This is a genomic window from Arthrobacter sp. Soil736 (assembly GCF_001428005.1).
GTDB lineage: Bacteria > Actinomycetota > Actinomycetes > Actinomycetales > Micrococcaceae > Arthrobacter.
This window is the reverse complement of the sequence record NZ_LMSB01000012.1, coordinates 57,586-115,256: the sequence shown is the minus strand read 5'-3', so window position 1 is coordinate 115,256 and position 57,671 is coordinate 57,586. Positions and strand designations below refer to the sequence as shown.

The 57,671-nt window shown below is 66.1% G+C and carries 43 protein-coding genes, 1 tRNA gene and 1 pseudogene (2 of these 45 only partly in view); 27 read left to right on the top strand and 18 right to left on the bottom strand.

What is annotated here, in order from left to right; genetic code table 11:
• From ASG92_RS08910 to ASG92_RS08890, 5 genes are all read right to left on the bottom strand, one after another.
• Nucleotides 1-534: the start of a beta-eliminating lyase-related protein gene (locus ASG92_RS08910; protein WP_056626916.1), read on the bottom strand. 2,205 nt of this gene lie to the left of the window's left edge; the window shows 534 of its 2,739 coding nt (coding positions 1-534); its start codon is at nt 532-534; the stop codon falls past the left edge of the window.
• 545 nt (nt 535-1,079) lie between these two features.
• Nucleotides 1,080-2,843 carry a biotin carboxylase N-terminal domain-containing protein gene (locus ASG92_RS08905; RefSeq protein ID WP_056626915.1) on the bottom strand — a complete coding sequence of 588 codons (1,764 nt, stop codon included), beginning with the start codon at nt 2,841-2,843 and terminating at the stop codon, nt 1,080-1,082.
• Between the two features lie 3 nt (nt 2,844-2,846).
• Complete coding sequence (locus tag ASG92_RS08900; RefSeq protein WP_240987062.1) at nt 2,847-4,565, bottom strand: carboxyltransferase domain-containing protein; 1,719 nt, start codon at nt 4,563-4,565, stop codon at nt 2,847-2,849.
• Between the two features lie 32 nt (nt 4,566-4,597).
• Nucleotides 4,598-5,932: an MFS transporter gene (locus tag ASG92_RS08895; protein ID WP_056626913.1), complete on the bottom strand. Its 1,335-nt coding sequence runs from the start codon at nt 5,930-5,932 to the stop codon at nt 4,598-4,600.
• A 58-nt stretch (nt 5,933-5,990) separates the two neighbouring features.
• Nucleotides 5,991-6,749 (bottom strand): 5-oxoprolinase subunit PxpA, encoded by a 759-nt coding sequence (locus ASG92_RS08890; protein ID WP_056626912.1) that lies wholly within the window; start codon nt 6,747-6,749, stop codon nt 5,991-5,993.
• Nucleotides 6,750-6,891: 142 nt separating this feature from the next.
• Here ASG92_RS08890 and ASG92_RS08885 point away from each other — a divergent pair, with 142 nt between their 5' ends.
• From ASG92_RS08885 to ASG92_RS08870, 3 genes and pseudogenes are all read left to right on the top strand, one after another.
• Nucleotides 6,892-7,500 carry a GntR family transcriptional regulator gene (locus tag ASG92_RS08885; RefSeq protein ID WP_082579400.1) on the top strand — a complete coding sequence of 203 codons (609 nt, stop codon included), beginning with the start codon at nt 6,892-6,894 and terminating at the stop codon, nt 7,498-7,500.
• A gap of 399 nt (nt 7,501-7,899) precedes the next feature.
• A pseudogene (locus tag ASG92_RS29700) lies at nt 7,900-8,265 on the top strand (transposase); the annotation flags it as partial.
• 210 nt (nt 8,266-8,475) lie between these two features.
• Entirely contained in the window at nt 8,476-13,332 is a 4,857-nt protein-coding gene (locus tag ASG92_RS08870) for an NAD-glutamate dehydrogenase (RefSeq protein ID WP_056626910.1), read from the top strand.
• Here the strand turns inward: ASG92_RS08870 and ASG92_RS08865 are convergent, their stop codons facing one another.
• Entirely contained in the window at nt 13,333-13,584 is a 252-nt protein-coding gene (locus ASG92_RS08865) for a hypothetical protein (RefSeq protein WP_157372156.1), read from the bottom strand. It abuts the gene before it with no gap.
• 572 nt (nt 13,585-14,156) lie between these two features.
• Here ASG92_RS08865 and ASG92_RS08860 point away from each other — a divergent pair.
• Entirely contained in the window at nt 14,157-14,756 is a 600-nt protein-coding gene (locus tag ASG92_RS08860) for a hypothetical protein (protein ID WP_056626908.1), read from the top strand.
• 398 nt (nt 14,757-15,154) lie between these two features.
• Here ASG92_RS08860 and ASG92_RS08855 read toward each other — a convergent pair whose 3' ends face one another.
• Nucleotides 15,155-16,429, bottom strand: a complete 1,275-nt coding sequence (locus ASG92_RS08855) for an MFS transporter (protein ID WP_200951941.1) — start codon at nt 16,427-16,429, stop codon at nt 15,155-15,157.
• Nucleotides 16,430-16,543: 114 nt separating this feature from the next.
• On the bottom strand, nt 16,544-17,305 hold the full coding sequence (locus ASG92_RS08850) for a VOC family protein (protein ID WP_056626906.1): 762 nt from the start codon (nt 17,303-17,305) through the stop codon (nt 16,544-16,546).
• 327 nt (nt 17,306-17,632) lie between these two features.
• Here ASG92_RS08850 and ASG92_RS08845 point away from each other — a divergent pair, with 327 nt between their 5' ends.
• The 6 genes from ASG92_RS08845 to ASG92_RS08820 all read left to right on the top strand — a co-directional run bounded on the left by ASG92_RS08845 (nt 17,633) and on the right by ASG92_RS08820 (nt 25,623).
• Nucleotides 17,633-18,172: a dihydrofolate reductase family protein gene (locus tag ASG92_RS08845; protein ID WP_056626905.1), complete on the top strand. Its 540-nt coding sequence runs from the start codon at nt 17,633-17,635 to the stop codon at nt 18,170-18,172.
• A gap of 104 nt (nt 18,173-18,276) precedes the next feature.
• Nucleotides 18,277-19,575, top strand: a complete 1,299-nt coding sequence (locus ASG92_RS08840) for an SWIM zinc finger family protein (protein ID WP_056627382.1) — start codon at nt 18,277-18,279, stop codon at nt 19,573-19,575.
• The gene (locus ASG92_RS08835; protein ID WP_056626904.1) at nt 19,572-21,053 is read left to right on the top strand and encodes a DUF5691 domain-containing protein; all 1,482 of its coding nucleotides are present in this window, start codon (nt 19,572-19,574) and stop codon (nt 21,051-21,053) included. The genes ASG92_RS08840 and ASG92_RS08835 overlap by 4 nt, the downstream gene beginning before the upstream one ends.
• The gene (locus tag ASG92_RS08830) at nt 21,050-22,159 is read left to right on the top strand and encodes an AAA family ATPase (RefSeq protein WP_056626903.1); all 1,110 of its coding nucleotides are present in this window, start codon (nt 21,050-21,052) and stop codon (nt 22,157-22,159) included. Before ASG92_RS08835 ends, ASG92_RS08830 begins: the two co-directional genes overlap by 4 nt.
• Nucleotides 22,160-22,162: 3 nt before the next feature.
• Complete coding sequence (locus ASG92_RS08825) at nt 22,163-24,421, top strand: DUF5682 family protein (RefSeq protein ID WP_056626902.1); 2,259 nt, start codon at nt 22,163-22,165, stop codon at nt 24,419-24,421.
• The gene (locus ASG92_RS08820) at nt 24,418-25,623 is read left to right on the top strand and encodes a VWA domain-containing protein (RefSeq protein ID WP_240987061.1); all 1,206 of its coding nucleotides are present in this window, start codon (nt 24,418-24,420) and stop codon (nt 25,621-25,623) included. Before ASG92_RS08825 ends, ASG92_RS08820 begins: the two co-directional genes overlap by 4 nt.
• Here ASG92_RS08820 and ASG92_RS08815 read toward each other — a convergent pair.
• On the bottom strand, nt 25,604-26,767 hold the full coding sequence (locus ASG92_RS08815; RefSeq protein WP_240987060.1) for an acyltransferase: 1,164 nt from the start codon (nt 26,765-26,767) through the stop codon (nt 25,604-25,606). The two genes, ASG92_RS08820 and ASG92_RS08815, sit on opposite strands and share 20 nt — an antisense overlap.
• A 315-nt stretch (nt 26,768-27,082) precedes the next feature.
• On the opposite strand from ASG92_RS08815, the gene bioB reads away from it, so the two are divergent.
• The 5 genes from bioB (at nt 27,083) to ASG92_RS08790 (ending at nt 32,813) form a co-directional block, all read left to right on the top strand.
• The gene (gene bioB, locus ASG92_RS08810; RefSeq protein ID WP_056626894.1) at nt 27,083-28,153 is read left to right on the top strand and encodes a biotin synthase BioB; all 1,071 of its coding nucleotides are present in this window, start codon (nt 27,083-27,085) and stop codon (nt 28,151-28,153) included.
• A gap of 226 nt (nt 28,154-28,379) precedes the next feature.
• Nucleotides 28,380-29,744 carry an adenosylmethionine--8-amino-7-oxononanoate transaminase gene (locus ASG92_RS08805; protein WP_056626893.1) on the top strand — a complete coding sequence of 455 codons (1,365 nt, stop codon included), beginning with the start codon at nt 28,380-28,382 and terminating at the stop codon, nt 29,742-29,744.
• Entirely contained in the window at nt 29,741-30,910 is a 1,170-nt protein-coding gene (locus ASG92_RS08800) for an 8-amino-7-oxononanoate synthase (RefSeq protein WP_240987059.1), read from the top strand. The genes ASG92_RS08805 and ASG92_RS08800 overlap by 4 nt, the downstream gene beginning before the upstream one ends.
• On the top strand, nt 30,907-31,584 hold the full coding sequence (gene bioD, locus ASG92_RS08795; protein ID WP_056626890.1) for a dethiobiotin synthase: 678 nt from the start codon (nt 30,907-30,909) through the stop codon (nt 31,582-31,584). The genes ASG92_RS08800 and bioD overlap by 4 nt, the downstream gene beginning before the upstream one ends.
• The gene (locus tag ASG92_RS08790) at nt 31,560-32,813 is read left to right on the top strand and encodes a cytochrome P450 (protein ID WP_240987058.1); all 1,254 of its coding nucleotides are present in this window, start codon (nt 31,560-31,562) and stop codon (nt 32,811-32,813) included. The genes bioD and ASG92_RS08790 overlap by 25 nt, the downstream gene beginning before the upstream one ends.
• Before the next feature lie 10 nt (nt 32,814-32,823).
• Here the strand turns inward: ASG92_RS08790 and ASG92_RS08785 are convergent, their stop codons facing one another.
• The 3 genes from ASG92_RS08785 to ASG92_RS08775 form a co-directional block, all read right to left on the bottom strand.
• Entirely contained in the window at nt 32,824-37,665 is a 4,842-nt protein-coding gene (locus tag ASG92_RS08785; protein ID WP_056626889.1) for an NAD-glutamate dehydrogenase, read from the bottom strand.
• A gap of 178 nt (nt 37,666-37,843) precedes the next feature.
• A complete protein-coding gene (locus tag ASG92_RS08780; RefSeq protein WP_157372155.1) occupies nt 37,844-38,125 on the bottom strand; it encodes a hypothetical protein in 282 nt (93 codons plus the stop codon).
• On the bottom strand, nt 38,122-38,637 hold the full coding sequence (locus ASG92_RS08775; protein ID WP_056626887.1) for a flavin reductase family protein: 516 nt from the start codon (nt 38,635-38,637) through the stop codon (nt 38,122-38,124). Before ASG92_RS08775 ends, ASG92_RS08780 begins: the two co-directional genes overlap by 4 nt.
• Before the next feature lie 183 nt (nt 38,638-38,820).
• Between ASG92_RS08775 and ASG92_RS08770 the strand changes: the two genes are divergently transcribed.
• From ASG92_RS08770 to ASG92_RS08760, 3 genes are all read left to right on the top strand, one after another.
• A tRNA-Cys gene (locus ASG92_RS08770) sits at nt 38,821-38,891 on the top strand.
• Nucleotides 38,892-39,050: 159 nt separating this feature from the next.
• Nucleotides 39,051-40,472: an FAD-binding oxidoreductase gene (locus ASG92_RS08765; RefSeq protein ID WP_056626885.1), complete on the top strand. Its 1,422-nt coding sequence runs from the start codon at nt 39,051-39,053 to the stop codon at nt 40,470-40,472.
• A gap of 60 nt (nt 40,473-40,532) precedes the next feature.
• Nucleotides 40,533-41,267: a hypothetical protein gene (locus ASG92_RS08760; RefSeq protein WP_056626882.1), complete on the top strand. Its 735-nt coding sequence runs from the start codon at nt 40,533-40,535 to the stop codon at nt 41,265-41,267.
• Here ASG92_RS08760 and ASG92_RS08755 read toward each other — a convergent pair.
• The 6 genes from ASG92_RS08755 to ASG92_RS08730 form a co-directional block, all read right to left on the bottom strand.
• Nucleotides 41,264-42,514, bottom strand: a complete 1,251-nt coding sequence (locus ASG92_RS08755; protein ID WP_056626881.1) for an RNA polymerase sigma factor — start codon at nt 42,512-42,514, stop codon at nt 41,264-41,266. The two genes, ASG92_RS08760 and ASG92_RS08755, sit on opposite strands and share 4 nt — an antisense overlap.
• A gap of 24 nt (nt 42,515-42,538) precedes the next feature.
• Nucleotides 42,539-42,958: a YciI family protein gene (locus ASG92_RS08750; RefSeq protein WP_056626880.1), complete on the bottom strand. Its 420-nt coding sequence runs from the start codon at nt 42,956-42,958 to the stop codon at nt 42,539-42,541.
• 190 nt (nt 42,959-43,148) lie between these two features.
• A complete protein-coding gene (gene catC / locus ASG92_RS08745; RefSeq protein ID WP_056626879.1) occupies nt 43,149-43,448 on the bottom strand; it encodes a muconolactone Delta-isomerase in 300 nt (99 codons plus the stop codon).
• A gap of 42 nt (nt 43,449-43,490) precedes the next feature.
• Entirely contained in the window at nt 43,491-44,354 is an 864-nt protein-coding gene (gene catA / locus ASG92_RS08740; protein ID WP_200951938.1) for a catechol 1,2-dioxygenase, read from the bottom strand.
• A 72-nt stretch (nt 44,355-44,426) separates the two neighbouring features.
• Nucleotides 44,427-45,536: an enolase C-terminal domain-like protein gene (locus tag ASG92_RS08735; RefSeq protein WP_056626868.1), complete on the bottom strand. Its 1,110-nt coding sequence runs from the start codon at nt 45,534-45,536 to the stop codon at nt 44,427-44,429.
• The gene (locus ASG92_RS08730) at nt 45,533-46,447 is read right to left on the bottom strand and encodes a LysR substrate-binding domain-containing protein (protein ID WP_056626864.1); all 915 of its coding nucleotides are present in this window, start codon (nt 46,445-46,447) and stop codon (nt 45,533-45,535) included. Before ASG92_RS08730 ends, ASG92_RS08735 begins: the two co-directional genes overlap by 4 nt.
• 278 nt (nt 46,448-46,725) lie before the next feature.
• On the opposite strand from ASG92_RS08730, the gene benA reads away from it, so the two are divergent.
• From benA to ASG92_RS08685, 9 genes are all read left to right on the top strand, one after another.
• Entirely contained in the window at nt 46,726-48,093 is a 1,368-nt protein-coding gene (gene benA, locus ASG92_RS08725; RefSeq protein ID WP_056626863.1) for a benzoate 1,2-dioxygenase large subunit, read from the top strand.
• A 27-nt stretch (nt 48,094-48,120) separates the two neighbouring features.
• A complete protein-coding gene (gene benB / locus ASG92_RS08720) occupies nt 48,121-48,672 on the top strand; it encodes a benzoate 1,2-dioxygenase small subunit (RefSeq protein WP_082579398.1) in 552 nt (183 codons plus the stop codon).
• A gap of 28 nt (nt 48,673-48,700) precedes the next feature.
• Complete coding sequence (gene benC, locus ASG92_RS08715) at nt 48,701-49,753, top strand: benzoate 1,2-dioxygenase electron transfer component BenC (protein ID WP_056626862.1); 1,053 nt, start codon at nt 48,701-48,703, stop codon at nt 49,751-49,753.
• Nucleotides 49,750-50,598, top strand: a complete 849-nt coding sequence (locus tag ASG92_RS08710; RefSeq protein ID WP_277308553.1) for a 1,6-dihydroxycyclohexa-2,4-diene-1-carboxylate dehydrogenase — start codon at nt 49,750-49,752, stop codon at nt 50,596-50,598. The genes benC and ASG92_RS08710 overlap by 4 nt, the downstream gene beginning before the upstream one ends.
• A gap of 85 nt (nt 50,599-50,683) precedes the next feature.
• Complete coding sequence (locus ASG92_RS08705; protein WP_056626861.1) at nt 50,684-52,090, top strand: MFS transporter; 1,407 nt, start codon at nt 50,684-50,686, stop codon at nt 52,088-52,090.
• A gap of 18 nt (nt 52,091-52,108) precedes the next feature.
• On the top strand, nt 52,109-54,889 hold the full coding sequence (locus ASG92_RS08700; RefSeq protein WP_056626860.1) for a LuxR family transcriptional regulator: 2,781 nt from the start codon (nt 52,109-52,111) through the stop codon (nt 54,887-54,889).
• Nucleotides 54,890-54,980: 91 nt separating this feature from the next.
• Entirely contained in the window at nt 54,981-55,829 is an 849-nt protein-coding gene (locus tag ASG92_RS08695; protein ID WP_056626858.1) for an HAD-IIB family hydrolase, read from the top strand.
• A gap of 254 nt (nt 55,830-56,083) precedes the next feature.
• Nucleotides 56,084-57,331: a CoA transferase gene (locus ASG92_RS08690; RefSeq protein ID WP_240987057.1), complete on the top strand. Its 1,248-nt coding sequence runs from the start codon at nt 56,084-56,086 to the stop codon at nt 57,329-57,331.
• A 57-nt stretch (nt 57,332-57,388) separates the two neighbouring features.
• Nucleotides 57,389-57,671 carry the start of an acyl-CoA dehydrogenase family protein gene (locus ASG92_RS08685; protein WP_056626856.1) on the top strand. The gene runs 923 nt beyond the window's last position, so only the first 283 of its 1,206 coding nucleotides appear in the window; it begins with the start codon at nt 57,389-57,391; the stop codon falls past the right edge of the window.

Sequence of the window (57,671 nt, the reverse complement as noted above, 5' to 3'; positions counted from 1 at the left end):
GACTATTGTCAGCTCGTAGATGAACGCATCGGCAGGCCTGCGCTGGCGCAGCATCTCGGCCCGAAGGGCGTCCCGCTCCGTAGCGGACATGTCATCGACGATGAGGACCTCGAATCTCGGCCGAACCTCCGCCGGGGCCTGCGCGGCCGGCAGCTCGGCACCGGGGGTATCCCTCTCGAGAGAGGATTCGCGCTCCTGAGCACGGGGGCTCAATCTCGCGAAACCGCGGGTGACGGGTTCAATGAGTTCAAGCGCCCCGCGGTAGTCCCCGGCTTCGACGCGCTGGCGCAGCTGGGTGACATGCCGGTGCCCAGGGAACGCCCAATACATCTCGATCGCTTCCAACAGCTGCAGCAGCCGCCTGATCTCACGCGGGAGGCCGTTCACCGAAGCCTCCGGCGCGTGGGCAGCGGCCAACTGCTTGGTGGCGTAGCCCAGGAACTCCCACGCATCGCTGCGCAGCCGCCACACGCTGCTGGGTATCCCGATGAATGGCTCAGCTGCCGCGACCGTCGCCGTCACAACTTCGTTCATGCCTTCATCCCACCTTTTGGCTTCGCGGCTGCCACGGCGACGACGGGAAGGTCCGCGGTGCGGCCGTGGAAAACGTCGCTCGGTCCATGCACCGGCCGGTCTGCGGGGTTGCATGATTCTTCCCTGACCTGGCTCCCCTGTTCGAGGTGGTTGTCTTGAAAATCAGGGGTTGGGCCGTGAGGCATGGTTCTCGTTCCTTGTCTGCCCATGTGCGCCATGCGCACTAGTGGGTGTTGTTGCTGAGCGGGGGATTATGCACACCTCGAAGCACCACATCCGGAGACTCGGAAAGTCGTTGGCTGGGCCGTGGCGAGGTCTTAATGCCGCGGGGGCTGCCTGTTTTCGACGAGGAATCAGTCCACTGTCGGCTGCTCGTGGACGTTCGTACCACGCCTACCGTCCACACATTCATGAAAGATCGAGACTGGAGAGCCGGCTAGACCTTCGAAGAGTCGCCATCGTTGCTGTCAGGACGTTGGCTATCAGGCTTCTCGTCTAGAACCTCCAGCCGGAACGGCGACGGAACGGCCGTCGGCGGACCCGCCCTAGCCGATGAGTGCCAGCACCGCTCGGGCCGTCACCACTCCGCCGGCTTCGGCGCGGAGGCCGGTTACAGTTCCGTCGCGGTGGGCGGAAACCTGGGTTTCCATCTTCATCGCCTCCAAAACAACCACCGGATCCCCTGCCGACACCTCGGCGCCGGGCTCGACGAGCCACTTCACCACGGTGCCGGCCATGTCGGCGCGGAGTTCGCGAGGGTCGGCGTCTCCGCCGGCGTGCGTGGCGCCGTCGGACTCTGAAGCTGCTGTCACTCCGGCGGGAAGGGCCTGACCGGACCGTGCCCAGCCGTCCAGCAGGTCGGCCGGAAGGCCGACGGCGAGCCGGCGGCCATCGATCTCGACCGTGATGGTGCGCCGTTCGCCCTCGGGCGCCGCGGTGCTGAAGCCCGGGTCCGCCGGGATCCGGTCCGCGAAGTCGGTCTCGATCCAGCGGGTGTGGATGCCCAAACCGTTCTCCGAAACGAAGTCCTCGGCCTGCACCACTGCGCGGTGGAACGGGATCACGGTGGCCACGCCCGTGATGCTGAGCTCGGCCAGTGCCCGGCGTGCCCGCCGCAGCGCCTGCTGGCGGTCCGCGCCGGTGACGATCAGCTTCGCCAGGAGGGAGTCGAACTGCGGCGGGACGAAGGAGCCGGAGCGGACGCCGGTGTCCAGGCGCACTCCCGGTCCGGTGGGGCCGTTGAACTCGCCGATGGTGCCGGGTGAGGGCAGGAAGCCGCGTCCGACGTCCTCGGCGTTGATCCGGAATTCGAAGGAGTGTCCGCGGGGCACGGGGTCCTCGGTGAGCCGCAGCCGCTCACCGGCGGCGATCCGGAACTGCTCCTGGACGAGGTCGATCCCGGTGGTTTCCTCGCTAATGGGGTGCTCCACCTGCAGGCGGGTGTTCACCTCGAGGAACGCCACGGTGCCGTCGGCCGCGACCAGGAATTCGACGGTGCCGGCGCCGGAATATCCGGCTTCCCGGCAGACGGCCTTGGCGGCGTCGTAGATCTGGCGGGTCTGCTCGTCAGTCAGGAACGGCGCGGGGGCCTCCTCCACGAGCTTCTGGTGCCGCCGCTGCAGGGAGCAGTCGCGCGTTCCGACGACGACGACGTTGCCGTGCGTGTCGGCCAGCACCTGTGCCTCGACGTGGCGCGGGCGGTCCAGGTAGCGTTCCACGAAGCATTCGCCGCGGCCGAAGGCTGCCACTGCTTCACGGACGGCGGAGTCGAAGGCTTCCTCGATCTCGTCCATGTTCCGGACCACCTTCAGCCCGCGGCCGCCTCCGCCGAAGGCGGCCTTGATGGCGATGGGCAGGCCGTGCTCTTCGGCGAAGGCTCGCGCCTCCGCGGCGGACTCCACAGGCCCGTCGCTGCCTGCCACGAGCGGCGCACCGGCGCGGACGGCAATATCGCGTGCCGTGATCTTGTTGCCCAGCTGGCGGATGGCGTCCGGGGTGGGGCCGATCCACACGAGGCCGGCATCCAGCACTGCCTGGGCAAAATCGGCGTTTTCGGACAGGAAGCCGTACCCGGGGTGGACCGCGTCCGCCCCGGACTCGGCCGCCACGCTGAGCAACTTTCCGATGTTCAGGTAGGTGTCGGCCGGGGAGTTGCCGCCCAGGCTGAAGGCCTCGTCGGCGGCGGCGACGTGCATGGCATCGGCGTCGATGTCCGCATACACGGCGACGGATTCCAGCTGCGCGTCGTTGCAGGCACGGGCAATGCGGACGGCGATTTCACCGCGGTTGGCGATCAGGACCTTGCGCATCAGTTACTCGCTTTTCGTTCGGGAGTCGTCCGGTGAGGCGACAGTTGGTTCGGGGGCAGTTCGTTCTGCAGGGGGTGCGGTGCGGAAGCGGATGCTTCCGCCGATGGGCACCTGGGCTGCGAGGTCCAGTTGGTGGTCCACCACGACGCCGATGACGGGGTAGCCGCCGGTGATGGGGTGGTCGGCAAGGAAGAGCACGGGCAGTCCCTCCGGCGGGATCTGGATGGCGCCCGCCACTGTTCCTTCGCTGAGGAGTTCGCCGGCCCGGCTGCGTTGCAGGGGCTTCCCCTGCAGCCTCATGCCTACCCGGTTGGACTGCGGCTTGACCTCCCAGTCTTGGTCGCACAATGAGTCAAGGGCCGCCTGATCGAACCAGTCGGCGCGCGGGCCGGGGACGATGTCCAGCACGGTGACCCCGTCACGGGGAAAATCGGGCTGAAGTTCGGGGCTTCCCACGACACCGGAGTCCACCACATCGCCGGAGGCGAGCAGCTGTCCGGCGGCCAGAGGTGCCGGGCCGATTCCGGACATGGTGTCGGTGGATCGGCTGCCCAGTACCGGGGTGGCGTCCACGCCGCCGCGGACGGCAAGGTAACTCCGGAACCCTGCTTCGGGAGCGCTGATGCTGAGGATTTCACCGTCGAGCAGGGCGAACGGCGTGGCCATCGGGACCGTGCGTTGCCGGCGGGACTCCCCCTGGCCGGTCGAATCAGCAGGGTCGGTCGAGTCAGCAGGGTCAGACTGTTCAGCGGCGTCCGACGGCGAGACGACAGTCAGCTCCGACGGCGCCCCGGCGACGGCCAGGACCTGGTCTCCTACGGCCTGCACCCTGAGGCCGCCGGCCACGGTTTCGATGGCGGCGGCGGACGGGCCGTTGCCCACCAGGCGGTTGGCCCTGCGGAGCGAGGCCCGGTCCAGCGCCCCGGCGGCAGAGACGCCAAGGGCGGAGTGGCCCTGCCGGCCAAGGTCCTCGATGAGGCTGTGGATTCCGGGCGAAAGAACACGGAGCCCGGAACCGGCCTCCTGTGCCTGCTGCTCCGCTTCCGTCGAAGCAGCAGCGTCCGGTTCCGGGGTAAGGGTCACGGCGTCCCGGACCGCGCGGAACTGCACGCGGTGGCCGGGGCTTGCCAGCGCCGGCTCGGCACGGTTGAGGTCCCACATGCGGGCTCCCGTGCGGCCGATCAGCTGCCAGCCTCCCGGGGACCTGCGCGGGTATACCGCCGAATAGTTTCCGGCCAGGGCCACCGACCCCGCGGGGACGGCGGTGCGCGGTGAACTCCGGCGGGGAACTTCGAGCACCTGGTTCTCCCCGATCATGTATCCGAAGCCGGGCGCGAAGCCGGCGAACGCCACCGTCCAGACTTGGCCGGTATGGGCTGCGATCACACCATCAGTGCCGAGGCCGGTCAGCGTCCCCACTTCGGCGAGATCCTCGCCGTCGTACACGGTCTCAATGACCACCAGGCCGCTGCCCTGCTCCGCCGGCGCGGTGAGCTCCAGCTCAAGGAGGGTCCTTCCGATGCGCCGGGCCGCTGCGGGCGAGTCCGCCCTGACCATTACGGTCTCGGCGGCCGCCAGGACATCCTGCTGCCCCGGAAGCGGTGCCTCGAGGAGCATGGCCTGCAGGGCCAGCACGTCCTGCGTTCCGGAAAGCTCCGCGAGCACCGCGCGGGTTCCCACGGGCCGCACCGAGCGGACCTTATGCACTGTCAGTGCTTCCATGGCTGCCTCAATCATCCGGTTGTCCGCGCCGTTCAGGCGTGGGCATCCTGCAGGAGACGCTCTTCCTCGTCGGTGTGCGGGTCCCTGCCGAGGGCCAGCCCGACGACGGTCACCACCGAGGTTACGAGCAGGTAGGCCGCGATCAGGAACCAGTTGCCGGAGGCTGCGTAGAGGGCGGTGAAGATCAGCGGAGCCACGGCGCCGCCGATCACGCCGGCCAGGGTGTAGGCCAGCGAGCTGCCGGCGTAGCGGAGCCGGGCCGGGAACTGCTCGGTGATGTACGCGGCCTGCGGGCCGTACATAAAGGCGTGGAAGGCAAGGCCGATCACAACGCCCACGGTGAGCATCAGCACCGACTTGCCCTGGACCATGAGGAAGAACACCGGGATGTAGGCGGCAGTGCCCACGGCGGCGATGCCGTAGACGAGGCGCCGGTTGAAGCGGTCAGTAACGGCGCCGGCTACGGGGATCAGCACCAGCTGGAATGCCGAGCCGATGAGGATGGCACCCAGCACGTTGCCGGTGGTCATGCCCAGTTCCCTGGTGGCGTAGACGGCCACAAAAACGGTGAACAGGGCGTACAGGACGTCAGGGCAAACGCGGGAGAGGGCAGCGGCAACCAGGGCGCGGGGTTCCTTGGTGAACACCTCTTTGATGGGGGCCTTGGGCTGTTCGCCGTGTGCCTTGATCGCCTTGAAGACCGGGGTTTCCTCCAGCTTGAGCCGGATGATCAGGCCGAAGACCACCAGCAGTGCGGAAGCCAGGAAGGCCACGCGCCAGCCCCAGGAGAGGAAGGCTTCGTTGCTGAGGCTTGCTGCGAGTATGGCCAGCACGCCGTTGGCCATCAGGTTGCCGGCCGGCGGGCCGATCTGGGCGGCCGAGGACCAGAATCCGCGCCTTTTTGCGTCGCCGAATTCGCCGGAGAGCAGCACCGCACCGCCCCATTCACCGCCGACGCCGATGCCCTGGGCCAGGCGCAGGAGCACCAGGATGATGGGGGCCGCTACGCCGATGACGGAGTAGTCCGGGAGGGCACCGATCAGCACAGTTGCAACACCGATAACCATGAGCGTGATGACAAGGACCTGCTTGCGGCCGATCTTGTCGCCAAGGCGGCCGAAAACCACGCCGCCGATGGGCCGTGCCAGGTAGCCCACCGCGAACGCCGAGAAGGAGAGCAGGAGCCCGACGAATTCGTTATTGCCCGGGAAGAAGATCTTGGGAAAGACCAGCGCGGAGGCCACCGAGTAGATGGCGAAGTCGTAGTATTCCAGCGAAGTGCCGGTGAGGCTCGCGATGTAGGCCTTCAGTGCGCCGGCCGGGATTTTTCTGGTTCCGGCACGGTGATCCGGGTTGAATGTGGTCATGGTTGTCCTCCAGTGTGCGGGGATGCTGCCTGTGTGCTGTTGGCGTGCAGGAAGGGGCTTAGACGAACGACGCGATGGTGATGCCGGCGTCGGAAAGCGCCGCCCTCACTGCGGCAGCCATGGCAACGGCCCCGGGGGAATCGCCATGGACGCAGATGCTGTCTGCATTGATTTTCAGAATGGAGCCGTCCACGGTGCGGATGGCGGAATCGGTGGCCATGCGCAGGACATGCTCGGCCACCTGGGCCGGGTCCTCCAGGACGGCCCCGGGGAGCGAGCGGGAGACGAGGGTGCCGTCGGGGTTGTAGGCCCGGTCCGCAAAGGCTTCGGACACTCCGCGGAGGCCTGCCGCTTCGGCGAGCCGCAGGACCTCCGAGCCCGGCAGTCCGAGGATCGGCAGTTCCGGGTCAACGGACTTTACGGCGTCGACGACGGCGCGCGCCTGGGCGGTGTGCGACACGATGGCGTTGTAGAGACCGCCGTGGGGCTTGACGTACCGGACCCGCCCGCCCTCCGCGGCGGCCAGCGCCTGCAGTGCGCCGATCTGGTAGACGACGTCGTCCGCCAGTTCGGTGGGATCGATGTCCATAAAGCGTCGGCCGAAACCGGCGAGGTCACGGTAGCCCACGTGGGCACCGATCGTGACACCGGCCGCGACGGCTTCCCTGCAAGTACGGCGGATCACGGTGGGGTCACCCGCGTGGAAACCGCAGGCCACATTGGCGCTGGACACGGACCGGAACATAGCCGTGTCGTCACCCAGGGTCCAGCGTCCGAAGGACTCGCCTACGTCACTATTCAGGTCCATGTAAACCATTGTGATCCTCGTCTCATTGGTGTATCCCTTCTAGGATGCACCAATTTTGCCAATTGTTCAACAATTCTTCGATCCAACAATATGACGATCGTGTAAATTCTGGAGTATGGCAAAGTCAGGTGCAGTAGTCCGCAGCACTTCGATGCACGGAGACAATGATGCCGGGCAGGGCAGCGCCGGACGCGGCGCGGCAGCGCGCTTGAGGATCGCCGTGCGATCGGTGGCGGACAGGGTGGCAGCCGAACTGCGCCTGCAACTGGCGGAAGGAATTCTCCTCCCGGGTGCACGGCTTACCGAGTCCACCATCGCCGAAGAGTTGGGTGTCTCCCGCAACACCGTCCGTGAAGCTTTTGCCGAACTGGCCAGCGAGCGGCTGGTGGTGCGCCACCCGAACCGGGGAGTGTTTGTGGCGAGCCTGGTGGCCGGCGATATCCACGATGTCTACACCGTGCGGCGGGCAATCGAGGTCAGCGCCATCCGCGGCGGCGGGACTCGTGAGGCCGTGGCCGCCGTCCGGGCAGCAGTGGAGGAAGGGAAACTCGCCGCAGCCGCTGATGACGAAGAGGGCCTGGGCAGCGCCAACCAGCATTTCCACGGCGCCATTGTGGCGCTGGCCGGCAGCCCGCGGCTGAACGCCATCATGTCCCAGGTCCTGGCCGAGATGCGGCTGTTCTTCCACAAGGCCACCGTCGATGCGCACTTCTACCGTGGATATCTGGATGACAACGAGGAGACCCACGACCCGCTTTGAACGGGACGTTCCAGCCTTGCCACGAACCGCAGCCTCCCGGCCTGCGGGCAAATACCCCGTGACACCACCAGCGCCGCCGAGACCGTAATGGTCAGGGCGGACTCGCCCGCAGCGGCCCGGCGCATCGGAAGGATCCTCCTTGAGCTGGAGCTCACTGCACCGGCGGAGTTCGGTCCGTGGCAGACGGTGTGGAAGCGGCACCGCCGTTTCGCGGCCGACGGGACCTGCGACCCTATCCACGCAAGACTTTGGCCGAAGACGCGGCCGGTCAGATCTACTGGACCGTTTCGGTGGACTGGACGATCAACCGCGCCCACCAGCACGGAACCAACCTGTCCCGCACCACAGGGGAACTGCCGAATTACAAGGAAACTGTTTGCTGAACCTCCGGACCCTGCCGTGGGACGCTCCAGGGGCGGGCTGAGCACCGAAATCCACCATGCGTGCGACGGTAGAGTCCGGCCCCTGGCGATGATTGTGGGACTGGGGCAGGGCGGCGACTGGCCAATGTTCCCCGTCGTGATGGACGCAGTGACGGTCCCGCGGCTTGGCGGCGGACGACCCCAGGACACGGCCTGACGCCGTGATGGGCGACAAGGCATACTCGTCCAGGGCGAACCGGTCGCTGCTGCGCGGGCGCGGCATTAAGACCGTCATACCCGAACCCTCGGATCGTTCGGGCACCGGAAACGCCGCGGATCACGCGGTGGGCGCCCCGTGAACTTCGACTCCGACGCCTATAAAGGCCGCAACAGCGTCGAACGGTCCTTCAACCTCTTCAAACAATGGCCGGAGCTGCCCTGAAAAGCAGCGCACGCTGGTTCGAATCCCGCCACCACGTCTCGGCTTGCTGATCGTTTGCTTGTCCCCGCAGGGGTGGACTGCCTCCCCCGCGCCAGCCATCATGAAAGCAGGCGCGAGGTTCCGGCGACCGCAGCAACACGGCCTCTCCTTGCGCGATGGAGGCGCAGCGCAATGTCCCCAAGAACCGGCCCTGCAGACCATGCCCCGGTGGACCCCTCCGCTGACGACACGGACACGTTCCTGACGGACTACTACGAGCATGTGGCCGACGACGACCTGCGGAACTACACTGCCGAGTCGCTCCGGAACCGTGCACAATACCATCGTTCGCTGGCCGCAACCCGGGACCCGGGCCAGGCCGTCATCGGAGTGCTGAGTGAAACGGACGCCAGCATAGTGGCAATCGTGGCTGAGGACATGCCCTATCTGCTTCCCTCCATCACGGCGGCACTGGCCCGTGACAATGCCGCCATACGCTTGCTGGTCCACCCCACCTTCACCGTTGCCAGGGCCCCCGGGACGAACAAGCTCGTGGACATCCGGCCGGTACCGCTGCGCACTGCTTTGCCGGTGGGGAACGAGCCTTCCGCGATGCCGTCGCGGCATGAATCCAAGGGAGATTTGAGCCGCACGGAGGCCTGGATCGCCGTCGAAATCGCCAGTCTGCCGGATCAGCCCAGCGCCGACCGGCTCATTCTGAATCTCCAGGCGGTCCTGGCCGATGTTCGGGCGGCCGCCGAGGATTCCGCAGCCATCCATCGGCACCTGGCCGCGGAAGTTGCCGTCCTGGATGCCAATGCCGCTGCGGCTGCCGACGCAATCGTGCAGGAGACCAAGGACTTGCTGCTCTGGCTGGACGACGGCAACTTCGTGTTTCTCGGGTACCGCGGCTATAGCCTGGCCGACGACCATGGGCTGCCGGTCCTCGCGGCGCGGCCGGGGTCCGGGCTCGGGCTCCTCCGGCACCGGGAGCAGAGCCTGCCGCTGCAAGGTTCCGCCATGCCGGGGGTCCCGGGTCCGGCCCTGGCCCTCACGAAGGCAGGCATCCGTTCCACAGTCCTCCGGGACGCCTACTTGGACGAAGTCAGCGTCCTGACGTTTGACATGGCCGGCAACCCCACCGGCGAAGCGTGCTTTGTTGGCCTTTTCGCCCCCAGCGCTGCAAGCCGGTCCGTGCTTCAGATCCCGGTCATCCGGGACAAGGTGGCCTCGGTACTGGACCGCTTCGGATTCCCGCCCCGGTCCCATGCCGGCAAGGAACTGCTGGCCGCCATCGAGGCCTATCCGCGTGACGAGCTCTTCCACATCGACGCGGACGATCTGGCCAGCCAGGCGCGCGAAATCCTGCGCCTCCAGGAACGCCACGGCACCCGGCTGTTCCTCAGGCCCGATTCCTATGGACGCTTCATGTCAGCCTTGGTTTTCCTCCCCCGCCGCCGCTACAGCACGGCGGTCAGGCTCAACATCGAGCGGGAACTGCGCGAGGCCTTCAACTCGAAAGCCGTCGAGTTCGAACTTCGCCTCAGCGAGTCGTCCATGGCCCGCGTGTTTTTCCGGATCCTGCTTCCGGGCGGCGGACGGCCCGCCGTCGACGCCTCAGCACTGGAGCTGCGCATCATTGCTGCCACGAGGTCCTGGGCCGAGGGCTTGGACGAGGCGCTGCAGCACAGGTTCCCCGCTGGCGATGCCGCCCGGCTGTCCATGCAGTGGGACCGGGCGTTTCCGGCAAGCTACAAGGCTGACTACGAGGTGGAGGATGCCGTCGAGGACATCATCAAATTCGAAAGCCTTGACGGACCGGACGGCAGGAACCGCGATGACCCGCTGCTTTCCGTCTACGTGCGCCCGGGGACTGCGGTGCTGGCCGAGGACGCCAGGATCCGGCTCTACCTGACACGGCCGCAGAGCCTGACGCAGATTCTGCCGTTCTTCCACAACCTGGGTCTCGAGGTGCTCGACCAGCGGCCCTTCGACGTCCGGCGTGCCGACGGCCACACCTTCTTCCTGTACGACCTCGGGTTGAAATACCCCTCCGGCGTGGACCCCCTGGGCACCAGCGAGCTGCTTGCCGGCTCGTTTTGCGCCGCCATGAGAGGAGACATCGAGTCCGACACCTTTGACGCACTGGTCATCAGGGAAGGAATCGGATGGCGCCAGACAGCCATCCTGCGCGGCTACGCGAAATACCTGCAGCAGCTCGGGACCACCAACTCCTACGGCTTCATGGCGGACACGCTGCGGGCGAATGTCCGGGCCACGCGCGCACTCCTTGCACTGTTCGAGGCAAAGTTTGATCCGGATCTCGACCAGTCAACCCGCCTCAGTGACATCGACTCCGCCAGAAGTGAGCTGACGGCTGCCATTGACGCCGTGCCGGTCCTGGACGCCGACCGGCTGCTGCGTTCCTTCGCGAGCCTCGTCGAGGCCACCCTGCGCACCAATTACTTCCTGACCAAGCCCTACCTCAGCTTCAAGCTCAACCTCTCCGGCGTCACCGTCGCACCTGCCCCCCGGCCAAAATACGAAATCTGGGTCTATTCGCCCCGGGTTGAAGGGGTGCACCTGCGCTTCGGGATGCTGGCCCGCGGCGGGCTTCGCTGGTCCGACCGCCGGGAGGACTTCCGGACGGAGATCCTGGGACTCGTGAAAGCGCAGACCGTCAAGAATGCCGTCATCGTGCCAACGGGTGCCAAGGGTGGTTTCTATCCGAAGCGGCTGCCCGACGCCGCCACGGACCGGGCTGCCTGGCTGGCGGAGGGCCAGGAGAGCTACCGGATCTTCATCCGCGGCATGCTGGACATCACCGACAATCTGCTCACATCCCTCGACGGCGCCCCCGGGTCCACCGAACGGGTGGTACCGCCCGAGCGGGTGGTCCGGCACGATGGCGATGACTACTACCTGGTGGTGGCCGCCGACAAGGGGACGGCCGCGTTCTCGGACATCGCCAATGCCCTGGCCCTCGAGTACGGATTCTGGCTCGGCGATGCCTTCGCCTCGGGCGGCTCGGTGGGCTATGACCACAAGCAGATGGGCATCACGGCACGCGGCGCCTGGGAGTCGGTCCGGCACCATTTCAGGGAGCTGCTCATCGACTCCACGGCCGAGGACTTCACGGTAGTGGGCATCGGCGACATGAGCGGCGACGTGTTCGGCAACGGGATGCTGCTCTCCCGCCACATCCTGCTGGTGGCGGCGTTCGACCACCGACACATCTTCCTGGACCCGAACCCCGATCCGGCCGCCTCCTATGCGGAGCGGCAGCGGCTGTTCGGGCTTCCCCGCTCCTCCTGGGCCGACTACGACGTCTCCAAAATCAGCGCGGGCGGCGGCGTGTTCTCCCGGCGGGAGAAGTCGATCGAGATCACTGAAGCGGTGCGCCTTGCGCTGGGGCTGGAGCCGGGAACGACGGCCATGAGCCCGCCGGAGCTGCTCAAGGCCGTCCTTCTGGCCCCCGTGGACCTGCTCTACAACGGAGGCATCGGCACGTACGTCAAGGCCTCCAGCGAGATCCACGGGGACGTGGGAGACAAGGCCAACGATGCCATCCGTGTCAACGCCAGTCAGCTGAGGACCAGGATCATCGCCGAGGGCGGCAACCTGGGCATCACCCAGCGAGGCAGGATAGAGGCGGCACTGGGCGGGGTCCTGCTGAACACCGATGCGATCGACAACTCCGCCGGCGTGGACTGTTCGGACCACGAAGTGAACATCAAGATCTTCCTCGACCGGATGATCGCCGCGGGAAGGATGTCCCCGGACGAAAGGACAGGCTTCCTGCACTCCCTTCAGGAGGAAGTCGGACGCTTGGTCTTGAAAACCAATGTGGACCAGAACGTGCTCCTCCTCAACGACCGCCAGCTGGTGCTTCACTGGAGCCCGAGCTTTGAGCGGACCATGGACTGGCTGGACGCCGTGACGGACCTGGACAGGAACCTTGAATGCCTGCCCAGCACGGAGCAACTGCATACCCGTCTGCAGACCGGGGCAGGCCTGACATCTCCGGAGCTTTCCGTGCTGGCCGCGTATGCCAAGATCGCGCTGGCCAGGGAACTCACCCTAAGCGGGCTGGCCGATGACCCTTGGTTCTCCCGGACGCTGCGTGACTACTTTCCGCGCCAGCTATCGGAGCGGTTCGGGGAGGAGCTGTTCACGCATCCGCTGCGGCGGCAGATCGTGGCCACTGTTGTTGCCAACGACATGATCAATCTGGGGGGCATTGCCTTCGCCTTCCGGGCAATGGAGGAGACCACGGTATCGGCGGCCGCCGTGGCCCGCGGGTTCGTGGTCATGCGCAAGATCTGGGACTTTGACTCAATCACCGAAGCCCTCGCACAGCTGCCGGCAAGCATCCCCAGCGAGCACGGGTGTGCCGTGGCGCTGGACATGCGCCGCACGCTGGACCGCTCGACACGGTGGTATGTCAACCACGATTTCCGGGACAAGCCAATCGCCGATGCAATGGCCCGGCTCGGGCCCCCCATGTCGCTTCTGCGCTCAAAGTTCGGCAGCTTCCTTCACGGCGTGAATCTGCAGCATGCGGTGATCCGTCTGGCCCACACCGACGCCGTCGGCCTGCCCCATGAATTGGGCGTGCGTGCCTCCGAGATCCTTGTCAGCTATGGTCTTCTGGACATCTCCGCCATATCGGAAGAGCTCCAAGAGCCCGTGGACACAGTGGCTGAAGTGTACTTTGCCGTCTTCGAGCGGATCTCGGCGGTCCCCATTCTTGAACACATCACGGCGCTGCCGCGGGAAACCCACTGGCAGGCCCTCGCGCGGGCGGCGCTTCGGGACGACTTGTATTTGGTCCTTGCAGGCATGACGAAGGCTGTTGTGCGGAATACTCCACGCCCCTCCGCCCCCGGAACCGATCCAGTGGAGCGCATCGTCGCTTGGGAACGCGAAAACATCGAACAGCTCGGCAGGATCCAGGAAACCATCAAGGAGGCCATCAAGCCGGGTCCGGTGGACATTGCAGCATTGTCCGTTGCGGTCAAGCTGTTGCGGGCCTTGGTCAGCCGCTAGCTAGAGGTGCATTTCCCCGGGCTGCGGTTCCATATCGAAGCCACTGGTCCACCAGACCGCGCGGTTTCGGCCTTTGGATTTTGCTCCTCCGCGGCTGTGGCGGCGCAGCTCAGCGGTAGCCAGACGGAGGAACTCGGCGCGGTTGAGGAGCCCCGTCATGCCGTCGCGAGTGGTGCGTGCCCTGAGGTCACTGGTGGGCTGTTCGTTGCTCAGCGCAGCCATGCTGAAGGACACAACCAGCAGAAGCGCCATGATGCCCAGAGTGGTAACGGCCAAACCAACGTAGGCAAGGCATACCGGCCTCCGGGGCACTCTGCCACGAACACTATCCAGCGGCAGGAGTGGTAGGCGGCGAGGAGTCCTGAGGGGACGGCCATCGGCCGTTGGATCCAGGAGGAGCCGGGTTCCATGAGCCACAGTTCGCCGGAGGCCAGCGCGATCCTCAGGGACATCATAGCCAGGTAAACCGCGCCCCTGACCAGTCGCTGTAGGCCGGATTGTCCAGAAGGCAAGCCACGACCGTAATGCCCGGACCGGCCGTCAGCAGCCACGCCTTCGGGCGTACCGTCCTCAACGACCGTGCACCAGCCCGCACGGCGGCGGACCCCATCACGAGCAAGGCGTTTCCCAATGGCTTGGCCCATCGCTGGGTGGATGGTTCCGTCGAAGAGGTAGGCTGCGTATCCGGTGCTGAACAGGATCAACGCGGCACACTACCAGGCGCTGTACGCGGAACGCGTCTGACGGAAAGCGCTCGGCAAACCTTAGCGTCGGATATTTCACTTTTTCACAAGCCATCCCAAGTAACCCCCTTGGCCTCCCCCGTGACTGAAACCTACACAGGAACAGCCACGGTCGAGCTCGGTGATCCCCCGGAAGGTGCCACAGGCGTCGAAATGACACTGACCGTCCTTACGGCCGGTTCGTTCGAGTTCCCGGATGGCGCCAGCGCCACTTTTCACGAACTCCACACGGATACGCGTGCGAACTCGTCGGGTTACACGATCCCTCTCGCCCCCGGGCAGCACTGCGTGACGATCAAGGCCGAGCCTGAAAGCCGCTGGCAGCTCACCGCCAAATACGTGAAGCAAGTGAGAACCGCATTGGGTGTCAACGCCAAAGGCGAAACCTACGGCGTCGAAAGCCAGGAGAACGGAACTCCGGATTTGATCGCCGTCATTGCGACCAACGGCGGATCCGGTTACGTCTATGCCAAAGACCTCTATGGCGGGCCCATGCCCACCAGCCCGGAGGACGCAGTGAAGAACTTCAACACCCCACGCCCACCGAGGGAAATCCCGGTGTACCTCAGCGACGGAGAAACCAGAGTCGGAATCTTCGAAGCAGCGGGCTCCGGCGGCGGCATACCGTCCTATCCGTCCCGGTCCCCCGCCCTGCCAACCGCGGACGCGCCGGCGAACTGAAACCCGGCTTGAGCCATCGTCCGGCGGACTGATCGAACGGCTGATGGGGGTAGCGTTCGGGGCGAAGGTTAGGGCCGCCAAAGTAACTACCGGACAGGTTGTTGCCCGTCCTGATACGTCGTTCGGGGCGGTTCAGCCTTCGGCGTGCCAGGCATCGAGCACCACGCGGCCACGCGGCGAGTTCAGCGCGGCACTGAGCGGCGCGCCCTGCCCCGGGTCTAGAGGAATGGCCCGCACTCAGGGCAGCTTCAAAGCGTCGAGCGCCTGCGGCGGAGAGATGGCCAATTTCGCTATGCGAATTAGTAGCAAAGGCTTCAGACGCCGACGCGCATCCGTGCAGGGGCTGTGGCCATGGCCGTCAGCCACGACCACGTCGCCGCGGGCCCGGTCGACTGCGTCTACGACGGCTGGGCCTCCGTGTTCGGCGTGCTGGCTGCGGCGTTGGCCACATCAGCCTGGGCGTGCTGCTGACGGCTCGCCAGCAGGAAGGGCACCGCGATCAACTCGATCACGCCGCCGATCGTCAGCGAGGCGGCGTAGCCGTAGACATCGGCTGCCCGGCCGAGCAGCGGCTGCACCACCACGCCACCGCTTGATCCCATGAGTGAGTCGAAGCTCAGGACTGTTGCTCGCTGCTTCGAGTCGATCATGTCGTTCAGGTACGCCTGCCGCACCGGGGTGCCCGCTGCGGCGACCAGGGCCCAGAGCGCCAGGAGTGCCAGGGCCGCCCAGAACACCTGGGTGAACCCGAGCACGGCCAAAAGCATTGCGCCCACGCTGCTGCTCAGAATCAGCACCGTTGTGCGCTTGCGAACCAGACGCCGGATGCGGGGGGCCAGCCACCCGCCAAGCACCTGCGTTCCAGCCACGATTGCCGCCGCAAGACCGGCGATGGAATACGCGTGCGGGTCGCCGAACAGCTCAAGCAGGAACGGCTGCAGGGCGTAGAACACATAGATCCCGACGCCGGCGCTGAACGGCGCGGCCAGCATCACATAGCGTACGGGTGGATTCTTCAGTCCGTTCTCGATCGAGGCGGAGAGTACGGCACGGGTCGCCTGAAGCGGGTGGGTCGAGCGTTCGGGGGTGAAACCGACATCATGCATGAGCCAGAAGGCGACGGCGAACATGGCCACCAGCACGCCCACGCGCACCAGAAACGGCACGCCGAGATTGGTGACCTGCGCGATCACGCCGCCGGCCACCGAGCCCACGAGCATCGCGACGCCCGACACCATCTGTCCCCGCCCGAGCACCGTTTCCAGCCCGCCCTCGTATCCCGCGAAGCGCAACGCGTCGACGAGCCAGGCCTCAACCGCACCCGAGAAGAATGTGAAGCCCAGGCCGAGCAAAACGGACACCACCGCCCACGACCAGAACGGCGCGGAAAGCTGCCAGAGCACGTAGTAGAGGTAGGTCGATGCCGCCAGGGTCACGGTGCCGAGCAGGAATGAAACGCGGCGACCCCAACCGTCGGCTACTACTCCGGTGGGCACCTCGAACAGCACCATGCCGGCCGTGAAGAACGCGTTAGCGGCAAAGGCCTCGAGGTTGCTGAGTCCGGCGTCCAAGAGGAAGAGGGTGTTGATTCCCCAGATGAACGAGGCTGCAAGCGTATTGCCCAGCGTCAACGTGAGATAAATCCGCTGGGTCTTTCGGGCGGCGGCGTTCATCGCGCCGCCTTCCCCGCCACGGCGAAGGTGCAGCACGTTCCTATTCTCGTCCCACTCGTCGGCGCCTGCCAGAGCCGACACAAACAGGAGGTTTGGCGCCGATGGCCGGGGACGTCAGCTGGCGGTCGCGCTGACCGCGATGACGCCACCTTGGGGGTCGCCGATCACCGCGCTGCGAAATCCCGGGGTGTTCATCGGCGCCATCAAGATACTGCCGCCTAGGGCTACGGCGTGCCGGGCGATGGAGTCCGCATCGCGGACGGCGAAATTGACGCTCCAATGCGGCGGGACTGCCACGCCGTCTGTCGCCGTCACGGCGGCCACGACTCGTCCTGAGCGCCGCCACAGCAAGAACGCAGCGTCAGGCACCGGCTCAAGTTCCCAATCAAACATTGCGCCGTAGAACGCCTGCGCTCGCTCGACATCTGTCGTGTGCAGCGAGCTCATCGCCCAGGAGTTCGGCTCATCGGCCAGCTCAGCCCCGTCGGCCTCGCCAGCCTGCCACAGGCAGAACGGGACGCCGGTGCCGTCGGCCACCACAGCAAGGCCGCCATCTGGGCCGACACCAAACGGTCCTGCCAGGCGCGTAGCTCCCGCTTGCTCAGCACGGGCGAGGCTCTGCACGACGTCGTCGACGCGCACGTGGGTGTTCCACGTCGGCCGGGAAAGCGCCGGCGCCTGGCCGATCCCTGCCACCAGACGCCCGCGGAGGCGCGCAGCAAAGTAGTCGCCCCCTAGCCCTGTCGGCATCGGGGTGGGATCGTCGAAACTCCAGCCGAAGAGCGGTCCGTAGAAGTCCATGGCGGCCCGGGGATCGGGCTGGAAAGTGTCGACGCGACACGGCGCGCCGACTGAGTGGGTATCTCGGGTTGTCATTGAGGCGTCCTTCTGTTCCTGGAAATCACTTCGATGAGGTCGGGCAAGAGTTCGGCGGTGATGTTGTGTCCCATGCCAGCGTATTCGAGCGAGGTCGCGCCTGCGGTTATCGCAAGCGGTGCGTCAGGATCCGGCGCGAAGCCAGCCGCCGTGCCGGTCCCCACTGGCAAGGCGGGTAGGCGCCCACTGTTGCGGCCCAAAGCCCGTCGCTAGACTTGAAACCCGCCGAAGGGATCCCTGACTTCGTCGCGGGAGAGGCACGGCCGTGACGCACAACGACATCGGAGAACCCGCAGCGGCCAACGGTCGTATCTGAAGGAGATCTTCATGGGCAAGCTCACCGTCACCGCCTTTACTACCCTGGATAACGTCGCCGAGGAGCCCCAACTCTGGTCGGGCGACTTTTTTAGCAAAGCCACGGGCGCATTCAATGAGGAAGTGCTGGCTGAGGCGGACTCGATGCTGCTCGGCCGGGTGACCTATGACGGTTTCGCCGCCTCCTGGCCCGCCCGATCCGGCGACTTCATTTCCGACAAGTTCAACGCCATGCCCAAGTATGTCGTGTCGACCACCCTGGAACACGCGGACTGGAACAACAGCACGGTTATCGCTGACGACATACCCGGCCGGGTCCGCGCCCTTCGCGAGCGGGAGAACGTGATCGTTTGGGGAAGCCCGACGCTCGTCAGGATGCTCATGGCGCAGAATCTGGTCGACGAGTACGTTCTGCTGGTCTCGCCCATTGTGCTCGGGCAGGGCAAGAAAACGTTGCCGGAGGACGGAACCCGGCACACGCTGCGGATCGTCGAACAGCGGCTCCTCGAAGGCGGGATGCTGGCGCTGCGGATGACACCAGCAACGGCTTGAGGAGCGAGGCCGAAGAGCCGTCGGCGCGTCGGGCACGGCCCTCCCGGCCGCCACACCGCCGTGCATCTCTTGCGGAGCCGAGGACGTCGGGCAGAATGTCCTTCATGGGGCGTTGGAGCGAGGAGAGGGTGATCAGCGCCGCGCCCGACGCACCTTCCCTGGCAGCCGCCCGAAAGCTGGCACGTTCGGGTCCATGGTCCGATACAGGCAGCAACGACGTCCTGGTCTGGGGCAAGTGCCAAGGCAGCGGAAAGACTCCCTATCAGGTGAGCGTAGACATTGCCGCCCCCGCGTATCGTTGCTCGTGCCCGAGCCGGAAGTTCCCGTGCAAGCACGCGCTGGCACTGCTTCTTCTCTGGGCCCGGGGCGAAATGGCCGACGGCGGCGCGGAGACTGCCGACTTCGCAGAGGAATGGGCCGCCCAGCGGGCGGACCGCGCCGCCGCCCGGGAGCGCCGCCAGTCGGAGCAGCAGACGGATCCGGCAGCACAGGCCAAGCGGCTGGCCGACAGGCTCACGCTGATGGATGCGGGGATCGCCGACTTCGCCCGCTGGCTGACGGATCTTGTGCGGACCGGCCTGGCCTCTGCCCGCAACCAGCCGTATTCCTGGTGGGACGGTGTGGCAGGGCGCTTGGTCGACGCCCAGCTCCCCGGTCTGGCCGAGCAAGTGCGGGCCATGGGCTCGGACGTCCATGCCCGGGCCGATTGGGCCGACCATCTGCTCTTGCGGACCGGCCGCTGGTGGGCAATGACCAAAGCCTGGACCAAGCGGGACGAACTGACCGCCACTGAGTTTGCCGACCTCCGGGTGGCAGTAGGCTGGGCGATGGCGTCGGCCGAAGTCCAGGCCGCTGAATCACTCCCCGGTCCGTGGCTGGTGCTCGGTGCCCACCGCAGCGATGACGGGCGGCTCCAGCAACAACGGACCTGGCTTCGCGGACCCGACGAAACGGTGGTGGTCGTGCTCGATTTTGCTGCCCAGGGTGAGGCACTCGCGACACCCCAGCTCGCGGGCGCCCTGTTGGACGTCACCCTCGCACGGTATCCCGGCTCCGCACCGCAGCGGGCAATGTTCACCAGTCCTGTGGCCCCGCGGGGCCTGGCCGACGGCCTCGGCGGGGGTTGCAGCATTGCCCAGGCGTTGGAAATGGAATCGGCTGCGGTCGCCCTCTCTCCGTGGCGTGAGCGGCACCCCGTGCTGTTCGCCGGGGTCCGTGTCTGCCCGGGTGAGCCCGGCTGGCTGTTGGACGGCTCCGGCGATGCCCTCCGCCTGGTCGACGCGCCTGTGGACTCCCTGCTGGCGCTCACCGGCAGCCACCCGATCCAGCTATTTGGCGAACTGGAGGAGGGCCGCGTGCGGCCGCTCGCCGTCGTCGTCGATGGAACAGTGCTGACGCCATGACCTGGCTGGCAGATCTTCGCAGTTCAGCGCTCGTCGGCACGGGGCGGCACGCAGTGCCGGCACCGGCCGCCGAGCTGGAATTCCGGCCGCCCGACGGCCTGTCCCGCGAGGAGTTGCTGCTCGACCAGGCGGCGCTGGCCGATGTCGTCACCCGTGCCGCCCGCCGCCCCAGTATGGTGGACACCGCCAAACTTCCTGACGCGGCGCCGCCGGAGGATGCCCGGCCCGCCTCCGCTGACGCCGTGCGGCTGTTGGACCTGCTACTCAACCAGCCCCCGGTGGGTCCGGAGCTACGAACGCAGCTGGTGACCGACTGGCTACAGTTCGCGGCCGCGTCCGGGCGGCGGGTTCCGCACCGCTTGATCCCTGGCGTGCTCGCCCTGGCCGAGGCAAAGCCGGCCGTGGCAGAGCATGTGGATCCGGCCATCGGAACCCGGGGCCGCTGGCTTCAGGGCCTCAGGCAAAAGGGTTCCGGGCCAAAGGGACCCGCCCCAAAGGGTTCCGGTCCGCATCCCGCGACGACGATCGACTGGGCAGAGCTGAGGACGGCTGACGCCACAGCGGAACTGGAACGGCTCCGGCACATTGACCCGGCGGCCGCCCGCGACCGGGTGCACTCGCACTGGGACACGCTCAGTGCCCGGGAACGTGCCGCCCATCTGGCCGCCTTCGCCATCAACCTCGAACTCGCCGACGAAGGCCTGCTGGAAAAAGCGCTGGACGACAAAGCAATAAGCGTGCGGGACGTCGCCGCCGACCTGCTGGACCGGCTCCCCGGGAGCGCCCGTGGTAACCGCATGGCCGCCCGCCTGAAGCCTCTGCTGCGCGTCAAAGGCTTGCTGCGCAAGCAGTTCGAGATCGACCTGCCGCCCGATCCGGACCCCGCCGCCCTGCGCGACGGGATCGCCGCTGCTCCTCGCACCGGCGAACCCGACCGGCTGGGGCGGCTGGACACGATCATCCGCGGCGCCCCGCTCGGCGAGTGGACGACGGTCGCCGACCGCAGCACGGCCGCGACACTGGCAATGCTTGACGGCGAACCCCGCGTGATCGACACGATAATCGCCACCGCTGCCCTCCGTGCCGACGCCGAGTGGGTGCGCGCGCTGCTCGATATCCGCACCGACGCGGGGCTGCTGGGTTGCCTGCCCGCAGCCGAACGGGAGCAGGCGCTCCTGCGCCACATCCGCAGCGGCACGGCTCAGCCGATGGCGCTGGTCCCCTTGCTGCGCGACCTGCCGAGGCCGTGGGGCCCGCCATTGGCCAACGCCGTCCTGGAGCTGCTAACCGCAAAGAACGGCGGCCAGCTGGCGACCATGCTGTCGGGGTTCCTGCCGATGGCGCTGCCGCCCGACACGGCAGACCAGTGCCGCCGCTTGCTCCAACGTTCCGACGACGACGGCCCTCGGCGCCGCGTGTTCCGTGACGTCGTGCAATACCAATCGTTCCGACAATCGCTGACGGAGGCTTTCCAATGACCGATGCCCAGACCGCTGCCCCGGAGATTCTCCGCGCCCACGCGGAAACCGCCTACGCCGACGAACTCCAGGCCCTGGCCGCCGTCGATGATCGTCCCCGGCCGCCCAGCTGGCGGCTGTCCCCCTGGGCGGTGGCCACCTACATCCTTGGCGGCACGCTGCCGGACGGCACGGAGGTCAGCCCGAAGTACCTGGGATCGGCCCGGCTGGTGGAAATCGCCGTGGCGTCCCTTGCCACTGACCGGGGCCTGCTGCTGCTCGGAGTGCCGGGGACGGCGAAGACCTGGCTCGGCGAGCACCTGGCGGCGGCCATCTCGGGCACCTCCACGTTGGTGGTGCAGGGCACCGCGGGCACGCCGGAAGAGGCGCTGAGGTACGGCTGGAACTACGCGAGGCTGCTCGCTGACGGCCCTTCCCGGGCGGCCCTGGTGGCCGGGCCGGTGATGCGAGCCATGGAGTCCGGCAGCCTGGTGCGGGTGGAAGAACTCACCCGCATCCCGTCGGACGTGCAGGACTCCCTCATCACGATCATGAGCGAGAAGACCCTGCCCATCCCCGAACTCAACGCAGAGGTGCAGGCGATCAAGGGATTCAACGTCATTGCCACAGCGAATAACCGCGACAAGGGCGTCAACGACCTGTCGTCGGCGCTGCGCCGCCGGTTCAACACCGTGGTCTTGCCGCTGCCCGACAGCCTCGATCAGGAGGTCGAGATTGTCACCACCCGCGTGCGCAGCCTTGGCGCAGCTCTCGAGCTTCCGGCCGACCTTGCAGCACTCTCTGAGATCCGCCGGGTGGTCACGGTGATGCGGGAACTGCGTGCCGGCCTCACCCAGGACCAGCGGACCACCCTCAAGTCACCGTCGGCAACCCTGTCCACCGCAGAAGCCATCTCGGTCATGACGAATGGCCTGTCTCTGGCGGCCCACTTCGGTGACGGCAGCGTCCGCGCCGAGGACGTGGCGGCCAGCCTGGTCGGAGCGGTGGTCAAGGATCCCGTTCAGGACCGGGTGATCTGGCAGGAATACTTGGAAACCGTGGTCCGCAACCGGCCCGAGTGGAAAGACCTCTACCGGGCCTGCCGCGACCTCGAGACCGCGAACTGATCCATGACAGACGTCCACGTCCTGGGCATCCGGCACCACGGGCCCGGTTCAGCGCGCTCGGTCGCCGAGGCCCTGGCGACCCTCCGGCCTGACCTGGTGCTGATCGAAGGCCCGCCCGAGCTCGAACAAGTTGTCCCGCTGGTTTCCGATCCGGCGATGGTTCCGCCCGTGGCGGCGCTCATCTACGCGGCCGACCAGCCGAGGCTGGCCTCGTTCTACCCGCTGGCGGAATTTTCCCCGGAGTGGGTGGCGATCCAATGGGCGGCTTCGACGGGAACGCCGGTGCGGACGATCGACCTTCCCGCGGCGAACAGCTTCGCGCTGCAGGCCACGGCTCCTGACGTGGAGGACGCCGAACCCGCTGCTCCGGCACAACAGCCCTACCGGCCCGACGTGATTGCGATGCTGGCCCAGGCTGCCGGGTACAGCGATGCCGAGCGCTGGTGGGAGGACGCCGTCGAGCACCGCCATACCGACCCCCTCGACAGGTTCGCGGCCATTACCGAGGCCATCGCGGAGATCCGCGCCGTTGACGACCGGCCCGCCGATGCCCCGGACGTCGTCGAGAACAACCGGCGCGAAGCCGCGATGCGCCGGCTGCTGCGCGCCGCCATGCGTGAAGGGCACGCGCGGATCGCCGTGGTGTGCGGGGCCTATCACGCCCCCGCGCTGATGCCGGCGGACTTTCCTCCGGCGTCGGCGGACAACAAGGTTCTGGCCGGTTTGCCCAAGGCCAAGGTGGCTGTCACGTGGGTGCCATGGACGTCGGATCGGCTCCGCCTGCAAACCGGGTACGGGGCAGGCGTCACGGCGCCCGGCTGGTACCAGCACCTCTTCGCCCATTGGACTTCCAAGGACTCCACGGCTGATGTGGCCACCACGTGGCTGGTCCGGGTTGCACAAACCCTTCGCCGGGAAAAGCTCGACGCTTCGACGGCTTCGGTGGTGGAGGCCAGCCGGATGGCCAACGCCCTGGCAGCCGTCCGCGGCCGGCCCAGCCCCGGCCTGGCGGAGCTGGACGACGCCGCCCAAGCCGTTCTCTGTGACGGCTCGTCTCTCCCCCTGGCACTGGTGCACCGCGAGCTCACCGTTGGACACGATCTGGGCACCGTGCCGGACTCCGCGCCCACCGTCCCACTTGCCGCCGACCTCGCCGCAACCCAGCGCCGACTGCGCCTGCAGCCCAGTGCGCTGGAAGAGCTCCTGACAATCGACCTCCGCAAGCCGACTCAGCTGGCCCGCTCGGTCCTGCTTCACCGGCTGGCACTGCTCGGTGTCAACTGGGGCACGCCCGCCGACACCGGCCGGACCAAGGGCACTTTCAAGGAAGCGTGGACCCTCCTCTGGCAGCCGGAACTGGCCGTCGCAGTGGTGGACGCCAGCCGCTACGGCACCACCATCGCCGCGGCAGCGGCGACGTGTGTGGCGGAACGCGCCCAGGTTGCCGGCAGCCTGGCCGACCTCAGCGAGCTGCTGGCCAGTTGCCTGCTCGCCGATCTGCCGGACGGAATCAGCGCCGTCGTGTCGGTACTGGCCGAGCGAACCGCAGTGCAGCAGGATGTGGTCCCGCTGCTGGAAACCGTTGCCCCGCTCGCCCGGACCTGCCGGTATGGCAATGTGCGCGGGGTGGACGTCACCGGGGTGCAGAGGATCCTCGATGCGACGGTGGTACGGGCCTGCGTCGGCCTGCCCACCGCGTGCGCCGGGCTGGACGACGCCGCCGCGACGGCGATGCGGCGCGCCATCGACTCAGCTCAGTACGGTTTGTCATTGTTGCCGGAGCTGTCCCTGGACGACTGGCACCGGGCGTTGGCTGCCGTTGCCGGTTCGGACCGGATCCACGGGTCCGTCGCCGGCCGGGCCACGCGTCTGCTGATGGACGCGGGCCTGGTCGAGCGGGATGAGGTCGCGGCCCGGCTCAGCCGCCGGCTGTCGGTCGCCACGCCTGCGCCCGAGGCCGCCGCGTGGCTGGACGGTCTTCTGTCCGGCGACGCAGTGCTGCTGATTCACGATCAACACCTCCTGCAGCTCGTCGACGACTGGGTCGCCGGAGTGCGGGATGAAGTCTTCGACGACGTCCTGCCCCTGCTGCGCAGGACATTTTCCGCGTTCAGCCGTCCGGAGCGGCGGGAAATCGGCGAGCAGGTGAGCCGCGGACGCGGGCCCGCGGAGGGCCCGGGTGAGACCCCGCTTGATATACGTGGTGCCGGCCCGGCTATCCGCGCAATGGCCGGGTATCTGGGATGGGAGGCGATCGCGTGACCGACGCGAAGACTGACAGCCGTGACAGAAGTGACGGCCGCGACCGGCTGAGCCGCTGGCGCCTGGTGCTCGGCGGGCACGAGGCCGACGGCATCACCACGGACGATGGTCAGCACGTGGTGCTCTCGGCCGCTGATGCCCGCCGTGACAAGGTCCTGGAGGACTTGTACGGGGCCCCGAAAACGGGACCGGGAGGCCTCGGCGCGTCAAGCCCGCGGGTGGCCCGGTGGCTCGGCGACATTCGGGGCTATTTCCCTTCCACCGTGGTACAGGTGATGCAGGCAGATGCCATGGACCGGCTCGGCCTGCGGCAGCTGCTTCTCGAACCGGAGATGCTCCGCACGGTGCAGCCCGATATCAGCCTGGTCAGCACGCTGGTCGGACTCGGCCGCGTTATCCCCGAGCATTCCCGGGAGACCGCCAGGGCGGTGGTCCGGCAGGTGACCAGCGAATTGGAGGATCGCTTGCGAGCCAGGACGATTCAGGCCGTCTCCGGAGCATTGAACCGGGCGGCACGCACACGGCGGCCCCGGCATCGGGACATCGACTGGAACCGCACGATCGCCGCGAACCTCAAGAACTACCAGCCCGACTATCGCACCGTGGTGCCCGAGCGGCTGGTCGGCTACGCCCGGCGCAGCACCGAGGTGCAGCGCGAGATCATCCTGTGCATCGACCAGTCCGGCTCCATGGCCGAATCGGTGGTGTACTCCAGTGTGTTCGGGGCGGTGCTCAGTTCGCTGCGGTCCGTGCGCACCCGGCTGGTGGTCTTTGACACCGAGGTGGTGGACCTGACTGACGACATGGATGATCCGGTGGACGTGCTCTTTGGCGTGCAACTGGGCGGGGGTACGGACATCAACCGGGCGCTCGCCTACTGCCAGGAGAAGATCACCCAGCCGGCCGAGACCATTCTGGTGTTGATCAGCGACCTCTACGAGGGCGGAATCGCCGAGGAGATGCTGCGGCGGGCCGCCTCCATCGTCGGATCGGGAGCCACCTTGATCGCCCTACTCGCCCTGAGCGACAGTGGCCATCCGACGTTCGACTCGAACCATGCCGCGGCCCTCGCCGGAATCGGCGTCCCGGCCTTCGCCTGCACCCCGGATCTCTTTCCCGAGCTGATGGCCGCCGCCATCGAACGCCGGGACGTCAGCGAATGGGCCGCCTCGCACGACATTGCTACGAGCCACGGAACGTAGTGCCGGCGTCGACCCTGGCCTGACAGTACTTGTCGAAGCGGTCGCGCCCGATCCGTCCCAGCTTTTCGACGGTGTGCCAGCTGATGACCGCCAGCAGCAGGGTCAGCAGGATTGCGGCCACGGCCACCAGCGGCGGCAGGTCGGCTGTCGATCCGCCATTGAGCCAGAGAATCACGACATAGTTCCAGAGGTAGGCCGCATAGGAAACCATGCCCAGGAGCTGCAAGGCGCGCGTCCACTTGGGCATGATGCGCGTACGGGAGGCCGCCAGTATTACCAGGACCGCGGCGGCAGCCATGACCAGCGGGCCTCCAACGAAGAAGGCCGGCGATTCGTTGGCCTTGGGGAAGAACACCAACGCGGCGAGTACAAGGATCGAGCCAAGCAGGGCCGCCCGTCTGCGCCGGCGGCCCGAGAACCAGCTGAACATCCGGACCCTGTAGAGGCGCACCGCCGAACCGATGATCAGCCCGAGACCCCACGTCGTCGGCAGCGCGTAGACCAGGGAATGAAGGGTCGGAGCCAGGATCACCATCGCCAGCACGCTCGCAGCCATCAGTGAAAGGACGACGGCGGCAGACCAGACAATCAACCATCCCTGGCGGTTCCTCCGCAGGGCAATTACCAGCAAAGCCGGCCAGATCAGGTAGAACTGTTCTTCCACCGCCAAGGTCCAAAGCGGCCCGATGGCCATGCTGACGTCGAAGGGCAGCGGCAGGTCTTTGAGGTGGCCGAAACCGGCGAGGAGCGTATAACCGATGATTCCCTTCGACCGGTCCCCGAGCACATCGGCCGTCAGTTCCACGACGGCGTAGACGCCCAAGAAGGCGATGAGTGCCGGCAACAGGCGGAAGGCCCGGTGCGCGTAGAAGCGGCCGTAACGGATTCTGCGATGCCGTTCGACGTCCCGGAGGAGCACGCCCGTGATCAGGTAACCGCTCAGCACGAAGAAGACAATGACACCGACGATGCCGGCGCCTTGAAATACTCCGGGCCACGAATGTCCCATCAGAACGGCACCAACGGCAGCGCCGCGAATAACATCGAGGCCCTCCAGCCTCTGGGGCACTGTAGGGTTCCCGGCGCTTTTAGCGGCGCTTTGCCGGGTGGCCGTCTCGACGGTTCCATCAACCAGCAGCGTCATATGCCTCCTGTAGCTATCTCTGGCCGGTTCGAAACGTCAGCTGAATCAAGGCAGTAGCCGGCACTTGCCTGTTGACATGGAATCTGAGTGCGGGCGCCAGATCCCGCGACTTCTCCCAGTATCCCAAGCTTGGCTGGACGAAACCTGACCTCCGGCCGGTGGAGTGCCCGACCGCCCCGCACTGTCGGCCGCAGGATGGTCCGTCTAATGTCACGCTCATCTGCTTGTGGAGATCCAACAAAATCTTGTCTCCGACGGGGAACTAGCGTCGGTTCGGAGGAATATCCGCAGCCAGCAAGCGCAAAGGACCCATCAATGACGATTCAGGCAAATGTCGCCGCGAGCGACAAAACGAGCGACGAAACCAGCCCCGTGACGAGCAATGTCACGAGCTACGGCATCCTGGAAACCGCCCGGCAGCAGGTCCTGGAAGAAGGCATCGGCCTGACCCGGGCGCAGCTCGAGGAAGTGCTCCGCCTCCCGGATGAAGCACTGCCTGCAGCCCTGGAACTGGCCCACCAGGTCCGGCTGAAGCACTGCGGCGAGGACGTCGAAGTGGAAGGCATCATCTCCATCAAGACCGGCGGCTGCCCCGAGGACTGCCACTTCTGCAGCCAGTCAGGCCTGTTCGACTCCCCCGTCCGCGGCGTCTGGCTGGACATCCCGGAACTGGTCAAGGCCGCGAAGGAAACCGCCGCGACCGGCGCCACCGAGTTCTGCATCGTCGCCGCCGTCCGCGGCCCCGACATCAAGCTCATGAACCAGATCAAGTTCGCGATCGACCGCATCAACGAAGCCGTGGACATCAACATCGCCTGCTCCCTGGGCATGCTCACCCAGCGCCAGGTGGACCAGCTCGCCGAATGGGGCGTGCACCGCTACAACCACAACCTGGAAACCGCCCGCAGCTACTTCCCCGAAGTCGTCACCACGCACAGCTACGAAGAGCGCCTGGACACCTGCAACATGGTCAAGGCCGCCGGCATGGAACTGTGCTGCGGCGCCCTGATCGGCATGGGCGAATCCCTCGAGCAGCGCGCCGAACTCGCCGCCCAGCTCGCAGCCCTGGAACCGCACGAAGTCCCGCTGAACTTCCTCAACCCCCGCCCCGGCACCCCGCTGGAGAACCAGGGCATCATGGACGGCAAGGACGCCCTCCGCGCGATCGCCGCGTTCCGCCTCGCCATGCCCCGCACCGTGCTGCGCTACGCCGGCGGCCGGGAACTGACCCTCGGCGACCTCGGCACCCGCGAAGGCCTCCTCGGCGGTATCAATGCCGTCATCGTCGGCAACTACCTCACCACCCTGGGCCGGCCTGCCACCGCCGACCTGAACCTGCTCGTCGAGCTGAACATGCCCATCAAGGAACTCCAGAAGACACTATGAACGGGGTTTCGACAAGCTCAGCCGCCGGCCCGGCCCAGTTTTGCGGGCACTGCGGTGAGCCGTCCGACGGCGGCGCCGGCCCGACGTCGGGCGTTCACCGCCGCTGCGGCGAGCGTCTTGCGATGGAGCCGCCGCGGTTCTGCGCCGCCTGCCGGCGGCGGATGAAAGTCCAGGTCACACCAACAGGCTGGTCAGCGGAATGCTCCCGCCACGGGGTGCTGGTCCCATGACGCCGGCTTCGGCGCCGATGATGGGCCTGATCCAGCGGGACCGGGCAAGGTTGTGGCACCCCTACGCACCGGCTTCCCCGGATCTTCCGCTCTGGGAGGTCGAGGCGGCCGACGGCGTGCGGCTGCGGCTTAAAGGCGAGGACGGCACACGCCATGAGGTGGTCGACGCGATGTCCTCGTGGTGGTCGGCGATCCACGGCTACCGCCACCCCGCGCTGGACGCCGCCGCGCGGCGGCAGCTGGAAAGTTTCAGCCATGTGATGTTCGGCGGCCTCACGCATGCCCCGGCAGTGGAACTGGCCGAGCGGCTGGCGGGCATGGCCCCTGCCGCGCCCGGACGGCCGGGGTTGGAGAGGGTGTTCCTCGCGGACTCGGGCTCGGTGTCCGTGGAGGTTGCACTGAAGCTGGCGGTGCAGTTCCAGACCGCGTCCGGGCACCCGCACAGGCAGCGGTTCCTGAGCATCCGCGGCGGCTACCACGGCGATACCTTTGCGGCGATGGGGGTCTGCGATCCCGTGGACGGCATGCACTCCGCCTTCCCGGGACTGCTGGCCGGCAACGTGTTTGCACCCCGTCCCCCTGCAGCGGCCTCTGCGACCCCTGAAGCGGTGCGGGCGTGGGCCTCCGAGCTCGGGGACATCACGGCTGCGCATTCAGGGGAGCTGGCCGCGATCATCGTCGAACCGGTCCTCCAGGGTGCCGGCGGCATGCACGCCTACCCGGCCGAATGCCTCACAGCGCTGCGGCAGCTGGCGGACCGGCACGGCCTGCTGCTCATCTTCGATGAGATCGCCACCGGCTTCGGCCGCACCGGCGAGCTGTTCGCGGCCGATCATGCCGGCGTCGTGCCGGACATCATGTGCGTGGGCAAGGCCCTGACCGGAGGCTACCTGACCCTCGCCGCGATGCTCTGCACCGGGGAGATTGCGTCGACGGTTTCCGGCGGCCGGGCCGGGGCGCTGCTGCACGGCCCCACGTTCATGGGCAACCCGCTGGCATGTGCGGTGGCCAACGCGAGCCTGGGCATCATTGACGACGGCGGCTGGCGGGCCGACGTCGCCCGGATCGGCGCGGGCCTGGAATCGGGGCTGGCCCCCGCCCTGGAACTTGCGGCCGTCCGGGATGTCCGCACCATCGGCGCCGTCGGAGTCATTGAGCTGCACGACGCCGTCGACGTCACTGCTGTCACCGCCGCAGCCATCCGGCAGGGGGCCTGGGTCAGGCCGTTCCGGAACCTCGTCTACACGATGCCGCCATATATCAGCACTTCGGCGGACGTTGAGCAGATCACCGCGGGCATGACGGCCGCCGTCGCCGAAGTCCACGAACACGTCCCGGCACGGTCCGGAGGCGCGGCATGAGCGCCTCGATGACCCAGTGGCTCCAGCGGCAGGCCGCGGTCCGGGACCGCCGGGGCCTGGTCCGCCGTCCGCTCCCCCGGGCCGCGGACGAACAGTTCATCGACCTGGCCAGCAACGACTATCTGGGCCTCGCGGCGGACCCGCGGCTTGCCGAGGCCGCTGCGGCGGCCGCTTCGCTGTGGGGCACAGGGGCCACGTCCTCGCGCCTGGTGGCCGGAACCACCCGGCTGCATCTTGATCTTGAGCAGGAACTGGCCATGCTGGCCGGGATGGAAACGGCACTGGTGTTCTCCTCCGGTTATCTGGCCAACATCGGTGTGATCACGGCGCTCGGCGGCCCCGGGACCCTGATCGTCGCGGATGAACACTGCCATGCCTCGATGATCGACGGATTCCGGCTTAGCCGCTCCCGCACCGAATCGTTCACCCACAACAGCGTGGAGGAAGCCGGCCGCCTGCTTGCCGGCCGGTCGGAGCCGCGCGCACTCATCGCCGTCGAATCCGTCTATAGCGTCCTCGGCGATGAAGCACCGCTCGTTGACCTGCTGGACCTGGCCGAGCAGTACGATGCCGTGCTGCTCATCGACGAGGCCCACAGCCTCGGAGTCACCGGCACCGGTAACTTTCAGGGCCGCGGCTCGGTGGCCGGGACAGCCCTTGCCGGGCATCCGAACGTGATCGTGACCGCGACGCTTTCCAAGGCCCTGGGCAGCCAGGGCGGAGCAGTCCTGGGATCCCCGCTCCTCCGGGAACACCTCGTCAACCGGGCCCGGAGCTTCATCTTCGACACCGGCCTGGCGCCCGCCTCCGCCGCCGCTGCCCTCGCCGGGGTGCGGATCATCCGGGACGAACCTTGGCGGGCGGGCTCCGTCCGAAGCAACGCTGCGGCGCTGGCCGCGGGGCTCGCCCCTGCCCTTGAAGCCCGCGGCGCCGCCGTCGAGCGGGCGGCGGGGGCCGTCCAGTCCATCGCCATGCCGTCCGCCGAATCGGCCCTGGCGGCCGCCGGGGCCGCGCGCACGGCCGGCGTCCGGATCGGCTGCTTCCGTCCGCCGTCCGTTCCGGACGGCATCTCCCGGCTGCGGCTGACCGCCCGCGCCACCCTTACACCCGAGGAAATCGAAGACAGCTGCGCAGTGCTGCGCGGCATTTTGGAGGAACTTCCATGAACCTGCCCGGCATCATCCTGGTCACCGGAACGGACACCGGCGTCGGTAAGACCATGACAACGGCGGCACTCGCCGCCGTCCTCCACGGAACGGGGCGCAACGTCGCGGTGTACAAACCGTGCCAGTCAGGAGCCGCCGACGGCGATTCCGACGCTGCCGAAATTGTCCGGCTCGCCGGCGCCGTGACAGCAGAAACCGGAGTCGTCCTGCAGGAGCCCCTGGCCCCCGTCGCCGCTGCCGCCGTCGACGGAACGCCGCTCCCCACGCTGGCTGCGCACGCGGAGAAGGTCCGCAGGCTCGCCGCGTCCCACGACCACGTCCTGGTGGAGGGTGCAGGCGGCCTACTGGTGGAGCTGGATTCCGACGGCGGCACCCTGGCGGACCTGGGATCGCTCCTCGCGGCGGCATTCGTGCTCGTCGCCCGGCCAGCCCTCGGCACGCTGAACCACACCGCGCTGACCCTCGAAGCGCTGGACGCGCGGGGCCTTCAGGTCATTGGCGTCGTGCTCGGAAGCTGGCCGTCCGCGCCTGGGTTCGTTCACCGCAGCAACCGGAAGGTGCTCGGGTCGCTCCGGGTGCCGTTCCTCGGCGCCCTTCCCGAGCAGGCCTCGGAACTGTCCCCGGCTGCCTTCCGTGCCGGAGCAGCTGCATGGCTGAACGGGCTGCCCGCATGAACCCGGCTATGCTGACCGCCGGCTCCGCGGAGCCGCGGGTCGACAGTGTTGGCCAGGCGGAAGCCGCTCACGGGGTGGAAAGCTCCGGCCAGACGGAAAGCCCGGACCAGGCCCGGTGCCCGTACCTCGTGGTGCGGGACCCGGACGTCGTCCGTGAAGTGCTGCACCGGCCTGCCGACTTCAGCCCGGCGAATGCCCTGGTCGCGGTGACGCCGCTGGAGGGGCGCGCCCTGCGCGTGCTGCAGCGCGTTCAATTTGCGTTGCCTCCCGTGCTGGCCAGCAACGACACGGACACGCACGCCGGGATCCGCAAGGTCGTGGCGGGTTATTTCACGCCTGCCACGGTCGCCGCCATGGAGCCCCGGATCCGGGAACTGGCGCAGGAAGCGGCACGGAACGCCGCGGACCGGCTCGACTCGTCCGGTCACGCGGACCTCGTGCGGACAGTCGCGGCGTTTCCCCCGGCAGTCGTTATGCTCGAACTCCTCGGGCTGCCCGTTCGGGATCTTGCGGACCTGAAGCGGTGGGGCCTTGACTCCATGGAGCTGTTCTGGGGCTGGCCCGACGAGGACCGGCAACTCGAACTGGCCCACAGCGCCGCAGAGTTCTACGTCTGGCTGCGCAAGCTCGTGGCGGAATCCCTGACCGCCCCCGGACGCAACCTGTTCAAATCGCTGGCCGAACACGGCCTGTCCACGCCGGAAATGTGCTCGCTCGGCTACTTCCTGCTGATCGCAGGACAGGAAACAACCACCCAGCTGATCAGCACCACCCTATTCCGGCTCCTGGAGGGATCCGCGCCCGTGGGCTGGGAGGACGCGGCGTCCGAAGCGGGCTCCAAGGCCATGGTCCGGCACGTGCTCACCACCGAATCATCCGTCCCCACCTGGCGCCGCGTGGCAGCGCACGACACGAACGTCGGTGGTGCCCCGATCCCTGCCGGTGCCGAGATCCTCCTCGAACTGAGCGGCAACCACATCACGTCACCTTCGCAACCGGCCCAGCGCGGACCATCAACCGCCTACGGCCTGGTGTTCGGCTCCGGCATCCACCGCTGCCTCGGGGCCAAGCTCGCGGAACTGGAGGCGGCCGTCACCATCCAGGAAACTGCTGCAGCGCTGCCCGGAATCCAGCTGCGGGAGGGCGAGCCCGAATGGATCCGGCTCCTGTCCTTCCAGGCCCCGCGTACAGTCACGGTGACAGGCTGCCGTGAAAGCAAACCCCTTTGACGAGGGGCTCTCACCGCCGTGCCAGGGTCCGCAGGAGTTTCAGGGCCACGGAGATCGAGGCGAGGTCCACCTGCCCAGGCTTGGTGACCTCCGCGAACGTGTCCTTGATCCGTCCCAGTTGCTCCTGACGTCCGCGCTCCCACTCCACGATGCGTTCCACAGCAGCGGCGCCGGAGGCATCGCTCCTCTGGGTCGTCTGCATGACGGAAATTGTTATGTCGACGACGGCGGAGTAGGCGTCGTCGCGCAGGGCTGCACGAGCCAGGGCCTCCCAACGGCTCTGCCGTGGCAGGTCAGTAATGCGCAGCAGTAACGTTCCCACACCGATCCAATGAATAACCGTGTGGTACATGTCGGCGATTGTGGTGAGGGGTTCATCCACCTGCTCGGACACGAGTGAGATGTCCAGCAGCGAGTAGCTTTCAAGCAAATCGGCGGCGCGCCGTCCCAACTCAGCCGGCATCCCGACGTCGTCCCAGTGCGCCAGCCGCTCCTTGGCGCGGTCCAGATCCGAGCCGCGCAGAAAGTCCAGGGTCCTGGTCCGCAGCAGGTCCAAGGTCGGCGCGACCCTCTTCAGGGCTTCGGCGATGGGTTGATCACGGTGGTCGTGGGTCACGTACCATCGGGTCGCCCGGTCGATGATCCTGCGCAGCGGCAGGACCACTGCGGCGGCGTGTTCGCTGGGAAATCCGGGCGGTAGGCCGGCAATCCTGTCCACGAACCTCTGCAGCTCGTAGGCCTCACGGACCACCACGAAGGCCCTGGCCACTGCCGCGGCTGTGGCCGTGGTTTCCTCGATGGCGCGGAACGCGAACGTGATTCCCCCAAGGTTGATCATGTCGTTGGCCACCACCGTGCAGATGATCTGCCGGCGCAGGGGGTGTTCGTCCAGCTCAGCATCAAAGCGTTCGGACAGCTGGTCGGGAAAGTAGCCGCGGAGGACCCTCCTGAACCACGGATCATCGGCGAGGTCGCCGACGGTGAGCTCCCTGGCCAATTCGATCTTTGCGTGGGCGGCAAGCACCGACAATTCCGGTGCGGTCAGTCCGTGGCCTGACCGCAGCCTGTCCTGGAGCTGTTCCGTGCCCGGCAGTCCCTCCAGGCTGCGGTCCAGGTCCGCGGCGGTCTCCAGCCAGTCCATGATCCGCTCAAAACCGGGACTCAGCTCGAGTGCCATGTGCCGGTCGTTGAAAAGGAGGACGTTCTGGTCCGCATTGTTTGCCAGGACCAGGCGGGATACCTCATCGGTCAGGGACTGCAGGAAGCCTGCCCGTTCCGCGGCCCGCATCTTTCCGGCCGCGATCATCCGGTCGACGAAAATCTTGATGTTGACCTCGTGGTCCGAGCAGTCCACGCCGGCCGAATTGTCTATCGCATCCGTGTTTAGCAGGACGCCGGCGAGGGCCGCCTCCACCCGGCCGCGCTGGGTGACACCCAGGTTTCCGCCCTCTACCACTATGCGGGCCCTCAGTTCGTTGCCGTTGACCCTGATGGGATCGTTGGCCTTGTCGCCCACCTCGGTTTGGCTTTCCGTGGAGGCTTTGACGTAGGTGCCGATGCCCCCGTTGTAGAGCAGGTCCACGGGCGCCCGGAGAATAGCCTGCATAAGTGCGTGAGGCGGCAGCGCTGCGGTTCCTGGCTCCAGGCCGAGGCAGAGCCGGACCTCCTCCGTGATTTCGATGGTCTTGGCCCGGCGGGAGTGGACGCCCCCGCCGGCGCTGATCAGCGCGGGGTCGTAGTCGGCCCAGGACGAACGGGGAAGCCCGAAGAGGCGCTTGCGTTCCTGGAAGGACGATGCCGGATCGGGGGTCGGATCAAGAAAGATGTGCCGATGGTCGAAGGCCGCCACCAGCCGGATATGCGGCGAGAGCAGCATCGCGTTTCCGAAGACGTCGCCGCTCATGTCTCCGATGCCGGCGACAGTGAAGTCTTCGCTCTGCGAGTCCATGCCCAGCTCGCTGAAATGGTGCTTCACGGACTCCCACGCCCCGCGGGCGGTGATACCCATTTGCTTGTGGTCATAGCCGACGGACCCGCCGGACGCGAAGGCATCGCCGAGCCAGAAGCGGTAGTCCCGGGCCAGGGCGTTCGCTGTGTCGGAAAAGGATGCTGTTCCCTTGTCCGCCGCCACCACGAGATAGTAGTCGTCGCCGTCGTGGCGTACCACGCCTTCGGGGGGCACCACCGCTTCACCGCGGGCCGCGATTACCAGATTATCGGTAACGTCCAGCAGCGCGCTGACGAATATCCGGTAGCATTCCAGGCCTTCGGCAAGCCAGGCCTCCCTATCCGCGGCCGGGTCGGGCAACCGCTTGGGATAGAACCCTCCCTTGGCTCCCGTCGGCACAATAACGGAGTTCTTCACGTTTTGCGCCTTGACCAGCCCCAGAACCTCGGTCCGGAAATCCTCGCTTCGGTCGGACCAGCGCAACCCTCCGCGAGCCAAGGCTCCGAAGCGGAGGTGGACACCTTCAACACGTGGGGAGTAGACCCAGATCTCGTACTTCGGTCGCGGAAACGGGGCATTGGCGATCGCGGCCGGATTCAGTTTGAAACTCAGGTGTGTCTTGTCCAGGAAGTAGTTGGTCCGCAGCGTGGCTTCCACCAGGTTCATGAACGTGCGCAGCAGCCGGTCGGCGTCGAGGACGGGAATTTCGTCGATGGCGGCCAGCAGCTCCTTCCGGGCAGCGGTGGTGTGCTGGAGTCGGGCGGGCGCGTCCAGCCCGGGATCGAATTTCGCCTGGAAGAGGTCCAGGAGCGCGTGGGTTGCCCGGGCATTGGCCAACAGCGTGTCAGCGATGAAACCGTACGAGTTGGTTGTCCCCAGCTGCTGGAGATACTTCGCGTAGCTTCGCAGTATCGCCGCCTGTCGCCAGCCCACCCGCTCCCTGATGACCAGTGCGTCGATCCGGTCGGATTCGATGTCGCCGCGCATGGCGGCCGCGAAGGCATCAGCGATCAGTTCGCTGGTTGCCTCGGGGTCAACGCCGCCCGGATACTTCACGCCCAGGTCGTAGAGGAACACGTCCTGGCCGCTCCCGCGCCGGAGCTCGAAGGGCCGCTGGTCCAGCACCTCGAGCCCGAGGTTGTGCAGGAACGGCAGGATCTGCGTGAGACTCCTGGGCTTGGTCAGATAGAGGCGGATCCGTGCTTCCTCGGCGAGGGTGGGCGACGTCCCCGGCCTGGCGTAAACCGTGAGCAGCGGATCCCAGTCGGGACGACCGCCTGTGCCGTCGAGGTCGAACCTCTCGAAATTGAGGATGTCCGCGATAGCGGTTTCCGCCTCGTAGTCCGCGCGATAACTCGGGGGGAACGCGTCCGACCACAGCTCGGTGAGCCGTGCGGCCCCCGCCGCGGTGAAGCGCTCACGGATCACTTCCTCAAGACCCTCCGACCATGGTCGGGTGGCTGAGATCAGCCGCCGCTCCAGCACGGAGGGGTCGACGCCGACGGTCGTGTATTCCGGTGCGTCCGGCGCGGTGCCGGCCATGTGGATCCGGAAGAAGACCCGGGCCATGGGCGACTCTGTCAGACGGACATCGAAGTCAATGGACTTCGCTTTGAAGACCTGCCGGAGCTCCTGTTCCATCAGCAGCCGGACGGCAGTGCTGTAGCGGCGGCGCGGGAACAGGACCAGCGCGGACGTGAATCGGCCAAAGCTGTCGGGCCGGAGGAACACGCGTGTCCGCCGGTGTACCTCGGCGCGGAGGATTTCACCCGCCAGCCGTGTGAGGTCATCCGCGTCAGTGTGGAACAGTTCATCGCGCGGGAAGGTCTCCAGAATGGCCAGCAGGTCCTTGCCGTGATGGGACCGGGACGCCAATCCCAGGCGTTCGCTGACAACCCGGACCTTTTCACGGATCACCGGAATCCGCCTGACGGACTGATGGGCGGCGCCGGCGGTAAACAACCCCACGAACCGTCGCTCCCCGATGCTTGTGCCGGCCTCGTTGATGACCTGCAGATGCAATTCGTCCAGGTACGACCGCCTCAGGACGGTAGACCTTACCTCCGACGTGGCAAACGTGAGCGCTTCGGGCCCGCCTATCCTGGGCATCCCCGGCCCATGCCCAGCAGCAGCGTCCCCCTGCGGCCGCCTCAGCAGGCCCAGCGCGGTACCGGGCCGCTCAGAGAGCAGCTCCTGGCCACCCGCCGTCGTGAGTTCATATTCGTCATAGCCCAGGAACAGGAAGTTGCCATCGTCAAGCCAGAGGAGCAGCTCGCGAATCTCTTCCGGCGGCGGAACGAGAGTGTGCGGCAATCCGGCAGCGGAGGCGACGGCCTCGGACAACTTACCGTGGATGGCGGCGGCGTCCTCGGCGGCAACCCGAACCTCGTCCAGCACCCTGTGAAGGTTCTCTGTGAGCTCCGTTGCGGCCGCGTTGTCCGCCAGCCTGCCGATCTCGGCCGCAATCCAGACCTCGGTTGCGCCTGCTTCCGGGGCACGCCCTCCCAAGGCGTCCTCCGTGGAGGAACCGGTCCAGACGTCCAACAGCTCGTGGGAGACAGGGTCCCGCAGCACCTGAAAGCTGGGATGCACCAGCAGCCGGATCGCGGCATCGTCGCGTGCGAGCTCCGCCGTGACCGAGTGGACCAGATACGGGATGTCCTCGGTCACCACTGCAACGATGCTGGCGTCCATTTCGTTCAGGATCCCGACGGCGGCCTGACCGGGCGCGCGCGACGACGCCACTTTGAGGTGGTGCGCCACCCTCGCGCGAAGAGTCTCGGTGCTGTAGCTGCGCAGGTCCTCCGCAGGCACCTGCGCGAAGTAGCCGGTCAGGAGAGATTCGGTCGCCTGACCGGATACGTCGGACCTGGCGTACTCCGCGGGCACCGGTTTGTCTGACATGCCACCGCACCTCCGCCGCGGGGTGCCATCGGCAACTGCGGATGCAATCCAGCCCTCGCGCTTCCTTCCATCATGGCTTGGCTGCGCCGACGCCGTCCAGTGCCGACGGCTGCCGCCGCAGCCCATGCAGCACCCGCCACGGACAAGGCAACGAACACGCCCACGAGCAGAACCGCGGTCACAGGTTCCGCCATGCCGTGGGCCGCAGCCGGACGCCGTCGTGGCTTCCGTACATCTGGCGGCCAAGGCCGGTGAAGCTGACCACCCAGACGATGCCGGAGTCGGGGGTTTTGGCATCTACACGGCCCACGTAGGAGTGTCCGCCTGCCAGGCTGACCTCAACCGTGCTTCCCACCGATATGGCGTCCCAGACTTCCGCAGGTCTTCCGGAGTCCACCGTTTCGTCCGGTTGACCGGGACGGCGGCCGCGTCGTCGGGAAGTGGACTTCACCATCGTCATGCCACGCTCTCCAGGGCCCCGGCACGGGACTGCACGCCGAAGTAGTCACCCCTGAAGAAGAGCAGCGGTTCCGCATCAGCCCGGGCACTCAGGGCCCGGACCGCCGCGACCACAATGGTGTGGTCGCCGCCGTCGTATTCCGCGTGCAGTTCGCAGTCCACCCAGGCCAGGGCCTGGTCCAGCACGGGGTTGCCCAGGGGCGACGGCGAGTGGTCAACGCCGGCGAACTTGTCGGCCCCGGAACGGGCGAACTGGCCCGACAGATGCTGGTGTTCGGCCGGCAGGATGTTCACTGTGAACCGTCCCGCCTCCCGCAGCAGCGGCCACGTACTCGAGGTCCGTGCAGGGCTGAACGTTACCAATGCCGGTTCCAGCGACAGGGACGAGAAAGACTGGCACGTGAAGCCGGCCGGCCCGCCCTTTGTTGCGGCGGTGATCACGGTCAGGCCGGTCGCGAAATGGCCCAGAACGGTGCGGAGCCGGGGCGGGGTGAGATCAGAATGTTCCGTCATGGCGGGTCCTTTCGAAGCTGGTATGCCCAATCAATCACCCTGCTTGCCGGTTCCCAACACCGGATGAAACGAACGGACCCGCGGGGAAACACGGGTTCACCGTCCGAAGTATGGCGTAAGAAAACCGCCTGGCTGTGTTCACACTCAGGGACATTCCACGGCGACATGTCTACGCTCCTGGTACGTGGTGTGCCCGAGAGGCCAGGGGGCGGTCTGCAAAACCGTGCACGCGGGTTCGAATCCCGCCATCACGTCGACAGTGCGCAAAGCGTATTCGGGCGATCTCAAACAAATAAGTTGTTGCCCGGCGCAGGTGGTAAACCTAAAATCGGGACATCGGGCGAGCCGACGCCTGCCCACACCCACCCGATGTCGCCCAAGGGCTTCACCCTTCGACCCGGAAGCATCGACCGATGACCGCAGCTCATCAATACGATCCGGAACTTGAGATCCAACAGGCACTGCACGAGCTGCGCGGGCGGCTCTCGGGATCGGTGATCGAGCCGCAGGATCCGCTCTACGAGGAAGCCCGGGCGGTATGGAACGGCATGATCAATCTCCGTCCGCGCGCCGTCGCTCGGGCGGGCGCAGTCTCTGATATCGACGTGGTGCTGGACGTCGTGCGGCGCAGCGGCCTGGCGCTGGCCGTCCGCGGCGGAGGGCACAATATCGCCGGCCACGGCACCGTTGAGGGCGGCCTCGTGCTGGATCTGGGACCCCTGAAGGCTGTCACTGTCGACGCTCAGAACAGGCTTGTCACCGTCGAGCCCGGGGCGACGCTGGCCGACGTGGACCGGGTCACGGCCGCGCATGGCCTGGCCGTTCCTTTGGGAGTGATCAGCGGGACCGGGGTGGCCGGACTCACTCTTGGCGGTGGCGTCGGCTGGCTGACGCGCTCCAACGGACTGAGCCTGGACAACCTGGACTCCGTCGATGTTGTCACCGCCAGCGGGGAGCACCTGCACGCCAGCGAGCAGGAGAACCCCGAGTTGTTTTGGGGACTTCGCGGCGGCGGCGGGAACTTCGGAGTCGCATCCTCGTTCACCTTCCGCGCCCATCCACTACCGGCGACACCCTTGGGTGGCAACCTCTTCTACCGGCAACAGCACTGGAGGAAAGCCTTAGTCGCATTCGCCACGTGGACCCGGGATTTGCCCGGGGAGATGAACCCGATCATCTCCTTCCTGGTACTCCCGCCCGAGTTCGGGATGGGCGACGAGCCTTGGATGATTATCGGGTTCGCGTGGGTTGCAGAAGACCACCAGGCCGGTCTCAAGCTCATTGAGCAACTGCGTGTCGAGGCTCCTCCCGACGAACAGGAGGTGGGCGCGACGTCGTGGTTGGACTGGCAGAGTGCCATGGACACCGTGTTCCCTAAGGGCTCACGCGGCTACTGGAAGAACGTTTCGTTCTCTCGCATGGACGACGAGGTCGTCGACGTCCTGGTCGGGTTCGCCTCCGAGCTGGCATGGCATGGGACCGGGATAGACATCCACCATCTGGAAGGCGCGTTCGGACGAGTGCCGGAGGAGGCCACGGCTTTCCCGAACAGGTCCGCGCGCTACTGGCTCAACGTCTATGGGTTCTGGCACGACCCATCCGAAGACGAACGGCTAACAGCCTTTGCCCGCAAGGCATACGCGCTCATGCAGCCGTTCTCCGAGCACGGCGAATACGTCAATTTCCTAGGCGCCGAACCCGGACACCAGGAGGCAGACGCCGCTCGCCGGGCCTACGGGCAGGACAAATATCAGCGCCTCGTGGCGCTCAAGGACCGCTACGACCCCCACAATCTCTTCCGCCTCAACCACAACATTCCGCCGACGCCTGCCTAATTCGCTGCCAACAGCCCGTGGGGGTTCCCTCAAAGGCCTATTCGGAAGGGGCGGAACGTTATGAATTCAAAAACCAGAATGCTCGTCGGCATCATCGTCTTATTGCTGATAATTGCCGGCGGGGCGTTTTTGTACATCAACAACTTAAGAAATGAAGCTAACCGCTACAATCCGCAGATCAAACCAGCGGACTTCACGGCGGAGATTACCAACAAGTATTTCGCCCTTCCCGTAGGCAAAAAGATGACTTATGAGAGTACGGATCAACGAGGAATCACCGAGCGAATCGAGATTGAGATCCTCAGTGAATCAAAGGTCATTGAGGGCGTTGAGACGGCCATCTATCTGGACAGGGTCTATAACAACGGGCAGCTTGTCGAGGAAACCAGGGACTACCTGGCTCAACACAAAAATGGAGACGTGTGGTACTTTGGCGAGGACGTGAATAACTTCATGAATGGAATCTTGCTCAATAATTCGGGCAGCTTTATTCATGGAATGAATGGTGCAAAAGCTGGAATCTGGATGAAGGCCGAGCAGCGCGTGGGCGACTCATACAGGCAAGAATATTACGTAGGAAACGCCGAAGATATGCGAGACACCGTCGCCACCGGCTTGACCGTTTCTACGAAATTTGGCACATACACCGACTGCGTCAAAGTCTACGACTGGACGCCGCTTGAGAAAAACTCCAGAGAGCATAAGTACTACTGCCCCAAGGTCAGTTCGCTGGTTCTTATTGAGGACTTGGAAACCGGCCAACGGTCAGAACTCACGAACATTGTCCTGCCCTAAGCATTTTCTTCGTCGATCTTGCGTTCCAGCGCTGCGCGTTCGGCCGCATTCGTGCACACGCCGACTGCCTGTTGCAGCGCCGATTTCGCCTCTTCGCGCCGGCCGAGCCTGCTCAGCATCTCGCCCCTGACGGCCGGCAGCAGGTGCGAGCCGTTGAGTTCGCCACGGGACGCGATCGCGTCTACCAGTTCCAGCCCTGCCGCCGGGCCTGAGGCCATGGCCACCGCCACCGCGCGGTTCAGATCGACAATGGACGACGGCGACAACCGGCCCAGCGCCTCGTAAAGGATCACGATCCGCTGCCAGTCCGTTTCCGCAACCGAGCGGGCCACCGCGTGGCATTCGGCGATGGAGGCCTGCAGCCCGTAGGCGCCCAGCCCGCGGCCAGCTGCCACGGCCCTCGCCAGCGCCGCACGGCCGCGCCGGATCGCGGACTGGTCCCACCGCCGTCGGTCCTGGTCTTCCAGGAGGACAGGCCGGCCGGACGCGTCGAGCCTTGCCGGGAACCGCGCGGCGGTCAGTTCCATCAGGGCCAGCAGGCCAAACACTTCTGATTCGGGCGCCAGCCGCACAAGCACACGGGCCAGGCGGCGTGCTTCGCTGGCCAGGTCGGTGCGCATCCAGGACTCACCGCCGGACGCGAACGAACCCTCCGTGAAGATCAGGTAGACCACCTGGAGCACAGAGCCAAGCCGTTCAGGAACTTCGTGCGCTTCTGGCACGGCGAATGGAACGTGGGCGGCGGCCAGTGTCTTCTTGGCCCGGGTGATGCGCGCCTGGATGGTGGGCACCGGGACCAGGAACGCCTTCGCGATCTCGTCGGTGCCCAGGCCGCCCACTACGCGCAGCGTCAGCGCGATCCGCGCTTCCTTGGACAGCACCGGATGGCAGGAGATGAACATCAGCGCCAGCACGTCGTCGTCGATCGCCTCGGGATCGAACAGGGAATCCGCCCCCGGTTCCTCCTCCGAGAGGTCCCGGGCCAGCAGCACGTACTTTTCGTCCCGGACGGCACGGCGCCGGAAGGTGTCGATCGCACGACGCCGGCCGGTGGTCAGCAGCCAACCCACCGGTTCCGTGGGGACGCCATTCACCGACCAGGACACGAGCGCCTCGGCCAGCGCCTCCTGTGCGAGGTCCTCGGCCAGCGGGAAATCGCCCGTATACCGGGCAAGGGCGCCGACGATGCGGGCGGACTCAATACGCCACACCGCTTCGGCGGCGGCCCTTGCCTCGTTGCTGCTCACTGCCGGTTCAGGTCTGGTCCAGGTTCAGAGCTGTCCGGTCTGCTCGCGCCACGCGCGTTCCTTCTGGATCCATTCGTTGTCCTGCGGGAACTCGTCGATCGAGGGTACGCGGCGGATTTCCGTCTTGGTTCCAGCCGTCATGGGTGCCCGCTTGGCCCACTCGATTGCTTCCTGCTTTGATGCCACATCCAGGATGTAGTAGCCGCCGAACAGCTCCTTGGTTTCGCCGTAGGGCCCGTCGGTGACCACCGGGGTTTCGCCGGTGAAGTCCACTACGACGCCCTCCTTCGGATCGTCCAGGCCCTCGGCTGCCAGCAGGACACCGGCGCGGATCAGCTCATCATTGAACTTACCCATGGTCTCGAGCATTTCGTTGAAGTCGGCCTTCTCAAGGTTGGCGTACGACTCGTCGGTTCCGCGCATGATCAACATGTACTTTGCCATTTCAATCTCCTAGGTTTTGGAAGGTCGCCCTTCGACCTTCTCACCCACAGGTCGAGCGGCGCGAGGGCAAATCGACACTGGCCTGGAGAATTCTTTGCTCCTTCTTTGGGAAGCCCCCGATCGACCGTAGACAGTCTGGCGGGCGGGCAGTGTTCGCGCCCGCCCGCCACTCGTGGCGATCTCAACCCGGTCAGGCACGCGGACCTGACTCGAGCGCGATATCCGAGGGGTGGGCTGCCAGAGGCGTGATGTCCATCTTCATGTAAGGAAAGAGCGGCAGCCCCCACAGGATTTCGTGCAGGCGTTCATTGCCTGCAACATCGAAAATGCTGATGTTCGCGTATTGGCCCACGCAGCGCCAGATGCTCTGCCACTCCCCCGTGCGCTGCAGTTCCTGCGAATAGGCCTTCTCCTTGGCGAGCAGCTCTGCCTTGACCTGTTCATCCATGTTCTGCGGGATGGTGACGTCCATACGGACTGCGAAAAGCACGGTCTGCTCCTTTTGTTCGCGTCTCGAGTGCGGTGCTAGTGCTTAAGTGCGGTCGGCGTCGAGCACGAAGTCGTAAGTGACTTCGTTGCCTGCGCCGTCGGTGCGCGGGGCCGGGCTAAGAACGAGTTCCGGCTTGACGGCCGACGCGATGTCGTCGGACAGGTGCTGGTCACCTTCGAAGTAGAGCTGCGCGGTCAGCAGCTGGTACCCGGGGGCGGACACTTTCAGGTGCAGGTGCGCCGGGCGCCAGGCGTGCCAGCCGGCCGCAGCGATCAGCTTGCCGCAGGCGCCGTCGGTAGGAATCTGGTAGGGCGCCGGCTGCACGGTGTTCAGGGCGAAGTTGCCCTCGGCGTCCGCCACGACGGTGCCGCGCAGGTTCCATTCGGGAAGGCCGGGCGCGAACTGGGAGTAGAAGCCGTTGTCGTCCGCATGCCAGATTTCCACGTGGGCGCCGGAAAGTGCGGTGCCGTCGACGGCGCGGACCTGGCCTTGGAACAGCAGCGGCGTGCCGCCTTCGTCGTCACGCATGGGCAGCGTCGCAGGGGATTCGAGCTGCGGGGAACCCGGAATATAGTAGGGGCCCTCGATAGTGCCTTTGTTGCCCTCGCGGTCCTCGGTGGAAACTTCCTCAACAACGTGTTCCACCCAGACATCAAGGAACAGCGGCCATTCGCCGTCCTCGCCCACGCTGATCAGCCAGGACTTGAGGGCGTTGAATTCGTCATAGGTCACCTTGTGCTTACGAATGGTTTCGTAGACCGCGCCCAGGACTTCGTTGGCCAGCAGCGAGACCCGCTCTTTCGGAACCGCCAGGGACGCCGTCTTGCCGCTTTCACGGAAACGTTCAGTGGCAGCGCTGCCGGACTCCGCGGCCTTCGCCTCAAATTCGGTGTGCTGGGTTGTCATCATTGACTCACTTTCTGAAGGGCGCCTGCCTCGGTGCCTGCGCTGTGGGGTTGGGTTTGTTTTCTGGGGAGGTCAGTTGTTGACGTCTAGCCGGTATTTGGCCAGCTTCTCGGGGTCAATGTCGATTCCGATGCCGGGGACCTGGCGTGCCGCAAGCCTGCCGTCCACGATTTCCAGGGGGTCGGCCAGGAGGTCATCGCCCATGTCCAGAAAATTGGAGAGCTCCCCCGCCCGCCGGGTGGTGGACTGGAAGGCTGCACCGAAGGTGACAGTGCACAGGGTTCCGAGCTGGCCATCGATCTGGTTGCCCATCACCACCTCGGCACCCAGCCCGTCGCACTGGAACAGCACGCGCTGCGAGTGCGAGAAGCCCGTGCGGGCAGTCTTGATACTGACGGCATTGGCGGCTCCGCTGAGCAGTTCGCGCGTCACTTGTCCTGGGTTCGTGGCACTTTCGTCTGCCACGAACGGGACAGGGCAGCGCTCCACGAGCCACTTCCGGCCGAGGACGTCGTCGGCCGGGCACAGCTCTTCGGCAAGAGTCAGGTCAAGGTCCGCCATGGCGTTAAGGGCGCGCAGGGATTCCGACGGCGTCCAGCCGCGGTTTCCGTCAACGTACAGTTCGATGTCCGGACCAAGCCCTTCGCGGAGGGCACGGCAGACATCGACATCCAGACCAAACGGCCTGCGGCCCACTTTCACCTTGAACGTGGTGATCCCGTAGGTGTCACGCATGCGCTCCGCCTCGGCCACCATCTTGGCGGGTTCCGCGAAGCCGAGCATATGACTGACGCGCATGCCGTCCGAGAAGCCGCCCAGCAGGGCCGTCACAGGCTGCCCGAGGGTTTTGCCGATGACGTCCCAGATGGCCATGTCCACGGCCGCCTTGGCCGTCGGGTTGCCAACAGTTCTGTCCATGACAGCGTGCACTTGCTCCCGACCCAGGATGGACATTCCCGTGATCTGGGGCGCGAACAGCGTCTCGATCACCGCCACGATGGATTCCTGGGTTTCGCCGTAGGTAAAGGGCCTGGCCGGCGCTTCGGCATGCCCCACGACGCCGTCATCAGTCCGGACGCGGACCAGGACGTGCGAGGCGGTGTGCACCTCGCCGCTGGCGAACCGGAGGGGTTTGATGTACGGGATGGCGAAAGGTATCGCTTCAATGGAAATGATCTTCACGGAAATCCTCCGGAGTAGCTTGAGTCCAGGAAAACGCGGTTGTCTTCAAGGGTGGCGAGGAAGGCGTCGACCAGCGGTGACTCGCTGGCGCGGCGCCACGCCACCGCGAGCTCGACCTCATCCGCTCCGGACACCGTCCGGTACTGCACGCCGGTCAGCGCGATTCCACGGACGGATTCCGGCAGGACAGCGATGCCGAGTCCCGCCGCGACGAGGGACAACTGCGTCGAGGTCTTAGCGGATTCATGCGCGACGTGGGGGTGGTAGCCCGCCGCACGGCACGCGCGCATGACGGCGTCGTTGACAACCGACCGGGAGCCAGCCGGGTACATGATGAAGTCCTCGGCACGCAGTTCCCCGACGGTCACGGTGTCAGCCGACGTGAGGCGGTGACCGGCAGGAAGGGCCACCACGAAATTTTCCCGCGCTATGGCCCGCACGGTCAGTGACGGTTCGCTGGCGGGCGGCCGCAGCACGCCCACGTCGATTTCGCCCGCGGCCAGGGCGAGTTCAATGGCAGGCGTCAGCATCTCAGTGTGGATGTCCAGCACGACATCCGGCAGGTGTTCCTTCACCAGCCTGGCCAGGGCCGGAAGCTGGGTGTAGGAGGCGGTGCCCGTCAATCCGATGCGAAGAGTCCCCGCCTTTCCTTCGGAATACTGCCGTGCCCGCCGGGCGGCTTCCTCGACGCTCCGGAGGATGCGCTGGGCATCCTCGAAAAACGCCTCACCGGCCGGGGTCAGCCTCACACTCCGGGTGGTGCGGGTAAACAGCTCCGCTCCCAGCTCAGCCTCCAGCTGCCGAATCTGCTGGGACAACGGCGGCTGGGCCATCTGCAGACGCTCGGCAGCCTGGCCGAAGTGGCAGGTTTCGGCGACCACCACGAAGTAGCGCAAATGCCGGAGCTCCATGGCGCACCCACCCTTCCTGTGTTCTGTCTCACGTGTTGGTTGTCGGTTCAACAGCGTAGGCCGGAATTTGGTATTCCACAAATACCTAAATAGTCGGCATTAGGACCTGCAACGTCTGAATAAGTACCTAGGCGACGCTAGGCAATGCCCTAGTGTGACGGGCGCCACGGGCTGACAGAGTGGATCGCATTCATTGACCAGCCGAACCATCGGCGGTCCGCACGGGCACCGCAGCCCGCAACCCGGGCAACGCCGCCCGGACACTGATAGGAGCCAACATGACAGAGACGCTGGCGGGCATCCGAGCCCACCTCGACCAGGCCCTGATCGAGGATCACGAGAACGGCGTATATCGCGCCAAGCGGAGCATCTTCACGGATGAGGACCTTTTCGACCTGGAAATGAAGCACATTTTCGAGGGCAACTGGGTGTATCTGGCGCACGACAGCCAGATCCCCAATGTCGGCGACTACTTCACCACGTACATCGGCCGCCAGCCGATCATCATTTCCCGCGACAAGCAGGGCGGGCTGAACGCCCTGATCAACGCGTGCAGCCACCGCGGGGCGATGCTGTGCCGGCGCAAGACCGACAACCGCACCACGTTCACATGCCCCTTCCACGGCTGGACCTTCAACAACACCGGAAAGCTGCTCAAGGTCAAGGATCCCCGCGATGCCGGCTACCCGGAGCAGTTCAACAAGGAGGGTTCCCACGACCTCACTAAAGTTGCACGGTTTGAGAGCTACCGCGGCTTCCTGTTCGGCAGCATCAACCCGGACGTCAAGCCGCTGGAAGAGCACCTTGGCGAATCGACCAAAATCATCGACATGATCGTGGACCAGTCCCCCGACGGCCTGGAAGTCCTGCGCGGCGCGTCCAGCTACACCTATGACGGCAACTGGAAACTCCAGGCCGAAAACGGCGCCGACGGCTACCATGTCTCCGCGACGCACTGGAACTATGCCGCCACCACCGCCCGTCGGACCACCGGCGAGTCGGCCAACGAAACCAAAAACATGGATGCCGGCGGCTGGGCCAAGCAAAAAGGCGGCTACTACTCCTTCGACCACGGCCACCTGCTGCTCTGGACCGAATGGCTGGACCCAAGCAACCGTCCCCTCTTCGACCGCCGTGACGAACTCGTGGAGAAATACGGCGAGGCCAAGGCGGACTGGATGATCAACATCTCCCGCAACCTCTGTCTCTACCCCAACGTCTACCTGATGGACCAGTTCGGTTCGCAGATCCGGCACTTCCGTCCCATCTCCGTCGACAAGACAGAGGTGACCATTTACTGCATCGCCCCGAAGGGCGAGAGCGCCGAAGCCCGGGCCAACCGCATCCGCCAGTACGAGGACTTCTTCAACGCCTCGGGCATGGCCACCCCGGACGACCTCGAGGAGTTCCGCTCCTGCCAGAAGACCTACCTGGCCACCGCGGCCCCGTGGAACGACCTCAGCCGCGGCGCGACCCACCAGATCACGGGCCCGGACGCCAATGCGGACAAAGTCGGACTCAAGCCTGTTTCCAGCGGCGCCCGGACCGAAGACGAAGGCCTGTATCCCATCCAGCACGGTTACTGGGTGGAGACGATGCGCAAGGCGGCAGCAGCCGAAGAAGCAGCAGTCGCTGCCCAGAACTAGGCCCTACCGGACCCGAGGAGAATTTCAATGACACAGACCATCGGCATCGCCGGCCAGACCGCGACGTCCACGCCCGCCGTTACGAACGGCCGCGCCACCCTGGAAGAAATCCATTCCTTCCTGTACCGCGAAGCCCGGTTCCTGGATGACCGCGAATTTGACCGCTGGCTGGACTGCTACCACCCCGAAGCCGAGTTCTGGATGCCCGCCTGGGCCGACGACGACCAGCTCACCAGCGATCCCCAGCGTGAAATTTCGCTCATCTACTACCCCAACCGGGGCGGACTCGAAGACCGTGTCTTCCGCATCAAGACGGACCGCTCCAGCGCGACCAGCCTGCCGGAACCGCGGACCGGCCACAACATCGCCAACGTGGAGATCATCGAGTGGCGCGGCAGCGAAGTTGACGTCCGCTTCAACTGGCACACGCTCTACTACCGCTACCAGAACATCGATCCGTACTTCGGAACCTCGTTCTACACCATTGACTACTCCGGTACACAGCCTGTCATCACGAAGAAGAAGGTCGTCCTGAAAAACGACTACATCCATCACGTCGTGGACATCTACCACATTTAACTTCCGAACGACTGGAATCGAGCCCCTCATGAGTTACCAGATTGCCCTCAGCTTCGAAGACGGAGTCACCCGCTTTGTCACCGCCAACCCCAACGAAACAGTGGCCGACGCCGCGTACAAATCACGCATCAACATCCCTTTCGACTGCCGGGACGGTGCCTGCGGCACCTGCAAGGCCTTCTGTGAGTCAGGAAAGTACGACGGCGGCGACTACATCGATGAGGCCCTGACCGAGGACGAAGCCGAAAAGGGCTTTTGCCTCCCGTGCCAGATGGTTCCGGAAAGCGACCTGGTCCTGCAGGTGGCCGGCACATCCGAGATGGCAAAGGTGGGAGCAACCACCTACACCGCCACCGTCAAGGAGCTCACCTGGTTCGCCGACAACACCGCCGCCGTCACCCTGGCCTTGGAGAACCGCGGCGAGCTGAAATTCCTGCCCGGCCAGTACATGAACTTCGCGGTGCCCGGCACCGAGGCCGTGCGGTCCTACTCGTTCAGCAGCGGGCCAGCCGCCGACGAACTTCGCTTCCTCATCCGCACCGCCCCCGACGGGGCCATGACCACCTACCTCAAGGAGCGTGCCGCCGTCGGAGATACGCTCCCCCTGACCGGCCCCATGGGGAGCTTCTTCCTCCGGGATATCAAGCGTCCTGTCCTGATGCTGGCAGGCGGCACCGGCATCGCACCGCTGCTGTCCATGCTGGAAAAGATCGCCACAGGACTTGAAGAAGCCCCGGCCCACCCGGTGCACCTGGCCTACGGCGTCACTTTCGACAAGGACCTCGTGGAACTGGACAAACTCCAGCACTACGCAGAAGCCATCGACAACTTCACCTTTGGCTACTGCGTGTCGGACCCCGAAAGCGCAGCCCCGAACAAGGGCTACGTGACCCAGTACATCACCGCCGAACAACGGAACGACGGCGACGTCGACGTGTACCTGTGCGGCCCGCCCGCGATGGTGGACGCCGTCCGCAAGTACTGGGACGCCCAAGGCATCACCCCGGCCAACTTCTACTACGAACGCTTTGCCGTCGGCAGCACCGCGACAGCACCGGCACTGGCAGGGGCCTCCGCTTGAACCCGGTCAGCCCCGGTGCCGGCAGCCTGCAAACCGGCACGGCCCGGGCTATCAGCCCGGGCCGCTTCGCCGGGAAAGTCGTAGTGGTCACGGGCGCAGCCCAGGGCATCGGCCACGCCGTGGCCTCCCGGGTTGCCGCCGAGGGCGCCCACACCATCCTCGTGGACCGCGCCGAACTCGTCCGGGAAGCGGCCGCAGCCCTCGCCGCCGATTACAAGGCCGAAGGCGGGACCGCCGTCGGCCTTACCGCCGACCTGGAAAGTTACGAAGGCGCGAGCGGCGCCATCACGGAAGCACTGCAGCTCCACGGCCGCATCGACGTCCTGATCAACAACGTGGGAGGCACCATCTGGGCCAAACCGTTCGAGCACTACGCGCCCGACGAGATCACCCAGGAAATTCAGCGGTCCCTCTTTCCCACCCTTTGGACCTGCCGGGCTGTCCTTCCGCACATGATCGGGCAGCAGTCCGGCGTCATCGTCAACGTCGCCTCTGTTGCCACGCGCGGGGTCAACCGGGTTCCCTATGCGGCCGCAAAGGGCGGGGTGAAAGCCATCACCGCTGCCCTCGCCCTGGAAGCCGCACCGCACGGGATCCGCGTGGTGGCCACAGCGCCCGGCGGCACAGAAGCACCGCCGCGCCAGGTGGCACGCGGCCCCCAGCCGGAGGGAGACACGGAGAAGGCCTGGTACCAGCAGATCGTGGACCAGACCATCGAATCGTCCCTCATGAAACGCTACGGAACACTCGATGAGCAGGCCGGCCCGATCGCCTTCCTGGCCTCGGACGAAGCCTCCTACATCACCGGCAGCGTGCTCGCCGTCGCCGGCGGCGACCTCGGCTAAGCCGGCTACCCGCCAGCCACACCGGCACAACCACTTGCAGTACCAACCGGCCGCAACGACGCGGCCCAGGCCGATGGAGCCCTCCATGAACGCTCTGCCCTCATCAACTGAGGCCGCGTCAGCTGACGCGACCCGCACCAAGACAGTCCGCTGGGTGATGGCCATCGCGGCCGCAGCCCTGCTCTTTGACGGTTACGACCTGGTTGTCTACGGGACCGTCGTTTCGACGCTGCTGCGCGACCCCGGCCAGCTTGGACCATTGGATGCTGCCCAAGCCGGAGCCTTGGGCAGCTACGCCCTCATGGGAGTCATGGTGGGCGCGCTTGGCGCCGGCGCCGTGGGCGACTTCCTGGGCCGCCGGAAACTCATGCTCATCAACATCGTCTGGTTCTCCCTGGGCATGGCATTCACGTCCATGGCCACCGCCGTCCCGGTGTTCGGCGTGTTTCGGTTCCTCACGGGGATCGGCGTGGGAGCGCTCGTCGCCACGGCGGGCGCTGTCGTCGCCGAGTTTGCGCCGGCCGGCAGGCGCAACTTCTACAACGCGATTGTCTACTCGGGCGTGCCCGCGGGAGGGCTGCTCGCTTCGCTGCTGGCCATCGTGCTCAACGGAATCGTCGACTGGCGCGGGCTGTTCCTGATCGGCGCAATGCCGCTCGTCATCCTGTTTCCGCTGGCACTCGTAAAGCTCCCGGAGTCACCCCGGTGGCTGCTCGCCCGCGGCCGCACGGAACGGGCGCTCCGCCTCTCCGCAAAAACCGGCATCCCGCTCCAGGACGGAATGTCCGACGGCGGCCCGGCCGCCGGGCGGTCCCGCATCACCGTGGATCCCCCCGCAGCGGTGCGCAAGGACGGGCGTCCCCTCGCAGGCTTTGCGGCACTTGCCTCCGGGAACTACCGCGCGCCAACCATCCTCCTGGGATGCATGAGTTTCTGCGGCCTGCTGCTCACGTATGGCCTGAACACCTGGCTCCCGGAGATCATGGGACAGCATGGCTACGGCAAGACCTACTCGCTGAGCTTCCTGCTGGCCCTCAACGCCGGTGCCGTGATCGGCGGCCTCCTGGCATCGCGCTCCGCAGACAGGTTTGGGCCCAAAGCCATCGTGTCCACCACCTTCGTCATCGCCGCGGCGTCCCTGGTGCTGCTCACGCTTAGCTTCCCCCTTCCCGTGCTGCTGATCGCGGTGGCCTTTGCCGGGGTGGGCAGCCTTGGCACCCAGGTCCTTGTCTACGGCTTCGTGTCCAACTACTACCCCACTCCGGCGCGGACAGCCGGCGTCGCATGGTGCGCGGGCTTTGGCCGGCTGGGCGGGATCGGGGGTCCGCTGGTGGGTGGATTCCTGATCAGCGCCCAGCTGCCGAGCAACGCGGCGTTCTTCGTTTTCGCCGGCGTGGCCCTTGCCGGCGGGCTTGTCACAATGTTCGTCCGCCGGCATGAGCCCGTGACAGACGACCTCCGGCACGCTGATCAGGTCCCGCTTCCCGTGTAGTCGTAGACTTTGGAAACCATGCTCGACAACGACGCTGACTTCTACGCCGGACGCACCGCGGAGATCCAACGCCTGCAGGACCTGCTCCAGTCTGTCCGCTCCGGAGCCCCGGGAGTCGCCGTCATCCGCGGTGACCAGGGTTTGGGCAAGACCTCCCTGGTGGAACACTTCCTCCGGCTGGATGCGCGGGCGGGTAACCGGTCAACAGTCCTCCGGGCGGCCGGAGCCCTCTGGGAACGCGACAGTGACTTCGGGCTTATTCAGCAACTGCTTCTCGCACCCCGCCTTCAACCGAAAGCTGGAATCCCGGAGCGGCCCAGCGAGTACGGAGACGTACTTCTTGCTGAAATATCCCGCCTCGCCGGCGAGACCGATCACGCGCTGGTTCTGTGGATCGACGACATCCAGTGGGCAGACCGGCCCTCGCTGCGGGCCCTGTTACATGCTCTGCGCCGGGTGCAGCCCACCGCGTTGCTGACCATACTGGCAACTGACCCGACGCTGAGCGAACTCGATGATGCCGCCGCCGGACTTCTTAGCCTTCCCTCGGCTCAAACCATAAGGCTGGCCCCGCTTACTCCCGGCGATGTGCAGCTCATTGCCCGGCAGATTCATGGCACCGGCGGATCCGAACTTTCCCTGCCGGCCGCCAGGAGCCTCATCGAACACACCGGCGGCCGCCCGGGGCTGGTCCGGCCGCTTCTGGAACAGTTCCATCCGTCCGTCTGGTCAACCGGACAGAAAGTCTTGCCGGTACCCGCGGAACTGGCGGCGTCCCTCAGCATGAAGCTGGCCGGACTGCCGCCAGCAGCCCTCCGGCTTGCCGAGGCGGCGGCCGTACTTGGCGTCCGCTCCCCGCTGGCCCAGGCAGCCGACCTGGCGGGAATTCCAGATGTCCTGGCCGCCGTCGACGCGGTCCAGGCAGCGGGTCTACTGACACTGTTCACGGACACAGCAGAGACCATGCTCCAGTACCCGCTACCCGTGGTGTGGGCCGCGGCCTATCAGAACCTGGCGGCCGGCCGCAGAATTGCGCTGCATTCCTCTGCCGCCCGCCTGGCTGCTTTACCCCACGAGCAGCTGAGACACCGGGCTGCTGCAGCCTTGTTGCCAGACGCTGCACTGGCGAAAGAACTGGAGGAGGCGGCCACCTCATTCGCAGCAACCGGCGTCTGGGGGTCCGCCGCCGAAGCGTACTCCCAAGCTTCCCGACTCAACCCGGTGCGGGAGGAACGGCAATCTCTTCTCGTCAGGGCCGTGGACGCAATGGTGGGCGCCGGACAGCTGCCACGGGCTTCCGCGGCGGTGGAAGGCTTAGCGCCGGGCCCGCAGGGCGATGCGGTCCGCGCATACCTTGCGATTCTCTTTGGCCGTCCTGCCGAGGCCGATGCCTTACTCGAAAAGGCGTGGATATCCGTGGACCCCGCCACAGATCCGGGGACGGCAGCTCAAATATGCCAGCGGCAGGTGCTTCACTCCCTGGCCCGGTTTGATGGCCGGGAACTGGTGACCTGGGCCGTCCGGGCCAGAAGCATTGCACCGGCAGGCAGCCCGGCGGCGATCGAGGCCCGTGCCATCGAAGGACTCGGGCTCGGGGCCATGGGCCGGTTCAGCGAAGCGGAAGAGAGCTACCGCGCAGTCGAGCGGCTGCCCGAAAACAGCGCGCAGCAACAGCGGATCAACATGGGCAAGGGCTGGCTGCACCTTGCCATGGACCGGCCTGAAGAGGCCCGGACCGAGCTCGCCAGCGCCGTGCCGACAGAATTCCGCCGGGGCTCTTACCGGATTTCCCTGTGGGCACAGGGCTGGCTGGCGAGGACTGACATTGCCTTGGGTGCCTGGGACAGCGCGCTGCGCACCGTCGAGAATGCCGTTGCCGTTCAGGAGGAGTCCGGCATTGAGCTCGTACGGCCGCTGCTGCACTGGAGCGGCGCACAGATCCATGCCCTCCGCGGTAACTGGGACTCGGCCGCCCATCACTTGGAGCGGGCCGCCGTCGCGACCGACAGCTACCCGGTGATGCTCCTGCCGTACAGCATTGCCCAAGCGCAGGTGGCCGAGGTCAGGGCAGATTACGACGGCGTTGTCCGCGCCCTGCTCCCCGTCGTCCGGATGCGGCGCAGCAGCGGAATCGACGAACCGGGCTTCTGGCCCTGGCAGGACCACTACGCCAATGCCTTGGTCATGGTGGGAGGGGTGGAGGAAGCCGGAGAGTTCCTTCGTCCCCTTGAGCTCCTCGCGGAGAAGCGTCAACACAGGTCAACACAGGCCCGGCTGGCCTACGTTCGCGGCAGGATCCACGCGGCTAACGGCGACCTCGATGCTGCACGCCTCAGCTTCCATGACGGTCTGGCAAAAATCGAAACGCTGCCGATGCCCTACGCGCGGGCCCGGATCCTGTTTGCCTACGGCCAGTCCTTTCGTCGCGCCGGAAAGCGGCGGGAAGCGGCCGCAGTACTCATCCAAGCCCGCGAACTTTTCTCCGTGCTCGGCGCCGTGGCCTATGCAGATCGCTGTTCCCGCGAACTGCGCGCGAGCGGGGTGAGCACGGAGGTGCACTGGAGGGAAAGCACGCCGGCCCTGGCAGCTGCAGGCTCACCAAATCTGCTCGACGAGCTGACCGATCAGGAAAGAGCCGTTGCCAGGCTGGTCGCTGCCGGCCTCAGCAACAAGGCTGCCGCAACTGAGCTCTACGTTTCCGTCAAGACCGTGCAGTACCACCTCACCCGAATCTACCGAAAGCTCCACATCAGCTCGCGTTCCGAACTGGCCGCTTTGTATCTTGAAGCCCGATCCTGAACCTCGCCGGAAGCGGAGTGACTCGCATCAAATCGATCCGAAGGCGTCCCGGTTGGGGCCGGAAGGGGCTGCTTCTGTATGATCCCGGATCATGAGCGCAAAGCCGACTACTGGCAAAACTGCCCGGGCTGTCTTCCTTGATGTGGACGGCACCTACGCCGACTACGGCGTGGTCCCCGCGGGCCATGTGCGCGCTGTACGGGCGGCCCGGGAGGCCGGACACCGGGTCCTGCTGTGCACCGGTCGTCCGGTGTCGATGTTGCCCGAGAGTATCCTCGCCGCTGGCTTCGATGGCCTTGTGGCCAGCGCCGGCGCCTACGTGGAGGTGGCGGGGACCGTCCTCGTGGACCGACGCTTCCCGCCAGACCTCGCGGCCAGAACGGTCAGCGCGCTCGACGCGCACGACGCCGTCTATATCCTGGAGGCGCAGGAGGCACTACACGTTTCACCGGCGGCGTCGGAGCGTTTGCGGGTAATTCTCGACGCTCATTTCAGCCAGGCACCGGAAGGCCCTGTGGGTTCTTCCGCTATCCTCGCCGCCGTGCACGCCACCGCGGACCGAGGCGCCGTACCCTTCGCCAAGGTCTCCGTCTTTGACTCGCCCGTTGCCATGGAGTGCCTGGTCGAGGAGATCGGCGGCAATATCGCCGTCGTCGCAAATTCGGTCGCGGGCGAGGGCCGGCACGCGGGTGAACTGTACCAGCGCGGGATTAGCAAGGCCGACGGTGTCGCTGCCGTCATCGCCCACCTCGGCATCGCCCGCGAAGACACGATTGCGATCGGCGACGGCGCCAATGACCTCGAGATGATCGCCTACGCAGGCGTCGGAATCGCCATCGAAGGATCCACCCCGGAGCTGATGGCGATCGCGGACCGTACGGCTGAGCGTCCGCGGCAGGAGGGGCTCGTTGCCGCCTTCGCCGAGCTCGGACTCTTCTGATCCGGACGCCGGTTGGTTAGTCGTTTCGTGCCCTATTGGACACGAGGCAAGACCTGAGACACACGGAGACGCGTGGCTTGGGTCTTTTTTATGCCCAAAAACGGGAACGTAAAGAAGGACTGCGGTCATGAAGGCCGGAGCCGCCTGGCTCAATTATTACTAATGCAGCAACAATAGGCACGCCAATAAGTATTGGACTGAAAGTAATCCCGGTGGCATCGTTGAATACATCGACGACGATTCCGAGGAGAGCCGTGACGACTGAAACAAGCCCCAGGATTGACCGGCTGCAGGATGCCGGGTCCACGGCCGCGCCCGAGCGGCCCGCCACGTCCGATTTGTTCGGGCGTACGGGGAGCGGGCCCCTGTCCGGGCTGCTGATTGCGGACTTCGGACGAGTGCTGGCCGGTCCTTATTGCACCATGCTGCTGGCGGACATGGGAGCAACCGTGGTGAAGATCGAAAGCCCCGACGGCGACGAAACGCGCGCTTGGAAGCCACCCGTCCGGGACGGCCAGTCCACGTACTACCTCTCGATCAACCGGAACAAGGGATCGATCGCCCTCGACCTCCAGGACCCTGACGATCGACTTATCGCCCAGGACATCGCCGGGCGGGCGGACGTTGTGGTGGAGAATTTCAAACCCAACGGACTGGGCCGGTTTGGCCTCGACTATGACACTGTCGCGGCAACGAATCCCCGGGTGGTCTATGCGTCAATCACCGGATTTGGAACGGCCGGCGGCGCATCCCTGCCCGGATATGACCTGCTGGTCCAGGCGCTTTCCGGCCTTATGAGCCTGACCGGTGCACCGGACAGTCCCGCCTACCGGTCCGGTGTGGCCGTGTTTGACGTAATGACCGGCCTCCACGCAGCCATCGGAATCCTGGCCGCGCTCCAGGAGCGTCACCGCAGCGGAAGGGGCCAGCGGATCGAAGTCAACCTGATGTCCTCCGCACTTTCAGGCATGGTCAATCAGACGGCGGGTTACCTGCTCAGCGGCAACGTACCTTCCAGGCTCGGGAATGAGCACCCGAGTATCTATCCCTACGAGCCATTGGCTACGGGCGAGGGTGACATCGTGATCGCCATCGGAAACGATCCTCAATTCCGCCGGCTGTGCCAGGCTCTCGGCACCCCGGCGCTGAGCGACGACGCCCGGTTCGCCACGGCTCACCAACGCAGCCTGAACCGTGAGGAGCTGAGGCCCCTGCTACAGGAGGCGCTCGGCAAACACGGCTCCGCCGAATGGTTCGAGGTCCTCACCAAAGCGCAGATCCCGTGTGCCCCTATCAACGACGTCGGCCAGGGCCTTGAATTCGCCGAACGCATCGGGCTGAATCCCGTCGTCGAGGTAGGTGAAGGCGGTGACGCGCTTCCAGGGATCCGCAACCCAATCACATTCTCAGAGACTCCGGTCAGTTACGACCTGATCCCACCGGATCATGATGCGCACCGGGAGCCGATCCTCGCATGGCTTCGATCGACATCCCGGGACTAGCAACCGCCCCGACCACACCATCACCGCATTTCAATCAAGCTCAAAACGGAAAGTTCAATGATGACCACAACAGCCGATCACCAAACAGCGATCTCAGACTACTTCCGCCTGGATGAGGATCTCACGCCCGAGGAGATCGGCATCCGGGACAAGGTCCGCGAGTTCGCCGAACAGCGTGTCCTGCCTGTCATTAACGCCTACTGGGAGAGGGCCGAGTTCCCTGCCGAGCTTCTGCCGCCGTTGGCCGAGCTGGGCATCATCGGCACCACCATCCAGGGGTACGGATGCCCGGGAATGAGCCGCAAGGCCGCCGGCATGGTGGCCCGAGAGATGGCCCGAG

What these genes read in the sequence shown, in the direction of transcription:
- ASG92_RS08695 (WP_056626858.1), top strand. Translation starts at nt 54,981, where the DNA reads ATGAGCGCAAAGCCGACTACTGGCAAAACTGCCCGGGCTGTCTTCCTT.
- ASG92_RS08790 (WP_240987058.1), top strand. Translation starts at nt 31,560, where the DNA reads ATGGCTGAACGGGCTGCCCGCATGAACCCGGCTATGCTGACCGCCGGC.
- ASG92_RS08855 (WP_200951941.1), bottom strand. Translation starts at nt 16,429, where the DNA reads ATGAACGCCGCCGCCCGAAAGACCCAGCGGATTTATCTCACGTTGACG.
- ASG92_RS08815 (WP_240987060.1), bottom strand. Translation starts at nt 26,767, where the DNA reads ATGACGCTGCTGGTTGATGGAACCGTCGAGACGGCCACCCGGCAAAGC.
- ASG92_RS08905 (WP_056626915.1), bottom strand. Translation starts at nt 2,843, where the DNA reads ATGCGCAAGGTCCTGATCGCCAACCGCGGTGAAATCGCCGTCCGCATT.
- ASG92_RS08825 (WP_056626902.1), top strand. Translation starts at nt 22,163, where the DNA reads ATGACAGACGTCCACGTCCTGGGCATCCGGCACCACGGGCCCGGTTCA.
- ASG92_RS08750 (WP_056626880.1), bottom strand. Translation starts at nt 42,958, where the DNA reads ATGGCAAAGTACATGTTGATCATGCGCGGAACCGACGAGTCGTACGCC.
- ASG92_RS08775 (WP_056626887.1), bottom strand. Translation starts at nt 38,637, where the DNA reads ATGACGGAACATTCTGATCTCACCCCGCCCCGGCTCCGCACCGTTCTG.
- ASG92_RS08785 (WP_056626889.1), bottom strand. Translation starts at nt 37,665, where the DNA reads ATGTCAGACAAACCGGTGCCCGCGGAGTACGCCAGGTCCGACGTATCC.
- ASG92_RS08845 (WP_056626905.1), top strand. Translation starts at nt 17,633, where the DNA reads ATGGGCAAGCTCACCGTCACCGCCTTTACTACCCTGGATAACGTCGCC.
- ASG92_RS08800 (WP_240987059.1), top strand. Translation starts at nt 29,741, where the DNA reads ATGAGCGCCTCGATGACCCAGTGGCTCCAGCGGCAGGCCGCGGTCCGG.
- bioB (WP_056626894.1), top strand. Translation starts at nt 27,083, where the DNA reads ATGACGATTCAGGCAAATGTCGCCGCGAGCGACAAAACGAGCGACGAA.
- ASG92_RS08890 (WP_056626912.1), bottom strand. Translation starts at nt 6,749, where the DNA reads ATGGTTTACATGGACCTGAATAGTGACGTAGGCGAGTCCTTCGGACGC.
- ASG92_RS08865 (WP_157372156.1), bottom strand. Translation starts at nt 13,584, where the DNA reads ATGGCGCTTCTGCTGGTTGTGTCCTTCAGCATGGCTGCGCTGAGCAAC.
- ASG92_RS08840 (WP_056627382.1), top strand. Translation starts at nt 18,277, where the DNA reads ATGGGGCGTTGGAGCGAGGAGAGGGTGATCAGCGCCGCGCCCGACGCA.
- ASG92_RS08835 (WP_056626904.1), top strand. Translation starts at nt 19,572, where the DNA reads ATGACCTGGCTGGCAGATCTTCGCAGTTCAGCGCTCGTCGGCACGGGG.
- ASG92_RS08780 (WP_157372155.1), bottom strand. Translation starts at nt 38,125, where the DNA reads ATGACGATGGTGAAGTCCACTTCCCGACGACGCGGCCGCCGTCCCGGT.
- benB (WP_082579398.1), top strand. Translation starts at nt 48,121, where the DNA reads ATGACACAGACCATCGGCATCGCCGGCCAGACCGCGACGTCCACGCCC.
- ASG92_RS08765 (WP_056626885.1), top strand. Translation starts at nt 39,051, where the DNA reads ATGACCGCAGCTCATCAATACGATCCGGAACTTGAGATCCAACAGGCA.
- ASG92_RS08805 (WP_056626893.1), top strand. Translation starts at nt 28,380, where the DNA reads ATGACGCCGGCTTCGGCGCCGATGATGGGCCTGATCCAGCGGGACCGG.
- benA (WP_056626863.1), top strand. Translation starts at nt 46,726, where the DNA reads ATGACAGAGACGCTGGCGGGCATCCGAGCCCACCTCGACCAGGCCCTG.
- bioD (WP_056626890.1), top strand. Translation starts at nt 30,907, where the DNA reads ATGAACCTGCCCGGCATCATCCTGGTCACCGGAACGGACACCGGCGTC.
- ASG92_RS08850 (WP_056626906.1), bottom strand. Translation starts at nt 17,305, where the DNA reads ATGACAACCCGAGATACCCACTCAGTCGGCGCGCCGTGTCGCGTCGAC.
- ASG92_RS08895 (WP_056626913.1), bottom strand. Translation starts at nt 5,932, where the DNA reads ATGACCACATTCAACCCGGATCACCGTGCCGGAACCAGAAAAATCCCG.
- ASG92_RS08885 (WP_082579400.1), top strand. Translation starts at nt 6,892, where the DNA reads ATGCACGGAGACAATGATGCCGGGCAGGGCAGCGCCGGACGCGGCGCG.
- ASG92_RS08760 (WP_056626882.1), top strand. Translation starts at nt 40,533, where the DNA reads ATGAATTCAAAAACCAGAATGCTCGTCGGCATCATCGTCTTATTGCTG.
- ASG92_RS08730 (WP_056626864.1), bottom strand. Translation starts at nt 46,447, where the DNA reads ATGGAGCTCCGGCATTTGCGCTACTTCGTGGTGGTCGCCGAAACCTGC.
- ASG92_RS08830 (WP_056626903.1), top strand. Translation starts at nt 21,050, where the DNA reads ATGACCGATGCCCAGACCGCTGCCCCGGAGATTCTCCGCGCCCACGCG.
- ASG92_RS08705 (WP_056626861.1), top strand. Translation starts at nt 50,684, where the DNA reads ATGAACGCTCTGCCCTCATCAACTGAGGCCGCGTCAGCTGACGCGACC.
- ASG92_RS08700 (WP_056626860.1), top strand. Translation starts at nt 52,109, where the DNA reads ATGCTCGACAACGACGCTGACTTCTACGCCGGACGCACCGCGGAGATC.
- benC (WP_056626862.1), top strand. Translation starts at nt 48,701, where the DNA reads ATGAGTTACCAGATTGCCCTCAGCTTCGAAGACGGAGTCACCCGCTTT.
- ASG92_RS08870 (WP_056626910.1), top strand. Translation starts at nt 8,476, where the DNA reads ATGTCCCCAAGAACCGGCCCTGCAGACCATGCCCCGGTGGACCCCTCC.
- ASG92_RS08900 (WP_240987062.1), bottom strand. Translation starts at nt 4,565, where the DNA reads ATGGAAGCACTGACAGTGCATAAGGTCCGCTCGGTGCGGCCCGTGGGA.
- catA (WP_200951938.1), bottom strand. Translation starts at nt 44,354, where the DNA reads ATGACAACCCAGCACACCGAATTTGAGGCGAAGGCCGCGGAGTCCGGC.